The following is a 44,109-nucleotide window of genomic DNA, read 5'->3' as shown; positions in this document are numbered from 1 at the left end:
GCATCAATATTAATAAAACGTTGCTTCATAAACATTCATTCACATTAGATTAATTTTCCATTTTCACCGCAAACGCTTGCGGTGAAATAAATTTATACAAACAGCCCTATTGATAAGTTTTTCTAATTTTACTCATTAGCAGAAATCACGAGTAGCACATCATTTTCGTGATAAAAAGCAGGTTTTTGACATATCATTCAATAAGCGTAAGCAATAAATGATTTAGATCTAATTTTCCTAGTGTAAAATCTTGCAAAATTACTCCCGACTTATTTCCTGTTCCCAAAATGAGTAACTAAAAAATGAATACAACTACTTCTGCGGTTTCTACCGCACAATCGTCTAGTAAGTTTTCTTACAAAGACTTTACCTGGTGTCTGTCCCTTTTTGGTACGGCAGTAGGTGCAGGTGTACTGTTCCTTCCTATTAAAGCAGGTGCAGGTGGCTTCTGGCCATTAGTAATCCTAGCCCTAATTGCAGCACCAATGACTTGGTTCGCACACAAATCTTTAGCTCGTTTCGTTCTTTCTGCGAAAAACCCTGAAGCGGACATCACCGACACAGTAGAAGAGCACTTTGGTAAGACTGGCGCAAACCTTATTACGTTCGCTTACTTCTTCGCTATCTACCCAATCGTACTTATCTACGGTGTTGGTATCACAAACACAGTTGACTCTTTCCTAGTTAACCAAATGGGCATGGAATCTATTCCTCGCTGGCTACTTTCTGGTACGCTTATTGCTGCAATGACAGCAGGTGTAGTATTCGGTAAAGAGCTTATGCTGAAAGCAACTTCAGCAATGGTTTACCCTCTCGTGTTCATCCTACTAGCATTGTCTGTATACCTAATTCCTGGTTGGAACACTTCAATGATGGAAGTGTCGCCTGACTGGGGTGCAATGCCAGCTATCGTATGGCTAGCAATCCCTGTTATTGTGTTCTCTTTCAACCACAGCCCAATCATTTCTCAGTTCTCTAAAGAGCAACGTCGTGTATACGGTGATGACGCAGTTAAGAAAACTGACGCTATCACTGGTGGCGCAGCAATGATGCTGATGGGCTTTGTTATGTTCTTCGTTTTCTCTGTTGTACTTTCTCTGTCTCCAGAGCAACTAGCAACAGCGCAAGAGCAAAACATCTCTGTTCTTTCTTACCTAGCAAACGTGCATGAATCTCCACTGATCTCTTACATGGGTCCATTGGTTGCTTTCGCAGCGATCACCTCTAGCTACTTTGGCCACTTCTTAGGTGCGCACGAAGGTCTAGTTGGTCTAGTGAAATCTCGTTCAAAATCACCAGTAAGCAAGATCGAGAAGATGTCTCTAATCTTCATTGTAATCACAACTTGGATCGTTGCTATCGTTAACCCAAGCATCCTAGGTATGATTGAAACAATGGGTGCACCGATGATTGCGGCAATCCTATTCTTGATGCCAATCTTCGCAATGCAAAAAGTTCCTGCGATGGCTAAGTACAAAACTTCAGCACCTGTGCAAATTTTCACAGCAATCTGTGGTCTTGCTGCAATTAGTTCTGTAATCTACGGCGCTCTTTAATCATCTCTGCCCGTTGCAGTATGATTAATCCAAAAATATAACGATAAAATTAAGCCTCCCAACTCCCCTTGGGAGGCTTTCTTCTGAGGTAATCGATATGATTAGTGTTTTTGATATCTATAAAATCGGTGTTGGACCTTCAAGCTCACACACTGTAGGCCCAATGAAAGCGGGTAAAGAGTTTATTGATGATCTTCGTGCAATGGGAAAACTGCGCGACATCACTAAAATCACCGTTGACGTTTATGGATCACTATCACTGACAGGGAAAGGTCACCACACAGATATTGCTATCATCATGGGTCTTGCAGGCAACACTCCTGAGAAAGTTGATATCGATTCTATCCCGGGCTTTATCGCTCGTGTAGAAGAAACTGAACGCCTTCCTGTTGGCATGCACTGTCACACAGTATCGTTCCCACGTGAAGGTGGAATGAACTTCCACAAAACAAACCTAGAGCTACACGAAAACGGCATGCAGATCCACGCGTGGATCGAAGACGAAAAAGTGTACTCAAAGACTTACTACTCTATCGGCGGTGGTTTCATCGTTGATGAAGAAAATTTCGGTAAAGAAGCTGAGAACCCAGTAAAAGTACCTTACCCGTTTACAACGGCAGAGGAACTGGTTAACCAATGCCACGAAAGTGGATTGTCCATCAGCGCACTAACCATGAAGAATGAGCATGCGCTTCATTCAGATGAAGAAACTCGTACTTATTTCGCGAACATCTGGCGCACAATGCGCGAGTGTATGGATCGCGGTATGAATGAAGAAGGTATTTTGCCTGGTCCACTACGCGTGCCTCGTCGTGCAGCAGCACTTCGCCAGCAGCTACTTACTTCAGAAAAGACGACAAACGACCCAATGTCTGTTGTTGATTGGGTAAACATGTTTGCTTTCGCAGTAAACGAAGAGAACGCAGCAGGTGGCCGCGTTGTTACAGCACCAACTAACGGTGCGTGTGGCATCATCCCTGCGGTACTGGCTTACTACGATAAGTTCATCCAAACTGTGACTGAAAAAGATTACATCCGTTACTTTGCGGCTTCTGGCGCAATCGGTGGTCTTTACAAGCGCAACGCGTCTATCTCTGGTGCAGAGGTTGGCTGTCAGGGTGAAGTTGGCGTGGCATGTTCTATGGCAGCAGCAGGCCTTGCTGAGCTTATGGGTGGTAGCCCAGAGCAAGTGTGTATGGCAGCAGAAATCGCGATGGAGCACAACTTAGGTCTAACGTGTGACCCAGTTGCAGGTCAGGTTCAGGTTCCATGTATTGAGCGTAACGGTATTGCGGCAGTAAAAGCAATCAACTCTACTCGCATGGCACTACGTCGCTCTTCAGCTCCAACTGTTTCTCTAGATAAGGTTATCGAAACCATGCTAGAAACAGGTAAAGACATGAACGCGAAATACCGCGAAACATCTCAAGGTGGTCTAGCAATCAAAGTGATTTGCTAACACGCCTTTCTGAATACCAATCAAAACCCGAGTCTGTGCTCGGGTTTTTTTATACCTAAAAAACCCAGGAAAATGCGTTATCAGGACAAGTAAAAAAAACCTAAAACGTTGAATATATCCAAATATTATGGATATCTCAGTAAAAAATCACATCTCTTCCCTAGCTTTATTGATAACGTAGCCAAAAATTAAACTTGGAGCACATCAACACATGATTAGGTTTGAAATTGGAAACCAAATCTGCGTTTGCTTGTCCGAAAACGAAATATCTCTAGAGCTCAATCAGTCACTCCACCACTCCATTCCTGTCAACCCAAATGAGTACGCCATTCTGTCAACTATCGCCACATACGGCAGTTTAAATACGCCGATTAGTCAGCGGTTAATAGAAAGCAAAATCACTCAACAATACAAAATGACACTGCCTGAAAATGGCTTTAAAAACGCGGTGGCCGCTCTAAGAAAGAAATTTCGCAAGCTCACGGAAGAACACTTAACCACTAACAAAAACATTATCGAAAACATTCACCGGACCGGATACTTCATCCCTTTTACTATGCAAAACAACCATCAGAATGGCATCGAACATCAACAGAAGATCAATCAATACACAACCAATAGTCTTCGAAAAGCACTTCGTATTTGCCTGCGTAATAAAAAGATCTATTCAGAAGCGATGTGGGTTGTGTTGATCACTGCGATCATTTTCTTTGCTATCTGTTACTACACGATAAACAGCATCGTTAAACATAATTATCTGGATAACGCCTTCGAAATTGCAGAGAGCCTTTCCCGCAGGAGTTGCTTTGCTAATGAAAGCGAACTGAAGTCGCTATTTGATAATGTGAAGTTGGTGGAATCGAGCATGATGCTAGATCGTTTCAATATTCGATGCTTAGTCACTCCAGAAACCGTTGTCCCTGTCAGCAAAAAAGCCTTTGAAGAGTGGAGTAACAATAACAATTACACGACCCAATCATTTGACTTAAATAACGCAACTGTTTTGGTTCGTGTTAAAAACATTAACTTATCCGACAATGTTGAAAATCATATTTCACGTTTTTTTCTTTCCGGTATGAAGCTATCAACGAATACCGGAACGTCGTTAGAGATTGGTAACACCAATGAACGCTTTTTCAATTATCACGTAAAGAATAGTGGCTATAAAGAGGTGTATTACATCTCTGGACCGTTTCAAAGTATCATTCTACTGAGCTTACTTTTTCTCATTATACTGCGTCACCGCTCCCTACAAGCCTTTATGGCTTACTTGTGCGCAATTCGACAATTCAAAATAAAACTGGAGCCGATTTATAACACTTCGGCACAAAAGATTGTGCACTACGAAGCCCTCTCCCGGTTTAAGGTAAAAAATACGCAACGGTTTATTGAAACACTGATCCGCAATGGATTGCTGCTAACTCATACCTTACTGGTGATTGATTCCATCTACACCAAGCAAAAAGCGTTGCCCATCCCTATCAGCATTAACGTTTGTCCTTCTTTGCTGCGAGGGCGTAACTTTTCAATCCTATATAGAGAGCTATCTAATCGGGATTGCCGTTTGCTGACAATCGAAATCACAGAAAATGCATCGATGTACTATACCTCTGAGATTTATGGCAATGTCGCGAAACTAAAAGCTCTGGATTGTAAAATCAGTATTGATGACTTTGGCACCGGCAATAATAATGTGGCGCTTATCAGCAAGCTGAATCCGGACTATCTCAAAATCGACCGAGAATTTGTTATTGGCCTAAAAACTGATGATAAAAAGATAGAAACCTTGCGTCAGTTAATTGCTATGGGTAATACGTATCGCTGCACGGTCATTGTTGAAGGCGTAGAAACCGCAGACAGTGCTCACTTACTCACAACATTGGGCGCATACATTCACCAAGGTTATTATTACCCTCTTCATTGCTAGCTTTTCTTCACTCGGTTAGTTACTTAAAATAGATCTAATACTCTATAAAAACTCGTGGTGGCATAAAGGTATGCCGCCAATTTGTGATTGAGCGATGATTGCGATTAAACCCACCAAACTGAAAGATTTTTCAAGTTTGATGCAATTGGATGTGCAAGAAGAGCAAAAAGGATTTTTTACACCGTTTGAAATGGCTTATCAAAAACGTAGTAAGTCAGAGGCGTTGTTTACGATTTATTCTGATGACCTATTAGTAGGCTATCTTGTTATCGATAAAGGTTTCTCCCAACATGCGCCGTTTGCTAAACGATACGAACTGGAGCTTAAGTACTTGATGATTGATCAACGTTTCCAACGTCAAGGGGTTGGGAGTGAGGCATTGCGTAAACTGTTCCTTTATGCGTATACCATTAACCCTAAAAGCACTTCTCTTTGCGCCACTGTCCCACAAAGTCAGCAATACGCTATCAGTTTTCTTGATGCGTGCGGATTCATTAATACAGAGGAAACAACATTGGGTGATAATGAAAAAGAATGGATTCTACGACACCCATTAAGCTAGCTGGTGAAGCATAATCAAAATTGGGCCATTCAGATACAACAAAGGCAAGCTTCTCGCTTGCCTTTGTTTAATGCTCAACAGAAAGTGACTTATTCGCCTTTGTAAATACAACCCGCTGTGCACGTTTCTTTGATTTCTACTTTACTTAGCAGTGGTAAGCTTGGCTTAAGCTGCTGCCAAATCCATTTTGCTAACACTTCGCTAGTCGGGTTCTCTAACCCTTCAATGTCGTTTAGGTAGTAATGGTCTAAGCGATTGTAAATTGGTTTAAATGCAGCTTTGATCTCTGCAAAATCCACTACCCAACCTGTATGTGGATCAACTTCACCTTCTACATAAAGACGAACAAGGAAAGAGTGTCCGTGCAAACGACCACACTTGTGACCTTCTGGTACGTGTGGCAAATGGTGTGCTGCTTCGAACATAAACTCTTTGTATAATTCTGTTTTCATCTTGATTCTCAGGCTTTAAAAAGACAGGCAATACTAAGGAATTCGCTGCCAAGAGACAAGCGTTACCCCATACAAGCGTAGCAAAAACTTCCGCTTGTTCCTGGCCTCTTTGCTATCACTCACACCAAAGCGCCGTATTTCTGTCACGCGCCAAACATTTGATTACACAGCACTCACATCACAATTACATATCCCCAACATGTGTGGGGTCACAATCATTCATTTCGTTGTTCGCAGTGCGCATTTGTGCACATTAATATTGTGCAGTTCGTTCCAATTACACTTATAAATTTATGCGCTCAACTATCACTTTTAAGCTCTTACTGGCGTTAATTGCTGTCTTCAGCTGCGTTCTAGCTGCCTCTACGGCTTACCAATACCATCAACAAAAAACCTTAATCAATGATGTTCTTAGTGAACAACTCCATGATAAGGCTAGTAATTATTTCGATAGCCTAAATATGATGATGCTTACGGGCACCATGTCGCAAAAAGAAACCTTACGTCAAAAGGCCCTGGCCCAAGAAGGCATTGAAGCAGTTCGCGTGTTGCGAGCTGATACTGTGACCAAACTTTACGGACCTGGGCAACAAAACCAGCAGCCTGTCGATGATATTGATCAACGAGCGTTGAATGGTGAACTGGTGATTGAACCAATCTCAGCCGATTGGGGCAAAGGGTTAGTAGTCGCGCTACCAATGAAATCGAGCGAAAATTACCGTGGCACCAACTGCGTTTCTTGCCACGTTGCACCAGCAGGAGAAGTGTTGGGCGCGATTCGCTTGGAATACAACATGAATCATGTCAATTCAATGATCAGTAAACAGGCAATGTTTGCGATGGGAATAATGGCCGTAATCGCATTTGTGGGCTTCATCATAACGATGAGTTTGATTCAAAAAATCATTGTACGACCAATTCAAAGAACGTCGAAATTCATGTCGAATGTGAGCCATAGCAAAGATCTATCTCAACGACTTATGCATCACCAACAGGATGAAGTGGGCCAACTTTCTACAGCCATCAATTCATTCATGGATACGGTCTCCGAAAGCTTAGAACGTGTGCAAGACACCTCTCACTCACTTGCCGACTCCGCGAGTAAACTAACTGCTGTCGCGCAGTCCACAGATAAAGCGGCCAATAACCAACAGCTAGAGACCAACGAAGTACAAAGTAATATCACCGATATGTTGCAGCAACAAACTGCGGTTGAGGACTCGACTAATAATGCTACTGTTTTGGTCAATCACACCGTTGATGTCGCCACTCATAGTGCAAGCCAAGCACACAACGTCAGTGAAGACATCAAACAACTAGTAAGTAACATTGATACCGTACGGGAAAAAATCAGCTCTCTAAACCAGAGAACCGAAGAAGTGTCGTCCATTCTTGTGGTTATTAAGGGTATTGCAGAACAAACCAATCTGCTCGCGTTGAATGCTGCTATTGAAGCCGCCCGTGCCGGAGAGCAAGGACGCGGTTTTGCGGTCGTCGCGGAAGAAGTGCGTAACCTGGCTTCTAGGACGGCTGAAGCCACTGGTAATATTGAACATATCATTTCTCAATTCCAGCAAGGAAGTGAAGAGTCATTAACTTCTGTTGATACCGTCTGCCAGTTTGCTCATCAACGCTCTGTCGATGTCGAGGCACTATCAGCCACAATGCATAACGTTGTTGACGAGATGCGCCAAGTGCTCAGACATGCAGAAGATATCCAAAACCAGACGCAAACCACATCTGATGTAAGTCAGCATATTCAATCTAAAATAGATGTGATCACACTGCATGCTAACGACACATCGCAATCAGCATCGCACACGCGTGATATTAGTGTTGATTTAGAGCATCTATCCGAACGTTTAGAGCAATTACTAAACCAATTCACACTTTCAGAGCACAAAAGAGTGAATAAATAGAGAGATTCTCCCCATCAAAACGAATATAAAGGTTGATGCGAGCGAATTGACAGGTAATATGTCTCGTTGAATCTGTAAAATGCTACCCAACTCAGCGCTTAGCTTGTTTTTTGAACAAAAATGTTATTAGACAAGTACTTTAAGTAAGCGTTGAGTTGAATTTTTACCTCAATGGAGAATATTGAAAACATGACTTACGCGCCTGTATCAGACGTATTGAAAGGTCAGCTAGCAGTAGACAGCGAAGTGACTGTTCGTGGCTGGATCCGTTCACGTCGTGATTCCAAAGCTGGAATCTCTTTCCTTGCCATATATGACGGCTCTTGTTTCGACCCGATTCAGGCCGTGGTCCCAAATAATCTTAATAATTACGAAGACGAAGTATTAAAGCTAACGACTGGCTGCTCTGTTGAAGTAACTGGTAAGATTGTTGAATCTCCTGCAAAGGGTCAAGACTTCGAACTTGCTGCCACTGACGTTAAAGTGGTTGGTTGGGTTGAAGATGCTGAAACTTACCCAATGGCAAAAACTCGTCACTCAATCGAGTACCTACGTGAAGTTGCGCACCTTCGTCCGCGCACAAACGTAATCGGTGCAGTAGCACGTGTACGTAACTGCCTATCACAAGCAATCCACCGCTTCTACCACGAGCAAGGTTACTTCTGGGTATCTGCGCCGTTGATCACGGCTTCAGATGCTGAAGGCGCTGGTGAAATGTTCCGCGTATCTACGCTAGACATGGAAAACCTTCCTCGCACTGACGCTGGTAAAGTGGACTACAACGAAGACTTCTTCGGTAAAGAGACGTTCCTAACCGTATCTGGTCAGCTAAACGCAGAAGCTTACGCTTGTGCGCTAAGCAAAGTTTACACTTTCGGCCCTACTTTCCGAGCTGAAAACTCAAACACAAGCCGCCACCTAGCAGAATTCTGGATGGTTGAGCCTGAAGTTGCGTTCGCAGAACTGGATGATGTAGCGAAACTGGCTGAAGACATGCTCAAGTACGTGTTTAAAGCGGTGCTTGCAGAGTGTCGCGATGACCTTGAGTTCTTCGCTCAACGCATCGACAAAGAAGCAATCACTCGTCTAGAGCAGTTCGTTTCTTCTGACTTCGCGCAGGTTGACTACACTGACGCAATCCAGATCCTTCTTGATTCAGGTCGTGAGTTCGAATTCCCAGTTGAATGGGGTATCGATATGTCTTCTGAGCACGAGCGTTTCCTTGCTGAAGAACACTTCAAAGCACCTGTAATCGTTAAGAACTACCCGAAAGACATCAAAGCATTCTACATGCGTGCTAACGATGACGGTAAAACAGTTGCAGCGATGGACGTTCTAGCACCGGGCATCGGCGAAATCATCGGTGGTTCTCAGCGTGAAGAGCGCCTAGACATTCTAGATGCACGTATGCGTGAAGTGGGTATCGATCCTGAACATATGAGCTGGTACCGCGACCTACGTAAATACGGTACAGTGCCACACGCAGGCTTCGGTCTAGGCTTCGAGCGCCTAGTATCTTACGTAACTGGTATGGGCAACGTTCGTGACGTGATCCCATTCCCACGTACTCCTCGCTCTGCGAACTTCTAATCACTTTTTAGTGATATCGAATTAAAAAGACCTCCCATGTGGAGGTCTTTTATTTTGTACGAATGATTTTCTAGCAACCGGTGTATGCACTCTAGTTGTTATTTTCGTCGTCATCCTCATCTGCTCGCGCTGCGTATTTTACTCCAACCACACACAAGCCAAACATCACAAATGGGATAACGGCAGCAGTGTATTCCGTCCAAACCATATGAGAAAAAGATTTCGCCAATATCAAGTGTGCAAACACCAACAAAAATGCGCTAAAAATAGCAACACCCATCAACCTAAGTTCATGCTTTACCAACTGCTTTTTCATTACGGCTCCTAACCTAAATGGTTGTCTGCCCATGATTGAAACACAGCTTCGGTATCGTCCACTGATACAGTTTGAGCAAAAAACAGGTAAACAGTTGGCTAATGAAGTAATTCTCCGACCGTCTTCACGGCTTGTTCTAATTCATCATTTACAGGTAACGATGTATTAAGCCTCAGGTAGTTCTCATAATTTGGAGTGACAGAAAACAACTGACCAAATGCTACAGTGATGTTCGCTTCCAATAACTTCTGATAAATCGCTTTTCCGCACTTTGTTTTCGGCAGTTCTATCCAAAGAAAATAGCCGCCTTCCGGTTGCGTGTAACGAATCGATTGGGGAAAGTACTTATCAACCAGTTCAATAAACGCCAATTGCCGCTGCTCAAGATTCTTTCGCAGTTTTCTAAGATGGCTATCATAACTATCGTTTTGCAAGTAATGCGCGATACCCTGCTGGATTGGCGCGCTGCCTGACAACGTCGAGATAAGTTGCAGCTTTTGAAGTTGCTCATTGAAGCGTTTGTTTACCACCCAACCCAGCCTATAGCCAGGGCAAAGGCTTTTTGAAAATGATCCACAATGCAACACGCGCTCTTGTGTATCAAAAGCTTTAAGTGAGCTTGGCTTTTTTTCAGAAAAATAAAGCTCTGAATACACATCATCTTCGATCAAGTACACATCGTATTTGTCAGCCAGTTCGACGATACGTTGCTTCTGCCCGTCACTTAATAAAGTTCCTGTTGGATTGTGAAAGTTAGTCATTAACCAACATGCGCGAACATCATTGCCGGCAAAAGTCGCTTCAATTTGATCCACTGAATGTCCAGTTAACGGATCCACCGTTATTTCTATCGCCTTTAGACCTAAACGTTCAATCGCTTGAAGTGCGCCATAAAACGTCGGTGATTCAACTACAACAGTATCTCCAGGCTGGGTCACGGCCTGAAGGCTCAAATTCAACGCTTCTAATGCGCCAGAAGTAACGACAATATCATCATGGGTAAACACCATACCTTGTTGGATGTACCGTTGAGCAATCAAACGGCGTAGAGACTCACAGCCCGGCGGCAAGTTATCCAATAACGTCTCTACCCCCATCTTCCTGCCTGAGCTGGCTAGGTTGCGGTTTAGCGCCTCTAATGGGAACAATGCTGGGTCTGGAAACGCGGAGCCAAACTTCACCGCATTCGATGAAGCCTGATTTTTGAGGTAGTCGTAAAGTTCATCGTTGATGCTGGAGCGATAAACGGAAGTGGCTGGAGAACTCGGTTCGAAGCGGTCCAACTCCGCAGTCACAAAGTATCCAGACTGAGGTTTCGCTGCGACCCAACCTTGTGCTTCGAGCAGCTGATAAGCTTGTAATACCGTACCTGCGCTGACAGAATGGTTTCGGCTTGTTACACGCACTGATGGCAGCTTTTCCCCTGCTCTCCATGTATTTTGCTGAATCTGCGTTTTGAACAGCTCAGCCAGTTGACGGTATCGGTTCATGTTTCCCTCATTTCACTTACAGCCGCACCATAGCATACTTCGCGCCAGCATTCTGATATGGGAGTATTCAATTTAGCAACGTAATTTATCAAGCTTATCAATAGATATTTCAGCCACGAAGTGAGCGTTTATATCCCATACTTTGACTGTTACACACATATTGCCTCACATCTTTGCAATACCTAAAAGCCAAGGTTTTACGTTGGATTGAGTGCGTTAAACTCACTTCGAGCTACGGTCTTTAAATCAGGAGGAAGCGATGAAAGTTTTTACAATGGACGATCTCTCGTATCGCGGAAAACATAAAGGTGTACATAGTTGGGACCATCCTGGCAGTACCACCCCTTATTATTGGCATCCTGATTGGCTGCATATCGCTGAAGATGCTTTGGGTGAACACAAAAAGACTGACCTTGAAGTCCCTGATGGAGAAATAGCGACAGAAGAGCATGCAAAAGCGGCGATTCTCAAACACTTGAATGACGAGTAGTTTAGGCTCTATCACCGTTCAAGAATAGCATTAGGTAGGCGAATCCATCGTTGTATGCTTTAAACACAAATAAAGCTAAAACCTGCCAAATAGTAAATTCTTCTGAATGAGAAGTACGCATCTTCTATAGCGTTCAAAGGGCAAAATAAGTCGATTGTTATCACATTAATTTTCATTACATCTGTTACATTTAAATAGTAATGGTGATGCACACCTCAACTCATGGATTATGAGAGAAAACAATAATGGCGAAATACAACGAAGAAGATATTAAATACAAAGGTGAATCCAACGGCGTACATTCTTGGAGCTCTCCTTCCGGCCAACCTTATTACTGGCACCCAGATTGGTTACACGTTGCGGAAGATGCGACGGGTACGCATCCGAAGCAAAAACTTGAAGTTGAAAAGACAGAAGTACCAACCGAAAAGCACGCATTAAAAGCGATCTTAAAGCATATGAACGACTGGGCGACTGAAAAGCTTTCTTCTAACCCTGACATCGAAACCAATGCGGTTGAGTCGGAAATCAATCTGAAGAAATAACTCCAACCGATATCCATACTTCTAACAGTAAACGCTCCACCTTTGGTGGGGCGTTTTTGTCTCAACAAATCCTCACTAGACAATTATAAACGCGTTAACGCAAAGCACTGAATTGAAACGATTGGGATGTGTGCAAAACTTCTCCAACCATGGCATAAATGCCCTTCAAACTCTGTGCCTACCAAACGTTTTCATGGCAAAAACTTTAGTTATGTTAGAATTCTGTTTCAAATCGCAACTTTTTTAGGTTTTCTTTTCAGTAACGGTTGTAACCAATATTGCTGAAAGGTATAAATGTTAGCACACCCCTTCGATTAACATGGATGAAGATTATGTTTGAAAAAGTAGTTGCCGCTCCGGCTGACCCTATTCTTGGCCTTACTGAAGAGTTTAAAAAAGATGCTCGCGCAGACAAAATTAACCTTGGCGTAGGTATTTACAAAAACGAGCAAGGCGAAACTCCCGTTCTTGCGACAGTAAAGAAAGCTGAAGCAGCACTTGTTGAAACTGAAAAAACCAAATCTTACCTAACCATCGAAGGCACAGCAGAGTACGGCATTGCAGTGCAAAAACTGCTTTTCGGCTCTGATGCAGAAATTGTAAACGAAAAACGCGCTAAAACAGCTCAAGCTCCGGGTGGTACTGGTGCACTACGTGTTGCCGGCGAGTTCATTAAACGTCAACTAGGCGATGTAAAGATCTGGATCAGCAACCCTACATGGGCAAACCACAACGGCGTATTTACTGCTGCTGGTATCGAAACGGCACAATACAGCTACTACAATGCTGAAACAAAAGACAAAGACTTCGATGCGATGCTAAATGATCTGCAATCTGCATCTGAAGGCGACATCGTGCTTCTACACGGCTGCTGTCACAACCCTACAGGGATCGATCCTACGGCTGAAGAGTGGGAAACATTGGCGAAACTTATCGCAGAGAAGAAATTGCTTCCTCTGTTCGACTTCGCCTACCAAGGCTTTGCTAAAGGTGTGGAAGAAGATGCTGCAGGTCTTCGTACTTTTGCTAAGTACAACAAAGAAATCCTAGTCGCGAGCTCTTTCTCGAAAAACTTTGGCCTATACAATGAACGCGTAGGTGCCTTCACGTTAGTAGCTGAGTCAGAAGAAGTCGCAACAACCGCATTTTCTCAAGTTAAAGCCATTATTCGCTCTATCTACTCTAACCCACCTGCACACGGCAGCGCTGTCGTGACTCACATTCTTGGCAACGCCGAAATGCGTGCGGAATGGGAAGTTGAAGTAGCAGAAATGCGTGACCGTATTCAAGAAATGCGTGAACTGTTTGTAGCGACACTAAAAGCAGAGGGTGTGGACGCAGACTTTAGTTTCATCGAACGTCAAAATGGTATGTTCTCTTTCTCTGGTCTTTCTAAAGAGCAAGTTAACCGCCTTAAAGAAGAGTTCGGTATTTACATTGTCGGTTCTGGCCGAATCAGTGTTGCTGGTATGACGAAGTCAAATATGGGCCCTCTGTGTAAAGGCATTGCAGCGGTTTTATAATCGACTGTCGCATACTTTATTAAAAGGAAAGGTCAGCATAAGCTGACCTTTTTTGTTTTAACTTAACGCCAAAAACGAACCCGTCCGATCTAGTAGACAAACTTCAAACTCAGCCCAACTTCATTGACGTAATCTGAGCTTTCACCGCTGTAATCAGTATCTCTAAACTGATAAAAAAGACCAGTGCCGATGACTTTATGCCATTGGTAGTTAAAACCGATCTTAAAATTGTTCTCATCAACGATATCACTACGGTTCAACTCCACTTCAGCTGTCGCAATAAGCTTTTCACTGAGCAAGTAATTCACCCCAACAGTTACAGCTTGAATCAATTCGCTATCGGAAGACAACGTATTATCCGTTTTGTCGTCCGTCGCTTTCGCTTTGATTGCGCCTATTCCATATATCCCGTAGATATCGAATTGCTCTGTAACTCCATAACGGTAACCACCACCAAACAAAAGGCGGTCAATGCGAAGAGTAAAATCATCCGGATGGAAAAACTGCGCTGAGTAATCAACATTAAACAACCAGTTCTCAGTAAACAAATAGTTACCACCGAGTCCAACTGTGGTCGCATTAGAGTTATCTAACCATTCTTCGTTTGTCGTTCCGGCACCAACATCCAAATGAATGTGTTCGTACCCAAATTTTTCTGCTTGGTCCATGACCGCTGCGCTTGATATCGCCGGCAAAGCAGCTAAAGAAACAAGCAATAAATTTCTCACCATTCGACTTCCTTTCATGAGAATTATCTAAACACTGTATTCCATCGCCTGAGCTACTTGGCTCAAGAAGAATAGCTTAATCTAAAGACGTGATAACGATCTGAAACAGCCAAAGAGCTAATCAGTCATCACGAAGAAAACATATCGACGACGTCTTTTTCAATTGAGGTGACCATATAGTAGTAAAAATGAAGCTCCCTTATCGTGCGATATGTCAGAATCTTATGACTGAGCACGAAAATCGCGGTTCAGATAAGACTCTGTTTTAAAACTAAGTTAAGATTACTTTATTATTTGCGAACTAAAAGGCGCCTTCGATGGATGCAGAACTTCTCGAGATTTACAACTTTCTCGCCAAGTATCCCCCGTTCAATGAACTCCCTGAAGAAACACTAAACAAGGTGACAGAGAGTGTCGAAATCTCGTACTACCGAGAAGATACCCCCATCATCCATTTTGGAGACTATATCCAAGATTTATACGTGGTGCGAAGCGGTGTTGTTGAAGTTTATCGACGCAAAGGTGAGCTGTATAACCGCCTTGACGAAGGTGACCTATTTGGCCAGATGGGCATGCTCACCAATAACAAAGTCCGCTTTCCGGTAAAAGCCATTGAGGATACCCTGCTCTACTGTATTCCTGGTGACATTTTCCAAGAAATTTACGATAACTTTGATTCCTTTGCGGATTTTGTTGAAGTTGAAAATAGCGCTCGTTTACGCCAAGCCATTTCAGAAAACAAAGACGCCAATGACCTGACGACGTCGAAAGTGAAAACCTTGCTGACTGGCGATGCTCATACGATTGATCGTGGTCAGACAATCCAGCAAGCCGCGCAGCAAATGGCGAATGACAACGTATCGGCTTTACTTATCGTCGACCCAGATTTCGTTCGTGACGAAGACGATCCACAGTCCCCAGTACTTGGTATCATTACTGACCGTGACTTGTGTACCCGTGTGTTAGCTGAAGGTTTGTCCCCACAGGACGATGTGTCCAGTGTGATGACCACGGAGGTCATGTCTCTTGACCACAACGCTTACATCTATGAAGCAATGTTAACGATGCTGCGTTACAACGTACATCACCTACCAGTGGTAAAAAACCAATTACCAATCGGTATTATCGAAACAACCGACATTGTTCGTTATGAATCTCAGAATTCGTTGTTGTTGGTGAGTAGTATTTTCCAACAACAGACTATCGAAGATTTAGCCGTTGTTGCCGAAGAAGTGAAAAGCAGCTTCGTGCGTCTGGTCAATGAAGATGCCAACTCTCACATGGTGGGTAGCGCGATGTCGGTCATTGGCCGAAGCTTCAAACAGCGTCTGCTAGAAATGGCAGAAGAAGAGCTTGGCCCACCGCCAATTCCTTATTGTTTCCTTGCACTTGGCTCAATGGGGCGAGATGAGCAACTGTTGGTGACTGACCAAGATAACGCCATCATTCTAGATGAGACCTATCAAGAAGAGAAACATGGTAAATACTTCGAAGCCCTAGCAAAATACGTCAGCGATGGGTTAGATGCCTGTGGCTACAAATATTGCACAGGTGATATTATGGCAACCAACCCACTATGGCGCATGACTCGTTCAGAGTGGGAAGAGTGTTTTGCTGACTGGATTGATAACCCGAACCCGAAAGCACTACTCAACGCCTCCATCTTTTTCGACTTGGATGGTGTCTATGGCCGCTTAAAATGGGCAGAACAGTTAACTAGCTTTATTGTTCGTCGCGCTCGAAAGAACAACCGCTTCTTAGCGTGTTTGGCTCGTAACGCACTAAACAGAACACCACCTCTAGGCTTCTTTAAAGACTTCGTGATGGAAAAAGATGGCAGACACAACAACTCCATCAACCTCAAACGTCGCGGTACTGCTCCTCTGGTCGACTTAATTCGTGTTCACTCTCTGGCAGTTGGCTCACGTGCACAGAACTCGTTTGAGCGTCTCGACGACATCATTGACGCTGGCATTTTGCCAAAAGGTCGAGCACAAGACTTAAAAGACGCGTTAGAGTTTATTTCCATGGTGCGTATTCGTCACCAAGCGACGGATGTGGAACTAGGCATTGATCCTGATAACAATATCGAACCAGAAAACCTCTCTGAGTTTGAACGTCGCAACCTAAAGGATGCATTCCAGATCCTAAGCAATGGTCAAAATTTCCTTAAGTTCCGCTACCAAGCGAACAAGAGCTTTAAGTGAGGTTTAGCATGATTAAAAAGCTCTTTCAGAAGCCAACCATTCAGTGGCCAACGAAGTTTGAACAAAAGCTGGAGATGGCGAAGGATGAGAATTTAATTGCGTTTTATAGCAACAAGCCGCCTGCTCCAGAAACACCGTTATCTGAGGTGGAGTTCGTGGCGTTAGATTTCGAAACGACGGGTTTGAATCCTGAAAAACATGACATCATTACTATTGGTTTAGTGCCGTTTAACCTGAAGCGAATTTTCCTACGTAACTCGCGTCATTGGAAGGTACGTCCACAGCGTGCACTCGATGAAGACTCAGTCATTATACACGGTATTACTCACAGCGAATTGATCGATGCGCCTGACTTAGGCGATATCTTAAGCGAGCTGCTACCATGCTTAAGCGGGAAAATCATTGTTGTTCATTACCGTCGTATCGAGAGAGAGTTTCTGGATAAAGCGCTCAAAAGCCGTTTAGGGGAAGGTATTGAGTTTCCTGTTTTAGATACGCTGCACCTTGAAGAAACGATTCAACAGAAACGTTCAGGCTCTCTCTGGGAGCGTTTAAAAGGGAAAAAACCAGAATCGGTTCGGCTAGCGCAATCTCGACGCCGTTATGGGCTGCCAGACTATACGCCTCACCATGCATTAACCGATGCAATTGCTACCGCAGAGCTACTGCAAGCGCAAATCGCCCATCATTACAGTGAAGAGCAACCCATCAGTGAGTTCTGGCTGTAATATACTTCACGCTTAATAGCGATCAAAAAAGGAGCCAGATGGCTCCTTTTTTACTTAGGTTGAGACAAGATTACAGCTTAAAGCGTTGAATCTCTTGTTCAAGTTCGTGTGATAGCTCAGACAGGTGAGCAGCTTGTTCTGCTGCTTGATGAGCTTCGACTGACAGCTCGTTAGACACATCACGAATACCTTCAGTGTTACGAGTGATCTCAGTGGTTACCGATGCTTGCTCTTCTGCTGCTGAAGCAATCTGCGTTGCCATATCACTGATACGCTCAACAGCAGTGTGGATTTGCGTCAAGCTCGCTGCAGCCGCATTGGCATCATCAACACTGGTATCAGCTAGACGACGACTGTCACCCATAATACCGACCGCTTTGGCTGTTGTGCCTTGTAGCATCTCGATAGTTTCTTGAATCTCTTGCGTTGAAGCATGAGTACGTTGGCTCAATACGCGGACTTCATCTGCAACCACAGCAAAACCACGGCCTTGCTCACCTGCACGTGCCGCTTCGATCGCCGCGTTAAGTGCAAGTAGGTTCGTTTGCTCTGCAATGCCTTGAATCGTTGATAGAATCGTATTGATGCTATTTCCGTGTGCTTCTAGCTCTTGAATCACATCAGTAGCAACTTGAACTTCTTGCGCTAAGTTCTGAATAGAGCCTTGCGTTTGAGTTACTTGGCTTGAACCGTGTGAACAAGCTTGAACCGCTTCTTCTGAGTTACTTGCCGTGCTATCAGCATTACCTGCAATTTCTTGTGTCGCTGCTGCCATTTCGTTCACGGCCGTCGCCACCATGTTGATTTCATCTTGCTGGTAAGAGATACGCTGACTACGCTCCTCAGCTTGCTGTGCTGTCGTGCGTGCTTGCTCTGAAAGCGCAGAAGATACGTGGCTAAGCTTAGTAACCATTGTGTGCATGTTGCCAACAAAACGGTTGAAGTTTTCCGCCAGTTTACCTACTTCATCATCACTGCGTGGCTCTAGGCGTTGCGTTAAGTCACCTTCGCCAGATGCAATTTCTTCCAGTGCATTTGATACGCGGTTCAAGTCACGGAACAAGAAACCAACTAGCCAAGAAACTGCAAGAATAACCACAATCGTGATCGCCACAGCAGTGAACAATAGATCTCGTAGCAATACCGCATGACCTGCTTCTTCTGTTGCGCGATCCATTTCAATCGCAAACATCCAATGCGTGCCAGGAACTTTATTGAAGTAGTAAAGCTTCTCTTTTCCTTTGATTACCGTATCTTCGATACGACCTTCATCGGCGGCACGCTCAATTGCCTCTTCTGAAAAATCTTTTAGAACACTGGTGATAGGCTTAAGCGTCAAGCTTTTATCTGGATGCGCTAAAAAGGTGCCTTCATTCATGTCGATTAGCATCGCATGCGCGTTTTCACCTGCATCTAAGTTAATCACATCGCTGATAAGCTGATCGATCAGTACATCCGCACCAACAACACCAACAAACTGACCATTTTTCATTACTGGCTCAGCAATGGTCACAAGTAGTGCATTCGTGATTGCGTCTTGATATGCGGCTGTGATGATTTGCTTACCCGCTGCATCAGCATCCTTGTACCAAGGACGTGTGCGAGGGTCATAATCAGCACGGTTACGCTCCGGATGAGAGCGGTACATATCACCGTTTGGTGTACCAAGGAAGATGTCATCGAAGCCACCAGCCTTGCGAGCTTGTTGTAGGAAAGGAACAACGTCTTGCTCGGTCGAGTAGTCGTTGAACGCAGTGGCAATATCTTTACGGATATTGACCCAATCAGAAATTCCCTCTGACGCAGTAGTACTAAGACTTTGCGCACGTGAATAGACACCTGAACGAGTCTGATCAAATAATTGACCAGCCGACAACCAAGTAAGTGCTGTTGCCATCACAACAACAGCAGAAAGGCTTGCGCCTATAAGCTTTTGTTTTAATGATAATTTCATATTTATAGTTTTTTGAGTTGGGAGAACAGTTAAGGTGCATGAATATTACACACTTTTTTACGACTATTCACTAATTTTTAAAAAACAAAATAGCACATTAACTCTTTGTAAAATATGAACTTTCATGTGTCATTTTTTTGTCTCGAGCGTCATAAAAACCGCACAAAAAAAGCCAGCAAATTGCTGGCCTTTTGATTGATTGTTAGTCAAACGGTTTTATAAAATGCCGAATTACTGACGCTCTGTTCTCATACCCATCAATAAGCTCACACACATTGCAAGCAGAATGAAGGTAAATGGCAGTGCTGTAGAAATGGCACCAGCCTGAAGAGCTTGAACCGCCTCGGAGCCACCAATCCATAGCAGAGCAACCGCAATTGCACCTTCCATGAATGCCCAGAAGACACGTTGAAGTACAGGTGCATCAACTTTACCACCTGCCGTGATACTGTCGATAACAAGTGAACCAGAGTCAGAAGACGTAATGAAGAACACAAGTACCAACACAACAGCGATGATAGAAAGCATGCTACCAAATGGAAGAACATCAAACATTTGGAACATAGCGAGAGATACGTCAGTCAAGCCATTTGTGCCCAGCTCACCTACTTTATCAACAACTTGCTCGATCGCCAGGCCACCAAATACAGACATCCAAACAACGGTAACCGCAGTTGGAACCAGTAGAACTGCTGTGATGAACTCGCGAACGGTACGGCCACGAGAAACACGCGCGATGAACATGCCTACGAATGGCGACCATGAAATCCACCAAGCCCAGTAGAACACTGTCCAGCCTTGGAACCAAGCTTCGTCCGTACGACCAAACGGGTTACTTAGTGGGATGATATTCTCTACATATGCCATAAGTGTGGTTGGAATCGAACCTAGGCTCGCCGCCCAACCGATAAGACCAACAAGGAGAAGTAGCAAGAACGCCACAACCATGTTGATGTTACTAATGACTTTAACACCACCATCGATGCCGCGTACGACTGAAACAACAGCAAGTAAAGTCACCACGGTAATAACGACGATTTGCAGACCTAGGCCTGGCTCAACACCAAATACGTGATGAATACCACTTGCTGCTTGCTGCGCACCTAGACCTAGGGATGTAGCAAGACCAAATAAAGTCGCAAGCACAGCCAGAATGTCCACAATGTGGCCAGCCCAACCCCATGCACGATCACCCAGAAGTGGGTAGAAGATCGAACGCATAGATAGCGGTAAACCTTTGTTGTAGGCAAAGAATGCTAAAGAAAGTGCTACAACACCGTAAATTGCCCATGGGTGAAGGCCCCAGTGGAACATCGTTGCACCCAGTGCCAATCTCGCGGCTTCTGGTGTATTTGCCTCAACACCAAGTGGCGTTTCATACCAACCGGTGAAGTAAGCGACAGGTTCTGCAACACTCCAGAACATTAAACCGATACCCATACCAGCTGCAAATAGCATTGCAAGCCATGACATAAACGAGTAATCGGCAACAGCGTCTTTACCACCTAGTCGAATCTTACCCATTGGTGAGACGATAAGCGCCAAACAGAAAATAACGAAAATGTTACCTGCAATAATGAACAACCAATCGAATGAACCAATAATTTTCCACTTCAGCCCATCAAGTGCCGTCTTTGCGGTATGTGCATCTAGAACTAATGCAGCGACAAGAAACAGCGCAATCAAACCTGCACTAATACCAAAAACTGGGTTATGAACATCAAAACCCCATTTTTGAACGTTGTCCTGACCTACCGTATAGTCGGTACTATCGATACTGTACTTATCTATACCCTTTGTCATCGTTCCTCTCTATTTTTGTAGTGTTTTTACGTACCAAACAAAAAAATCTTTCGAACACGATACGTTTTGCATTCCGTGAAGGCGCAAGATCCTATCATTTGACACGTTTTTGTCTATCTTTTTGCTATTAAAAAATCCAATAACTTACTTTTCACTGTGTGGTTACGGCCTCTGATAGAACAAATCACTACTACAATAGTTAGACCACAAACATTTATTGCTATAATAATTTTAGCTCTTCTTATTTTGTCGAAAAGGCGCGACAAAATGGTATTGAGGACACGGCGTAAAATTGTAGAGGTAATTTTTGATTTCCCCCCTTTAAATAAGGGCGCATTTAAGTTAGTGTCGCCTCGATAAATGTTCCCTACAGACTGGATGAATAAATTGGAAAAGTACGAAGAAGTATTGGTCTCGATTCGTCAGATCATCCGCGCTATTGATTTACATTCTAAAAAGCTGAGCAAAGAGTCTGGATTGACTGCTCCACAGTTGATTTTGATGCGCGCTATCAATGACTTAGATAACGTGACGATTAAACAGTTGTCTAGCCACACTAACATGAGCCAAGCGACCGCAACGACCATTCTAGATAGACTAGAACGAGGCCAGTTTGTTGAGCGTCAGCGCAGTGTTCAAGACAAGCGTAAAGTGCATGCTGTACTTACGAGCAAGGGCCAAGAAGCCTTAAAACAAGCACCAACGCCGCTGCAAGAGCACTTCATTAATCGATTCCAAAAATTGGAAGAATGGGAGCAATCCCTTCTACTATCTTCCGTTCAACGCATCTCGACGATGATGAATGCAGAGGACATCGATGTTGCTCCAATGCTAGAGCTTGGTAGCATTACCAAAGCCGATTAGTTTCGCTCCCACGTGCTCGCTTTTTGCGGGCACTACTCTCCTACTCAGTCAACCCAGTTTCAAACGCATATTTTGCTAACTCTGCCGTCGAATGTAAGTCCAACTTGTGCTTAATGTTATGGCGATGCGTCTCTACCGTTCGATAACTAATATTGAGTAAAGTGGCGATTTTCTTGCTGCTGTTTCCTTGAGCAACTAATTTAAGTACCGCTTCTTCCCTGCGGCTGAGAGGATTCGTTTTTTGCGTGGCAGGCACCACTTCTTGGGTAAAGAGTGTTTGTGTGACGGATTCACAGAAGTACGTCGAGCCTTGGTTCACCGTTTTTATTGCTTGCACCATTTTCTCGGCCGAGATTTCCTTGAGCATATATCCTACGGCACCAGCTTGCATGACCTTCATGATGTACTCGCGATTATCGTGCATGGTCAACATAAGTATTTTGCTCTCTGGGCGCGCTTCTTTAATTACACCAGTCGCTTCAATACCGTTCATTATTGGCATGCTGATATCCATCAATATGACGTCCGGTTGCAAGAGCTTTGCGACCTCTATCGCTTCCAAGCCATTACTTGCTGTACCCACCACTTCGATGTCAGGCTCTAACTCCAAACGAGCCATGAAGCCATCCAACACCACTTGATGATCATCGACAATCACTACACTAATCGGTTTATCCATAAACTATTTCATCCAAATTAAGCAGCACGGTAATCTCTGTTCCCAAGCCAAGCTCACTCATTAGCTCAAATTCACCACCGATGAACTCTACACGCTCTTGCATATTCCTTAACCCAATCCCTTGTTGGTGCACTGCTTGGTTAACCACAAACCCAACGCCATCATCACGTATGAGTAATTGCAGCATATTGCCCATTTTTTGCAAAGTAACCGTTACTTTTTTCGCTCGCGCATGTTTTTCAATGTTATTCAAAGACTCCTGAGCGACGCGATATAGCGTCGTTGCGACTTCCGAAGTCAGTTTGTGCTGCTGAGTATCGAAATTGCTCTCGATATCAATCCCGGAATGGGAATGAAAATCCTGTAGCAAGGTCGTCAGTGCTGCTTCTAAACCGATATCATCGAGGGCGCTTGGACGGAGCTGATGAGAAATATGCCGCACCTCATTTATCGCGGTGACGAGCGATCGTTGTGATTTATCTAAGTGGGATTTGAGTTTTTCGTCTTCCAGTCTATGACTCATTAAGTCTAAATGACATTTACTGGAGACTAACAACTGATTGATTCCATCATGCAGTTCTCGCGCTAAATGCTTTTTCTCATCTTCTTGGAACATCACGGTTTTATGTGCCAATTCTTTCAGGTTCTTATCAGCGAGGCGATGCTCGTGCAGATTGATCGCCAGAGTGAGAACAATGATTACAGCAACGGTCACCGCTAAGATCACGACGACTGAGAAAAATGTCGTTTCGATATTTTTGTTCACCGCCGCGCGCATATTGGCGACTTCTCGGCTTACATCCTCAATATACAGCCCAGTCCCTATCATCCATTCCCACTTATCGAGCCATGCAGCGTAACTAAGCTTAGGGACAACTTCACCCGTAGATGGCTTTTGCCACAGGTACTGATGAAATCCACCACCGGATTGCGCTTGATACAATAGAGCTTCGATTAAGCGATCGCCATTTTCGTCTTCAAGATAGAGTAAGTTTTCCCCGACAAGCTCCGGAAGAACTGGGTGTACAAGGTTGGTACCATATTTATCATAAGCAAAAAAATAGCCGTCCGACCCATAACTCAAACGATTTAAAATCGCTTTCACACGCGTTTTGGCAGCACTCTCTTCTAAAGTCGGATCGTTGTAGATGTAAGAAATGGAGTCAAAAGCGACGTCGACCGTATCTTTCAGCGCCGCTTCTTTTGATTGGATCAGGTTTTGATGAAAGATCTCCACCTCCCTTTTGCCAAGGGTCTTAGTTTGATAGATAGAGATCCAGCTGATACTCGCTGACACCAATACCACGGGTATCAGTGTCAGCAGAATTAACTTTGCTTTGAGAGGCATCCCTTCCCTCCATGAAACGCTGCCTTTACAGCTTACTATCTTAGCAGTACAAACGAATCGATTGTGTCTGCATAGACATAATTAACAGCTTAACAACTTGTCTCAAAAGGTAAAAACTCTCAGTTCACAAAATCTCTTTATTATCGAGTGATTAACTCATACCGTAAAAACCTGGGAAAAACAGCAAAGACGCCAACACAACAATCTGAATCGCGATGAACGGCATCACACCTTTGTAGATATCTCGCGTAGTAACCCCTGCTGGAGCGACACCTTTTAGATAGAACAAACTAAAGCCAAATGGCGGTGTGAGGAACGACGTCTGCAAGTTCATCGCAATAAGAATCGCAAACCACGTCATATTAATGCCCATCAATTCAGCGACTGGCGCAATAATTGGCACGATGATAAAACAGATTTCAACGAAGTCGATAAAGAAACCTAAAATCAGAATCACCACCATGGTAATAATAAGGAATCCCCACTTTTCACCCGGCAGTTCTAACATCCACTCTTCAACTAAATAATCACCACCGGTGTAGGTAAATGCCATTGAGAAGGCGGTCGCACCAAGTAAGATCGCAAAGACCATTGCGGTTACCTTAACTGTCTCTTTTGATGCATCATAAATCATCGACCAACTAAACTGTTTATACAATAGCGATAAAATAATCGCACCTGCACCGCCCAGTGCCGCTGACTCTGTTGGTGTTGCAATCCCTGCAAAGATGGAGCCCAATACCACGATGATCAATGCTAAAGGTGGCAATACAGCTTTCAGTGCGGTGAGCACTTCTTGTTTACGACTGATCGACTCATCACGCTCTATCGCCTGTGCGGCTTGAGGGTTCAACTTCGCGTAGATGAGAATGTAGATCACATAGGCGCCAACAAGTGTAATACCGGGCCAGATCGCAGCTTGAAATAGGTCCCCTACCGGTACGCCAAGTACATCACCCAACAAGATCAACACGATAGAAGGTGGGATAATTTGGCCCAACGTGCCAGACGCACAAATAGTCCCACACGCTAAACCTTTGTCGTAATTGTACTTGAGCATCACAGGAAGAGATATTAAGCCCATCGCAACAACTGATGCGCCTACCACACCCGTTGAAGCTGCAAGCAATGCGCCAACTAACACGGTAGAAATAGCGATACCACCGCGAACGCCACCGAACAAACGCCCCATTGATTCTAGTAGCTGTTCAGCAAGCTTGGTTTTCTGTAGCACTAGCCCCATAAAAACGAACAGCGGTACGGCCATTAGCACCGTATTTTCCATAATGGACTGAATTCGATATGGCATAAAAGCAAACATCTCGATGCCTTCAGCCCAAACACCAAAAATCAGCGCGATACCACCAAAAGTAAAGGCAACGGGAAATCCCAATAGAAGCGCAAAGAGCGCAACAAAAAACATCACTATACCGATCATAATGACTTCCTTTTACGACTTACCGTTATTACCGGCATAGATGAGATGAGGGTTGACAATTTTGTTGATTGAATGAAGTAACAATCCAATACCACTCACCGCCATAAAGAAAAATGACAGCGGAATCATCGCTTTGATAATCCAACGATATGGTAAGCCACCTGGGTCACCAGACGTCTCGCCTAACGCGTAACTTTCCTTGGCGAAATCAATACCAAACCAAGCTACCAGTAGGCAAAAAGGGAATAAGAAAAATAGTGTGCCTATGATGTCGATGATGGATTGTGCTTTGTAAGATAAGCGTTCATAAAAAATGTCGACGCGAACATGGCCACCGGACTTAATTGCGTAAGGCACACCAAGCAAGAACACGGCAGAGAATAGATGCCATTCCATTTCTTGGAATGCGATAGACACATCATTAAACACGTAACGCATGACAACGTCGTACACAACGTTTGCTAACAACAAAATAAACAGGATGCTGGATAACCATCCGAGGAAATCGCTAAAGCGGTTAAATAATCGCTCAATATAAATAAGACTTCTCATTCCGAACTCCGTGGAACGTTTAGATGCGCTCCGCTATGGTGCGGAGCATTCATTATGAAGTTTTCTTGGGCTTCGATAGCAGGCTAAACCTCTCGGCATCGCCTGCTTCATAACGTTATTGTTGAGCTTGACTGTTTAAGTACGCTCGGTGCGAAATATCTGACCATGGTCGAACTTGATTCATATAGTTCGCTTGCGACTCTTGAATCTCTTTCGCCAAAGCATCTTTTTCTGCATGTTCTTTCAACAAACGATCGTTTGCTTCTCGCAACGCAGCTACTACTTCAGGTGGGAAATCTTTTACTTCAACATTTGGGTATTCAGACTTAATAGATGCCCAGTTTTTGCCGCTTTCGTGTTTCGATTGCGTGTACATATCGTAAGCGGCCGTTTTCATGGCTACTTGCAAAATCGCTTTTAGATCATCAGGTAAACGATTCCAGGTACGCTTGTTAACGAGGAACTGAAGCTCAGTCGCTGGCTCATGCCAACCTGTGTAGTAGTAAGGCGCGATTTTGTGGAAGCCCATACGTAGATCCAGCGATGGACCAACCCATTCCAAGGCATCAATCGTGCGACGCTCTAGAGAAGTATATAGCTCACCAGGGGCGATATTCGTTGGCTTGGCACCTAACTCAGCCAAAATCTCACCAGCAAACCCTGGGATACGCATTTTCAAACCCTGTAAGTCCTCGACGGACTTGATCTCTTTTTGGAACCACCCGCCCATCTGAGTATCGGTATTACCGCCAGGGAAAGACATCAAGTTATGTGGAGAGTACACTTTTTCCATCAGCTCCATACCACCGCCGTAGTAAAACCATGCATACTGCTCAGTTGGCAACATACCGAAGGGCATAGAAGTGAAGTAAAGTGTGTTTGGAACCTTACCCTTCCAGTAATAAGACGCTGAGTGACCCATGTCATACTGACCCGACTTAACCATATCAAACACCCCAAAAGGCGCTTTATGCTTGTTTGCGGAATCAATGCGGATTTGCAAACGTCCGTTGGACATCTCTTCCGCCATTTTGGCCATGTTTTTTGTGGTATCACCAAAAATTGGGAAATTAGGCCCCCAAGTTTCAGCAAGCTTTAAACGATAGACTTTTTCAGCAGCGTTTACAGAAGTCGCTGCGAGTGCCATCGCGGCAGCGACAGCGGTTGTTTTGAGCACTCGTTTTAAAGATTTTTGGATTAGACTCATCGTTCACGTCCTTTATCACCAAGGTTATTGTTGTCATCCATTTCATTAGGATTGGCTGTATTCGGTATAAAAGATGTAACAATGTTGTCTAATGCGAAATGGGCATGAACACGGAAGCGAGTAATTCATCAATAAGGCATTAGCCTAAGGTATTACGTACAAGTACGTAGGACAACCGTCATGACAAAAGACTGTTAATAGCAAAATCAATAAATTATATTTTTATCTATGAATAAAAATAAAAGACAATACGTACGTATTTTTCTGCCAAAAAATTTACATAGTATTTAAGAAAATGTGACAAACCACTTATTGGCAGTGTTAAAGTCAGTACTTAATGCATTATTTCCAATACCAAGATAAAAAAATACCTCGGCATCGGCCGAGGTATTCAATCTAGAACGGTAGCGGTAATTAAACTGCTTTGTAGATAACTTTGTTACCTGCTAACTGCTCTTTTTGAACTAGGTTTTCTTCAAGAAGCTTCTTTAGTGCGCCAGTAGCCCATGATGCCGCTTTAGTATCTTCTTGACCTGCAGCTAGACCGATGCCTTTAGGGTTAATACCTTCAGCATTCGCCATAACGATGTCTAATACTTGTTGTTGCTTAGGAGTAAGGGCAACATCAACTGTTTTCACTGCAGCTACTTTTTTATCAGCTACTACTTTCTCCGCAACAGCTTTTTCAGCAACAGAAGGTGCTACTGCTTTTTCCGCAACAGGCTTCACTGCTTTAGGTGCTGCAGCTAAGTTTGCTACTGTCGCTTTAATGCGTTTTTGCAGTTTCATCTGCACTTTACGCTTATGAGCAAGTCTCATTGAATATTTCTCCAGTTCACTGCATCTCAGCAGGGATGAAAATTTGAAGCGCGTTTTATACCAAAATTCACAAGCAATTTGTAGGTTTTAGCGGCGAAACGCGATGAAAAATGCGCTCAAAGCATAGAACGTCTACTATTTAATCAGATATTTTATGAACGGATTTATTGAATACTGGGTATAAAAACAGAGGTTTGTTTTATTTTAAATGCAAATCAATGCACATAAAGCTACCCACTTATTTTTGGACAAGTATTCGATGAGGTTATAAGCATGGAAACGCTGCACCTAACAAATTCACATTTCAAACCCGACTCCCCTATCAACAGAATACTTTTGTTGCTCGTTGCACTCATCACTTTGTTTTTGGTTGCCATTTCTCCGGGATGGAAGCAAGCCATGTTGTCGGTCATTTTGATGTCTGCAATCGTTGGTTTCGCCATCTTGATGATTAAGAAAAGCCAAGTCACTTTTACGCTGACAGCTTCTCACTTTCAGCAACACCTTCTTAAAGGAGGTTGGGTCGTCCGATGGCGAAATATTGAGTCAATCGGTATTTGTAGCTACCAACAGGAAGGGTGGCACCAACCGCTACCTTGGATCGGTATTCGTCTAAAACACTACTCACCCTACTTAAATTCAATCTGCCCTCGTATAGCGACAGAAATTCTCCTCAGCCAGCGAGCACTGCTTTACTTAGGCGCGAAACAAAATCAGTGTGAAGATAAGTTTGAGGATATGGTGCTTGACCCTAAACCGTATATAAACAGAGATGGGATTGAGTACAAAGGTTTGTTAGCGATGCTCGCCAACCGGATGAAGTATCAGAGAGGCTTTTATGGCTACGATCTATTTATATCAGCAAGTGATCTAGATCGTGAGGCTGAGGATTTTGTGGGACTGACTCGGCGATACTTAGCTGCCGCCGAGCCAGAATAATGCTTAGTACACGCACTTTTAGTAAAGCGGCATCTCGTCAGCAACGAACGGGTTAGTTTTACGCTCATGACCGAAAGTCGATTGAGGGCCGTGACCAGGGACAAACGTGACATCATTGCCTAAAGGCCACAATTTCTCTTTGATAGAGCTAATCAACGTATTGAAATCGCCTTGTGGGAAGTCAGTTCGACCAATGCTACCGTTAAACAAAACGTCACCCACAAACGCTAAACGCGCTTCTTCACTGTAAAGCACAACGTGACCAGGTGTATGACCAGGTGTGTGGAATACGTTCAGCACTTGATTACCAAAAGTGACAGTGTCACCCTCATTTAGCCATTGGTGCGGTTCAAACGCTTCTGTCAGTGGGAAACCAAACATTTGGCTCTGACCTTCCAAACCTTGCAACCAGAAGTTATCTGCCTTGTGAGGACCAACAATCTCTGTACCGCCAAGCAGTGCAGACAGCGGCTCCGTGCCACCTACGTGGTCCAAGTGACCGTGAGTTAGCACTAGGTTTACCACGTCAACACCCAGCTCTTTGATAAGCATAGCGAGCTGCTTTTCATCGCCGCCTGGGTCAACCACAATGCCTTTCATGGTTTCGTCACACCAGACAATAGAACAGTTTTGAGAGAAAGATGTTACTGGAACAACTTGGTATTTCAGAGCCATAGATAACCTATACCGAATAAATTTGCGTGAAAACTGCCGCAACTATGACACTAAGGCCTAGCGACTTCAAGCTTTGAACTGTGGGTAATCGACGACGTTCTGAGACTAGAAACCTTGTCTCAACTGGCACTACCAGGAACGAACAGCACCCGTATCGATATGAACAAAGTTACTGCCTGGATAATAACCCACGCCACCGGCTTTTAGGCTTAATGCAGCATCACGAACCGTTGAAAGCTTCACGCCGTCTAAACGGAAATCAATGGCCTTTCCTTCCATGTGCATGCTCTTTTTCGCTACACGAGAAGACCCGTTGCGCAGCGAGGCGTTAGTGGCAGGAGAACGGTAACCTGAAATGACGATCACCTCTGCTTCTGTACCAATTAACTTTTGAATTTGACTTATTTGATCGAACAAGCGTCTATCCATGGGATGAACCTCATTTCGTCGATGGTCTCGACAAAACTCATTCAGCCTTTGAAGTTCATCATTAATGTATCGTTTTCCATCGAAATAGCATGTTTCGAGGATCTCTCCAGTATTAAGATTGTTCATCGCCAGCGCACGTGGCTCGTCAGGGAGTGAAGCCCAAGAAAATGATGGCAGGGCAGACGCCAACACCACACCACCAGCGGTCATTTTAAGGAAATCTCGGCGGGAAAAGTTACGACTTACCATTTCAAAATACAGTGCTCAACAACTAGACAAGTCGTGGACATTAACCAAACACATTTGTCACGTCAAATGCATAAAACGCTCCATCTTGATTTTCAGATGCAGCAATTATTGCTTAATTATTGAACGAAAAGAGAATTCTTCGTTTTGTAAATTTTCCTTAAAGATTTCAACTGCGGTGATCGTACTTATAGATATCATCACGGTAGTAAAGCGTTCCCTCTTCCAACCATGCTGTTTGATAAATGATGTGTACTTGAATGCGCTCTCCCAAAGGAACTGACGTGTTAGACCGACGAGAACTTTCTCGCTTTTTCGCTAAACGTTCTTCCAACCCCTGAGTTTTGAACAGAAGTTCTGCTAACTGGTCTGCATGTTCTACACGAACACATCCTGAGCTGAATGCGCGTCTGTCCTGTTCAAACAAGTTCTTACTTGGCGTGTCATGCAAATAAATAGCTTGTGGGTTAGGCATATTGAACTTGTACAATCCCAGTGCATTTTGTAAGCCCGACGCCTGTCGCATACGATAAGGAAATGTTCTCGGATTCACCGTTGCCCAATTGATGGTTGTAGGGTCAATAATTTCGTTCGAAGTCCAAGACCGAATGATTTGAATGTTATGGTTAATCAAATACATCGGATTACGTTTTACTTTAGGAATAATGTCTTTAACCATGATAGTCCAAGGCACGTTCCAAGTTGGGTTGAGAATGACTGAATCCAGTGCTACCGACATGATGGGCGTTTTTCTTGATGCTCTCCCTACCACAACTTTAGACTCAAACAAGGGTTGACCGTCATGCCAATACGTGACTTCGTATCCAGGCACGTTAACAAAGACAACATTATCCCTTTCTTTCGACCAAATTCTTGAACGCTCAGAATTCAACGCCAGCAGATGCAATCGCTCTTGAGGAGAAAAGTTGATCCATCGAATGGTATTCGGGCCGATAACGCCATCTTCTTTCAAACCATGAATACGCTGGAACTCTTTTATCGCAAGCTCTAATTGTTCGTCATATTCTTCAGTGACTAAATCCAAGTAAGAAACATCTACGCCTACGATCTCCATTCGCTCAATCAATAGGGGTCTGTTTTCCAATATATCGCCAACACGTGCTAGCCCAGTTTGTTGATAGGCAGGATATTGGTACTGAGAATGTTCCGATAGCGAAGAATAGGCGGAGTAGAAAGCATCATCTGTTTGTAATGGAGACCGGAGACTTGCCAAAAACTGACCAAGTTTGCCAACCGTAATCTCATTACTCAGAACCGATAAAGTATCGATGCTAGGAGCGGGTAACGTAACATGGGCTTTGTCTGTAAATAGCCAATTAATCCCTTCTTCGGGGAGTTGCTCAAGATAACTAAGGTACATCAAGAGTGAATCTGTCATCACTAAATCGAAGTCGAGATTATCTCCCTGCCACCTTACTTGGTTTATCCGGTGAAGTTGATTTTCGAATTCATCGGTGACATCCGCAAGTGCAACCAGGTTTACTTGAAAAAGAAACTGCTCAATATCACTTTCATTTTCCCAGTTCAAACGGTAATTGGTGCTTTGATACAGTTGATCAATCACCTCTGGATAATGGATCATTTTTTCTACAGACAGCTTTTGTACCGCTCCCTCTTGCTCGACTTGCGCTGAAGCTTCGAGAGAAACGACGGTGGAAAAGCTGCAAAACGGCACCAGAAGTGCCGTCATGATTAAAACCCTAGCAAACACTGAAATGATCCTTGCGCTACTTGCCATAATAAAAAGTATGGCAAATATCTCACAGCTTGCAGGTTTAAAATTAAGAATCTGATGCCGAAAACGACAACAAAACTCTCTATAAGTAATTACTCAATGATCTTTCTAGATAATTCTCGACCAATGGTTGTCCCATTGCACTCCGCTTGCGAAGGTACTTTTTGACTCCTCTGGTCTTTGCTCTACCACTTTTCCCGCCCCAGAGCTGACTCGGAATTCATCACCGTAGATCACAACACCAGAAGCGTCTGGTAACGCACTTAGCTCTACCAATTTGCCAGTAGACTTAGACCATATACCATAACAACTGCCTGGAGGCGAAGTGGCTAAGATCCATTCATCGGTTGCTGCAATACTCGCAACGTAGTGATTGAACCGCGCCCACTCTTCAGGCTCAGCTTGTAGATCTTGCATCTCACCACCACGCGTGTGCATGGCGATCAAGGCTGGATACTCGTCCGGCTCACCACGATATTGCTGACCACAAAGCACGGTTTCCGCACCATCATGGGCTAAATGGCGAATGCTCAACTTATGATCCGGTAAAGACACTTGATCCAGTAGCTCACCCTTCTGTGAAAGGTAACTCAGGCTGGGTTTCATGCTATCAAGATTGAGAGGTTCACGACCGTTAGTGTGTACGCCACCGACGCCAATCGCCAATACACCATCAGGCATCATGATCACTTCATGAGGGCCAAGGCCAAAACCCGTTAACTCATCAATCTTTTGATATTGCTTCTGCACATCATAAACACCAATGATCCCGCGGCTTGTCCCCCTCTCCCCTTCTGTGGCAAATAGCAACGTGCCATCATGGGAGTAAACACCATGTCCATAAAAATGACGATTTGGCGTTGCTAGTTGCAGTTTGATCATCTGCTCTGAGCGATAATCAAACACCATGAAGAAAGTACCAGGTCGACGACCAAAAACTACGGCGTGGCCTTGTTGGTTTGTTGCCACACCGTGACCACGCTCAGGAATCGGCAATGAAGATAGCGGCATACCATGCTCATCCGCCACCACCGCTGCATATTTATCTCGGCCAATGATAGAGCAGCCGATCAACGCAGGCTCACGTGAGCTTGTTGAAGAACAACCAAATGGCATCATAGGTATAGCCGCCCCGAATAGAGCGGCTTTCAGCAAAGTTCGGCGGGTTTGATCAGTCACCATCGGTTGCATTAAATCCTATAACTACGCCAAGCTCGATCGCCACTTCTTCGTGAATCAGGTACTTCAATTGCTCTAGCTTATTGTATTGAGAGAGCACCATGCGATAGCCTTCTTTTGTTTGTAGCGCAGCAAACAAGCTCTTATCTTCTGGCCAAGTTTCTAACGCCATTTCAAACTGATGAACAACACGGTCTGCGAGATCTGCATGGCCTTGCTCTCTTAATAACGCATCTAAACCATTTCCGTTAGCAAAGTACAACGCTTCCATCCCTTGAAGGTTGGCTTTTAGGTTTGAAAGCGAAGTTTCTGAACGCCATGACTCTGAGAAATACGGGCGAGGCTTACCAATCTTCGCTAGCGGTCGGCTCAACTTCTTCATGCTGTATTCAAGCTGATTCGAGAGCAGTGAAATGTACTCAGACTCCCATTCCGTCATCTCTAGCGATTTCCAAGGGTTCTCTGCCCAAGAATCCGCGATGATCTGCGCTTTGTTATCGAGGTTTTCTGCAATCGCTACGCCTGTCACACAAGTATTGCTGTTGCTAGATAAGGTCGACGCTTTATCGTAAAGCAGCCATTCCAGAGCCCCTAAACCTTGCACGGTGACACTTTGGGTGGAGATATCTTCTGCACTCCAAGCTTGGTCAGATTTCGTCAATATAGACATTTTACGACCAGTAGTGTTCTTTTTATCTGGCCAAAACTGAACATTCCAGCTTTGCTCCAATGCCGTAGCAGGGCCACGTTCTTGACCTTGTAATGCCATCCACGCAAGCATAGTTTGATGCCACTGCTGTTTTACTTGTGCATCATCTTTCGACTCTGATGCGCAGTAATCCGCGAAGCGCTGTTCAAGTTCTGTGGTTTGCGCTAAAAACGTCTGAGCTGATTGAAACTCGACCTCGTACACGCTTTGAGAAATATGACTTGTACTCTCAGGCTTGGCAGAGCTCGAACCGATGGTCGATTGGCAACCAACCAAACTTAACGTTGCGGCAATCGCACTCACTAATAGTGTTTTTTTCATGGTTGCTTCCTTATAGAGAATTCAGAAACGCAATCAATGCGTCACGTTCTTTTTTGTTCAGTGCTAAGACGTTTTGTTTCGCCGTTTCAGCTTCGCCGCCGTGCCACAACACAGCTTCCATCAGGTTACGAGCGCGGCCATCATGTAGAAAGTAAGTGTGTCCGTTTACTTCTTCGGTATAACCAATGCCCCATAGCGGTGCTGTTCGCCACTCGCGGCCGTTTGCTTGATATTCCGGACGGTTATCGGCTAAGCCTTCACCCATGTCATGCAAAAGCATGTCGGTGTATGGGTGGATAAGCTGCTCAGAAAGCGCTGGTAACTCTGGTCGTTTCGCCGTTTTAACACTGGTCTTGTGGCAGCTTTCACAGCCAGACGCAGCAAAGATTTGCTGACCAAGTTTCACGTTAGGGCCATTGACATTACGGCGAATAGGTACAGCTAAGTGCTGGCTGTAAAACTCTACGAAGTCAAGAATATTTTCACTCACTTCTGGTTTGCCGCCATTTGGCATGTCGTCACAAATGCTTTGTTTCGAGGTACAGTTTTCATTTGGGAATAAATGGCTCGTAAGACCCACATCACCATTAAATGCTGCTGCATTTTGCTGCATTAGCGTCGGTTGTCCTGCTTTCCAGCCAAAACGACCAATCGAGAAGTCGTCCTTCTCAATATCCCACACCTTATTGACTTTGCCTGAGATACCGTCTTTGTCGGCATCTTGTTCATCAGCCCAAGCAAGTAGCGTTTCGTCGGGAATACTCTCTAACAAACCAAGGCCGATCATTGGCGGTGCCACGCGTGCTGAGAACTCGGTATCAGGGTGCATATCGCCGTAACCCAGATCGGTAATGTTCAAATGAGGTTTTCTTAGCGTCACCGTCGTACCGTCTTTAAATTTCACTGGGACATCGGTGTAAGTGATTTCGATTTTGCCTTCTGGCGTTTGATCTTGCAGGGCGAAATCTTGAAGCTGGCCACCATAAGTCGGCTCAGGTATGCCGCCATCTTTGATGTAAGCTTTCTTTTGTTCTGGCGTCATCGCAGGAATGCTTAAGCGCACTAACATAGACACGGCATGTAAATCATCTTTCTCTGGCGGATGACCACGACCGTCTTTGATGTGACAATTCTGACAACCATTGGTGTTAAAAAGCGGGCCTAAGCCATCACGAGCGTCTGTTGACGCTGGCGCTTGTACCCAAGGGTTGCGGAAAAAGCTGTTACCGACGCTAAAATCGAGGCGTTTGCTCATTGGCAAGTTAGCAGCAGGAAGAGAATAGGCATTCGCGCCGTCTTTTTTAACACTGGTTTTGCCACCAGACTTAACATCATAAGCCATGGCAGAAGAAGAAAGGATCGCGGCTAGCGCAGAAATTAGGTATGGCTTCATATCATTGCTCTACATAGACAACAAGGGTGATAACAACGAGCTCAAACGTCAAAAGGGCTCACAAAGAGCCCTTATTTATTATGGTTTTCTTATTAAAACTCGTGGTCAGCAGTATCAGGGCTTAGGCTGTCGATGCCGACAATGCTTGCCGCGCGCTCAATCGCACCGGTTTGTGCTACCAACGACATGATGGTGTCGTTTACTAGCGCGTTGCCCTGTGCGTTACCCGCTGCAATAAGTTGGTCAAAGTGCTGGTTGTTCTTCTCTGCAGAAGTCACTAGCTCACCAACTTGGCTAAGTGTTGTATCAAACTGCTTTTGAATGTCGGTCGCGGCTTTCTTATCTTTTTGAGCAACAAGATCAGCAATACTTGGACCAGATAGCTCTTTGCCGTTTACACCTTTGTATGTACCTGTGTAAACGTTGTAGATGCCTTGCTCATTGTAGTAGTGAGAATTATGCGTGTTGTCTGAGAAACAATCGTGCTCGTCTTCAGTTGAGTTCGCTTCTAGTGCCACTTTCATGCGCTCACCCGCTAGCTCACCTAGAGAAAGAGAACCCATGCCGAATAGCATCTTACGTAGACCATTGTCCGCTGAGTCGTTCAGTAGCTCTTCACGGTAGTTACCTTTTACTTCAGCAGACCACTGCTTTTCCATCCACTCAAGGTCTTGAACCAGTAGATCAGCGGCTGCTTTTAGGTACTCTCCACGACGTTCACAATGGCCATTCGTACACTCAGAACCCACAACGAAATCAGTGTAAGCGCGTTGACCTGCGCCTGCGTTAGTGCCGTTTAGGTCTTGGCCCCAAAGCAAGAATTCAATCGCGTGGTAACCTGATGCAACGTTTGCCTCAGAACCACCTACTTCGTTTAAATCTGCTAGTAATTCTGGCGTAATTTTTGAAACGTCCAGTTTAGAAGCACCGATCTGTAGGCTAGTGTTCGCGATGATGTTGGCAGCAGCGCCCTCGTTACCCAATTCGTATTGGTAATCAGCCGCTACGTAGTCAATCAAACCTTCATCAAGTGGCCATGCGTTCAGCTGACCTTCCCAATCATCAACAATCGCGTTACCAAAACGGAAAACTTCAGACTGTTGGTAAGGAACGCGAGAATCGAGCCAAGCTTGTTTTACTTCTTCAAGCTTTTTCGCTGATGGTGATTTTAGGAATTCGTCGATTTTTACATCCAGCGCTTTCGCTGTTGTTACTGAATCAGCAAACACAGCATGGGCAACGTCCGCGTAATGTTCGACAACTTGTTGTTTAGTTACTGTAGCAGCAACGGTAGAACCACTGGCAATGAGGAGTGATGCAGCAATAGATTGGACTAAAACTTTTTTTGCATTCATCTGAAGCATCCTTGTTGAGCTTTTCAATTATCGTATTGGTAGTGCTAATTATTCTTATTTGCACTTTAGTCTCGAGATAATACAAATTTACAATTTATTTGCAACTCCAGATACAAAAAAACCTCATAAAAATGAGGTTTTTCACAGGCTTTATTGTCAGTTTTATATTTAGGATTAAACCTTTAGGTCATGTTTTCCGTGAGAGACTTTTGCCTTCAGATAATTTTCGTTGCCATCTTTGATATGTGCAGAGGTGTTGACAACCTCGCCAATTTCAATTCCGTACTCAGATAACTCACGGATTTTCTTAGGGTTGTTCGTCACAAGGCGGATCTTATTCACGCCTAAAGCTTCTAGCATTTGTGCTGCTTCTGTGAAATCACGCAGGTCATCATCAAAGCCCAAATGGTTGTTAGCTTCGTACGTGTTCATGCCCTGGCTTTGTAAGCGGTATGCATCGATCTTATTGTACAAACCAATACCACGACCTTCCTGACGGAGATACAAGATGATACCACCGGACTCGCCCATGCGATTGATCGTCTCTTCTAGTTGCTCACCACAGTCACAGCGTGAAGAGTGGAACACATCGCCTGTCAAACACTCAGAGTGCATACGAACTAAAGGCATGTCCTGAGTTTGGTCCGCTTGTTTAAAGATAATAGCAACATGCTCTTTGTCTGTCTTCAGACCATGGAAAGACAGAATTTCGGCATCAATGTTACTTTTTGCCCCGACTTTAAAATCTACTCTGGCACGTACTTCCGCCATATCTATACTCACTCGATTTATTGCTTGATGCGCTTGATGCGTTTTCGTTATTGCATTCATGGGATTTACTCGTTGCTCTTCAACTATGGGGACTGATACCGCATTTTGCAATATAGAGATCACAATTGAGGGCAGTTATCCACTCAAGACAGCAAAAGAGAACCACTCTCCAACTGAACAATTGTTATATTATAACAATTAAAAAAAACTACAATAAAAAACCCCAGACAAATTTTGTCTGGGGTTTCAAGAAGGTCGTTTGGTCTATCTTTTAATGGGTCTGACTGCGCTTCCAAACGGCGAGTTCAATCCAAACTGCTTCGAGTTCTTGGATTTCCTCGTCGGTCAACACGGCGAGCGTTGAAGTAGCTTGAGGCAGGTTCGGTGATTGCAATGCACGAATCTGCGAATAGAAGTCTTTTTTAAGTTGTAATATAACTGAATCCACTGCGTGCACCTATTTCGTTCTTTTATTACTTATCCAGCTCAAAATTTTTATTTTCTTTATACTGGAAACTTCATAAATTCGGAAAAATGATAACATTCTGCTTGTTAAGTGCACAATTTATTTTTAATAGTGGAATAACGGTCACATTAATTACGCTTCACCATTCGGATCGAATATAAGACAAAAAAGATCAAAAATAGCACAGGAAAGATCCACAACAGCGCCGTGGAATAATTTAATGGTGGTTGATACAGAACAATATTCCCATAACGAGCAACTAGATAGTCCTTTATTTCTTGATCTGAGCTGCCTTCATTGGCCATCGTATACACTTTCAACCTCAGGTCTTTGGCCGCCTGTGCATTAGACTCGACAAGGTTTTGGTTTTGACACTGCGGGCAGCGTAATGTCTTGGCTAGCGAGGTTGCACGCTGTTGCACTTCAACAGAATGAAACTCAAACAGATCAACATTCTGTTCTAAATCCGCACTTATCGTGAAAGGAGAAAATAGTATAAATAGGATTAAAGTGAGGAGAAGATTATTAAATCGAAACATTCAAGTATCCTGAAAATATATCGTTCCATTTATCTGCCGTTAGCTCTCCACGATATTTGATCAATATACGACCATTTGGATCAATCAAGTAAGTTTCCGGCGTTCCGATAACACCTAGCTCCACAGCGAGCTTTCCATTAGGGTCACTAATTACTTCAATATATGGATTTCGTTTAGAGCTCAAATATTCACGAGCGGCTTGTTTTTGATCTCTATAATTCAGCCCAATAATAGGCACACCAAGTTCTGCTAACTGCAGTAACTTTTCATGCTCTCGCTTGCATACCCCACACCAAGATGCCCAAACATTCAATAATTTATATCCGTCGCTTTTGAACAGCTGCTCAGAAACCATGTCATCAGAGATCAGAGAAGTAGAGCGAAAATTAGGTGTCTCTAAATTTCGTTGTGGGGACAATTCAACATGCGGTCGCTCAGACAAGGCCATCGCAGTTACTACAGTAAACACGGCAACAGCCAAAACGAGACCTGCGAGTTTAAGCGTATTTCTCGATCGCATTGATAGCCTCTCTCTTTTTCTTTAGGCCGGTTAACAGCGCACCAAACACAGCTAATAACCCACCAGACCATATCCACCAAATACCTGCTCGGTACTGAACTTTAATCGCATAAGCATGAGTGTCGACTTTGTCACCCAATGTCACGTAATAATCGCCATGCCATAGTGAACGAATCGCAGGCTCGGTCATATTCATCACTCGCACAGGGTAATGGCGCTTTTGCGGGTTGAAATTGAACATGCGGCCATCTTCCAAGTGCAAGGTGATCTGTCCTTGTTCAGCGGTGTAGTTTGGCCCCACCAGCCATTCGATACCATGATAATCGATAGTGATCCCCGCCCTTTGTTGAGAACTGCCGGGTTCGACACGTAAATTGTGTTCATATGAGTAGTGACTGTTGAATACAGCTCCACTCACCGCCAGCGCAAAACCGATATGTGCCATCACGATTGGCATGAGTTTGCGCTTATTGGAACAACGAAACAGCATAACGAGATGCGCCACAATCACCCAAGTAGCCAACGTTATGGTTAGCAATACTTCGAAATGCAGTGCGTGCACTAAGAAGATAAACCCGATCCCAGAGACAAGAGATAACGCAATACTGATCGCAATATCAGCGCTTACACTCGGCACTGTGCCTTTTGTCCATTTCAGCAGCGGCATGAAAGCTAGGGCAATCAGAGCCAGTATGCTTAATGGGAAGATCAGACTATTAAAATAAGGTGCGCCAACTGAAATGTTTCCTAAACCGAGCAGTTGATAAACCATCGGATAAAAAGTGCCAAGAAAAACGATAGCAGTCGCAATAACCAGCAGCCCTTTTGCGATGTAAGCAGTGTAAGCTCGGCTCGCTAGAGATTGAAGTTTGAAGCGAGGGAGTTGTTCTCCTCGCAAAATCAATACGCCAAAAGTGATGATGACAAGCAAGCTCAATACACCAAGCAGCACCAAACCTTTAGTTGGGTCCACCGCAAAAGCGTGCACTGAAGTCAGCACGCCAGAGCGCACCACGAATGTCCCTAAAATGCTTAGGTTGAACGCAGCAAACGCCAGTGCATAGGTGCTCCAAATTGCGCCTCTGTTACGTGTTGCGACAACACCGCTGTGCAACAAAGCAGTACCAGTAAGCCAAGGGAGTAGAGAAGCGTTCTCCACAGGGTCCCAAAACCACCAGCCGCCCCACCCTAGCTCATTGTACGCCCACCATGATCCCACCAAGATACCCAACGTGAGCGTTCCCCATGCAAAAAACGCTGCGCTTCGAGCAACCACATACCAATCGCTCATCGGTTGTTTACCCAATAGCGCTGCTAATGCAAAAGCTAATATTGCTGCGTAACCGACATAACCGAGATAAAGCAATGGTGGATGAATGATAAGCCCAACATCTTGCAACATTGGGTTTAGATCTCGTCCTTCCGACGCCAATACTTGGGCATACTCGAACGGGTTAGAGGTCATTAACGTGAACCAAGCAAATGTCGCAATAAGAACGTTCATGATTCCTAAACAGTCACAAGTATATTGGGCGTTGAGCGGTGACTTAAATGCAATAAACGACGCCCATAAACTCAAGGTGACGACCCAAAACAACATGGAGCCTTGGTGCCCACCCCAAGCGGCAGCAATTTTGAACGCCACGGGAAGTTGACTGTTGGAATGCGTAACAACATATTCCAACGTGAAGTTGTCTTGCACGAAGCAGACGATCAGAAGTGCTAAACAAATGATGGAAGCTAAGCTAATGATGTGGGACATCGCGACTTGATGCGGCAATGTCGCCTTCTTACCCATAGCACGACGTAGCCAATGCAGCAACGATGCACAAGTCGATGTTACAGCCACCAATATCAGTAAGAAGAACCCTAGCTCAGCTTCCATTTATCCCCCTTACACTACGGTCATTTGACCGGCATAGAGAATGAAAGTACGCAGCATAAGTACGCCAACCAAGCTCAACGTCGTGACCACAAAAACGTAACTGCCTTTGTGGCGCACTTCAGAAGGCGTCAACCAATTGAGAGTCAAAGGCGTAATCATGCCGATGAACACTACCCCAACCCAGAACCATTGAGCCCAGAATCCACTCGAAATTGCATTCCAAGCCGCGACTTCGTTCTGACCACCGCTGAAGATCAATCCAGTAAAGAAGGTCACTAAGACAAACAACTCAAACAACACTACTGGGCGTTCAAATCCGTGCACCCAAGATACACTTGGGCTGCTGGTCGACTCTTTAAACACCAAGATGCCGAACATCAAGCATGCCGCTGCGCCCGAGGACAAACTAGAGAACAGGAACAAGATTGGCAGTACTGGATTGTTTAGCATTGGATAAGTCTTCAACGCAGACAATAGAAAGCCAGTGTACGCTGCAAGTACGATGGCTAAGAAGCCCAAGAACAATTCAATGGCGTTGTTGGCTTTCCCCGCCTTAATCAAAATGCCATCGGCAAAATCCAGCAGTTTGCTTGGTAACTTCCCTTCACAGAAGCTGATGATTTGATGGCGGAAGATAACGCCAATCCAAACAAACAACACGATCATGTACACTTGGAACAAGATCACGCCCATCGACATCACAGACGTTGGGTTGTAGTAGATCATGATCTTCCAAAACTCTAAAGGCTTGGTTAAATGGAAAATCAAAATTACCAACCCAGCAATGATGCCAAATGGTGCGAGCCAAGCCATCGCTTTCATGATGCCGTTTTTTGCGGGATCACCTTCAATCACTTTGCGTTTTAAATAGATTGAAATCATCACCGCACCCGCTGACATCCCAGCAAGGAATAAGTAAATCGCGATGATCCAATCCCAGACTAACGAGTCAAAGTGGAATGCACTTTCGAAGCCGTTCATGATGACACCTCCCCTTTGCTATGCGGAATTTTGTACAGTTTAGGTTGCGTACCTAAATGCGATTTATCGCGATAGACAACATGGCTTTCGATAGCTTTGCTCACCTCGCTAGTTGGGTCATTCAAATCACCAAAGATGAGTGCTTTTGTTGGGCAAGATTCCACGCAAGCTGGCTGCTTACCTTGCGCTAGGTTGGTATCACGGCAGAAGTTACATTTATCCGCAGAGTGATCGACTGGATTAAAGAAGCGCACTTGGTAAGGGCAAGCGGCAAGGCAATAACCACATCCGACACATTTCTCTTTGTGCACATCCACGATGCCGGTCGCTTCATCTTTGTATGCAGCGTCTGTTGGACAAACGTACACACATGGTGGGTTATCACAGTGCTGACAGGATTCGCGAGTAAACTGGTATTCCACATCTGGAAATTCGCCAATCGGTTCACTGCGATGAATTTTAAGTCGCGTTACGCCTTCAGGGACTTTATTTACTTCGCGACAAGCATCGGTACAAGCGGTACAGCCAATGCAGGCATTTTCATCATGAACCATACCCATGCGTTTCGCTTGTTCACGGTTGCTGGCATAAAGAGAGGAGCTAACAACGGAAGTGCCTGCAACGCCTGTAGTTAAAATCAACGCGCCGCTGCCGGCTAAAAAGTTTCTTCTCGAACATTTCATGCTATCTCTCCTCTTCTTTGGCAAGTTCAGGTTCGACGGCAAATTCAGAGTGACAATCCACACACTGCTTGATCAGTTGTTTTCTGTCGTACGACAACGCTTTGGTTTTCGCTGCGTGTACATCGTGGCAATTTGAACAAGTGAGGTTTTTGGCGTGCACATCGTGCGTCCAGTGGATTTCTCTCAGCTGTGTCGGTGCGTGGCAATCCACACATTGGCTGTTGGCTTTAAGAATCATGCTTGGATCAAGGAACACTTTGTCGTGTACCTCTTTCGATTGCGCGGCAGAAAACTTAATCACATCAGGCGCGCCCTCACGATGGTCGGGACCAATGTTGCTATGGCAATTGGTGCAATTAAGTTGCTTCCCTTGGCTGAGTAGAGCTTGCGGGTCATGCGAAAGGTTCAGAGTCTCTTTTGCATCCTTATGACATTGCAGACACTTGTAGTCACGGTCACGGATCAACTCGACTTGATGACGCTCAGCTTGAGCACCTTCAATCGGCTCTGAAGAAGTCGCATGGGCGGCGATGGAGAAACCATAGATGGCAAAGACGAAGAGAAGTTTCAGCATTGTCTCTATGGTCAATTTTATATTGCCCATATTGTTCTTTCCTTAGCTCGATAATAATTGATAACTATTCTCAATTATTTATTTGAGCGACAATTAATTTCCTCTGAAGATACTTTTTTGATCTTCAAATGACATCAATTCTTATTTCGGAAAGCCACAACGCTAAACCTATATTTATAATACCTCTATTATTCATAAGGGGTAGAAACGCCTGCTCAAAAAGCGAACTAAATCACCCTATTTTTAAAAAGGTTAAAACCCAAAGCATTGCAGAACAATGACTTAACAACTACCACTTTAGAGGTATATAAATTCAAACATGACTGAGATCACTGGTGTAAATTGATCTAAAACAAGACAAGATTCACTCACTATTTCATCTATCCAATTAAGCAATATTATTAATCGTAGATCTCCAGTTCTTATTTGGAATAGCTCCTCACAACGCTGCTAATAAAAACGAATATGGAGATAACACTGTGAGCATAAAACACTGGATGAGCGCACCTATTGCGGTTGCGACCTTATTCGC

The 44,109-nt window shown here is 44.3% G+C and carries 40 protein-coding genes; 13 read left to right on the top strand and 27 right to left on the bottom strand.

Annotated elements, in window-relative coordinates:
* Nucleotides 1-302 precede the first annotated feature (302 nt).
* The 4 genes from R7041_RS12515 (at nt 303) to R7041_RS12500 (ending at nt 5,504) form a co-directional block, all read left to right on the top strand.
* On the top strand, nt 303-1,556 hold the full coding sequence (locus R7041_RS12515; protein ID WP_047103208.1) for an aromatic amino acid transport family protein: 1,254 nt from the start codon (nt 303-305) through the stop codon (nt 1,554-1,556).
* A 97-nt stretch (nt 1,557-1,653) separates the two neighbouring features.
* A complete protein-coding gene (locus R7041_RS12510) occupies nt 1,654-3,015 on the top strand; it encodes an L-serine ammonia-lyase (RefSeq protein ID WP_042522776.1) in 1,362 nt (453 codons plus the stop codon).
* A 211-nt stretch (nt 3,016-3,226) separates the two neighbouring features.
* Nucleotides 3,227-4,942, top strand: coding sequence for an EAL domain-containing protein (locus R7041_RS12505; RefSeq protein ID WP_169628565.1), 1,716 nt, complete (start codon nt 3,227-3,229; stop codon nt 4,940-4,942).
* Between the two features lie 94 nt (nt 4,943-5,036).
* Nucleotides 5,037-5,504, top strand: a complete 468-nt coding sequence (locus R7041_RS12500) for a GNAT family N-acetyltransferase (protein WP_169628564.1) — start codon at nt 5,037-5,039, stop codon at nt 5,502-5,504.
* Between the two features lie 89 nt (nt 5,505-5,593).
* Here R7041_RS12500 and queD read toward each other — a convergent pair whose 3' ends face one another.
* Complete coding sequence (gene queD, locus R7041_RS12495) at nt 5,594-5,956, bottom strand: 6-carboxytetrahydropterin synthase QueD (RefSeq protein ID WP_005376896.1); 363 nt, start codon at nt 5,954-5,956, stop codon at nt 5,594-5,596.
* 293 nt (nt 5,957-6,249) lie between these two features.
* Between queD and R7041_RS12490 the strand changes: the two genes are divergently transcribed.
* Both R7041_RS12490 and asnS read left to right on the top strand, forming a co-directional pair.
* Nucleotides 6,250-7,875: a methyl-accepting chemotaxis protein gene (locus R7041_RS12490; protein WP_025767294.1), complete on the top strand. Its 1,626-nt coding sequence runs from the start codon at nt 6,250-6,252 to the stop codon at nt 7,873-7,875.
* 189 nt (nt 7,876-8,064) lie between these two features.
* On the top strand, nt 8,065-9,465 hold the full coding sequence (gene asnS / locus R7041_RS12485; RefSeq protein ID WP_017636101.1) for an asparagine--tRNA ligase: 1,401 nt from the start codon (nt 8,065-8,067) through the stop codon (nt 9,463-9,465).
* A 91-nt stretch (nt 9,466-9,556) separates the two neighbouring features.
* On the opposite strand, the gene R7041_RS12480 is transcribed toward asnS, so the two are convergent.
* Complete coding sequence (locus tag R7041_RS12480) at nt 9,557-9,781, bottom strand: hypothetical protein (protein ID WP_017636102.1); 225 nt, start codon at nt 9,779-9,781, stop codon at nt 9,557-9,559.
* 98 nt (nt 9,782-9,879) lie between these two features.
* Nucleotides 9,880-11,271: a PLP-dependent aminotransferase family protein gene (locus R7041_RS12475; protein WP_238969967.1), complete on the bottom strand. Its 1,392-nt coding sequence runs from the start codon at nt 11,269-11,271 to the stop codon at nt 9,880-9,882.
* A gap of 259 nt (nt 11,272-11,530) precedes the next feature.
* On the opposite strand from R7041_RS12475, the gene R7041_RS12470 reads away from it, so the two are divergent.
* From R7041_RS12470 to R7041_RS12460, 3 genes are all read left to right on the top strand, one after another.
* Nucleotides 11,531-11,761 (top strand): hypothetical protein, encoded by a 231-nt coding sequence (locus tag R7041_RS12470; protein ID WP_064368579.1) that lies wholly within the window; start codon nt 11,531-11,533, stop codon nt 11,759-11,761.
* Nucleotides 11,762-12,006: 245 nt separating this feature from the next.
* Nucleotides 12,007-12,306, top strand: coding sequence for a hypothetical protein (locus R7041_RS12465; RefSeq protein WP_005376885.1), 300 nt, complete (start codon nt 12,007-12,009; stop codon nt 12,304-12,306).
* A 332-nt stretch (nt 12,307-12,638) separates the two neighbouring features.
* Nucleotides 12,639-13,829 carry an amino acid aminotransferase gene (locus R7041_RS12460; protein WP_132936782.1) on the top strand — a complete coding sequence of 397 codons (1,191 nt, stop codon included), beginning with the start codon at nt 12,639-12,641 and terminating at the stop codon, nt 13,827-13,829.
* An 89-nt stretch (nt 13,830-13,918) separates the two neighbouring features.
* Here the strand turns inward: R7041_RS12460 and R7041_RS12455 are convergent, their stop codons facing one another.
* Nucleotides 13,919-14,560, bottom strand: coding sequence for an outer membrane beta-barrel protein (locus R7041_RS12455; protein ID WP_025767291.1), 642 nt, complete (start codon nt 14,558-14,560; stop codon nt 13,919-13,921).
* A 314-nt stretch (nt 14,561-14,874) separates the two neighbouring features.
* Here R7041_RS12455 and R7041_RS12450 point away from each other — a divergent pair, with 314 nt between their 5' ends.
* Together R7041_RS12450 and R7041_RS12445 are read left to right on the top strand one after the other, a co-directional pair.
* Nucleotides 14,875-16,764 (top strand): DUF294 nucleotidyltransferase-like domain-containing protein, encoded by a 1,890-nt coding sequence (locus tag R7041_RS12450; protein ID WP_017636107.1) that lies wholly within the window; start codon nt 14,875-14,877, stop codon nt 16,762-16,764.
* Nucleotides 16,765-16,772: 8 nt separating this feature from the next.
* Nucleotides 16,773-17,492, top strand: a complete 720-nt coding sequence (locus tag R7041_RS12445; protein WP_005376881.1) for a 3'-5' exonuclease — start codon at nt 16,773-16,775, stop codon at nt 17,490-17,492.
* Between the two features lie 70 nt (nt 17,493-17,562).
* Here the strand turns inward: R7041_RS12445 and R7041_RS12440 are convergent, their stop codons facing one another.
* Complete coding sequence (locus R7041_RS12440; RefSeq protein ID WP_005376880.1) at nt 17,563-19,446, bottom strand: methyl-accepting chemotaxis protein; 1,884 nt, start codon at nt 19,444-19,446, stop codon at nt 17,563-17,565.
* A 231-nt stretch (nt 19,447-19,677) separates the two neighbouring features.
* Entirely contained in the window at nt 19,678-21,249 is a 1,572-nt protein-coding gene (locus R7041_RS12435) for a BCCT family transporter (protein WP_005376879.1), read from the bottom strand.
* Nucleotides 21,250-21,636: 387 nt separating this feature from the next.
* On the opposite strand from R7041_RS12435, the gene R7041_RS12430 reads away from it, so the two are divergent.
* Nucleotides 21,637-22,113, top strand: coding sequence for a MarR family winged helix-turn-helix transcriptional regulator (locus tag R7041_RS12430; protein ID WP_005376877.1), 477 nt, complete (start codon nt 21,637-21,639; stop codon nt 22,111-22,113).
* Nucleotides 22,114-22,153: 40 nt separating this feature from the next.
* On the opposite strand, the gene R7041_RS12425 is transcribed toward R7041_RS12430, so the two are convergent.
* The 6 genes from R7041_RS12425 to R7041_RS12400 all read right to left on the bottom strand — a co-directional run bounded on the left by R7041_RS12425 (nt 22,154) and on the right by R7041_RS12400 (nt 28,156).
* Nucleotides 22,154-22,792, bottom strand: a complete 639-nt coding sequence (locus R7041_RS12425; protein ID WP_206949232.1) for a response regulator — start codon at nt 22,790-22,792, stop codon at nt 22,154-22,156.
* Nucleotides 22,785-24,140 (bottom strand): cache domain-containing protein, encoded by a 1,356-nt coding sequence (locus tag R7041_RS12420; RefSeq protein WP_205461184.1) that lies wholly within the window; start codon nt 24,138-24,140, stop codon nt 22,785-22,787. The genes R7041_RS12425 and R7041_RS12420 overlap by 8 nt, the downstream gene beginning before the upstream one ends.
* A gap of 151 nt (nt 24,141-24,291) precedes the next feature.
* A complete protein-coding gene (locus tag R7041_RS12415) occupies nt 24,292-25,578 on the bottom strand; it encodes a TRAP transporter large permease (protein WP_005376871.1) in 1,287 nt (428 codons plus the stop codon).
* A gap of 12 nt (nt 25,579-25,590) precedes the next feature.
* On the bottom strand, nt 25,591-26,130 hold the full coding sequence (locus R7041_RS12410; RefSeq protein ID WP_005376869.1) for a TRAP transporter small permease subunit: 540 nt from the start codon (nt 26,128-26,130) through the stop codon (nt 25,591-25,593).
* Between the two features lie 115 nt (nt 26,131-26,245).
* A complete protein-coding gene (locus R7041_RS12405) occupies nt 26,246-27,337 on the bottom strand; it encodes a TRAP transporter substrate-binding protein (protein WP_017636112.1) in 1,092 nt (363 codons plus the stop codon).
* 414 nt (nt 27,338-27,751) lie between these two features.
* Nucleotides 27,752-28,156: a hypothetical protein gene (locus tag R7041_RS12400; protein WP_005376863.1), complete on the bottom strand. Its 405-nt coding sequence runs from the start codon at nt 28,154-28,156 to the stop codon at nt 27,752-27,754.
* A 273-nt stretch (nt 28,157-28,429) separates the two neighbouring features.
* Between R7041_RS12400 and R7041_RS12395 the strand changes: the two genes are divergently transcribed.
* Nucleotides 28,430-29,095, top strand: coding sequence for a DUF2982 domain-containing protein (locus tag R7041_RS12395; RefSeq protein ID WP_064368582.1), 666 nt, complete (start codon nt 28,430-28,432; stop codon nt 29,093-29,095).
* 18 nt (nt 29,096-29,113) lie between these two features.
* Here the strand turns inward: R7041_RS12395 and R7041_RS12390 are convergent, their stop codons facing one another.
* The 15 genes from R7041_RS12390 to nrfB all read right to left on the bottom strand — a co-directional run bounded on the left by R7041_RS12390 (nt 29,114) and on the right by nrfB (nt 43,607).
* Complete coding sequence (locus R7041_RS12390) at nt 29,114-29,770, bottom strand: MBL fold metallo-hydrolase (RefSeq protein ID WP_005376855.1); 657 nt, start codon at nt 29,768-29,770, stop codon at nt 29,114-29,116.
* A gap of 129 nt (nt 29,771-29,899) precedes the next feature.
* Nucleotides 29,900-30,448, bottom strand: coding sequence for a DUF882 domain-containing protein (locus tag R7041_RS12385; protein ID WP_031778936.1), 549 nt, complete (start codon nt 30,446-30,448; stop codon nt 29,900-29,902).
* A gap of 166 nt (nt 30,449-30,614) precedes the next feature.
* Nucleotides 30,615-32,156, bottom strand: coding sequence for a L,D-transpeptidase family protein (locus R7041_RS12380; RefSeq protein WP_005376852.1), 1,542 nt, complete (start codon nt 32,154-32,156; stop codon nt 30,615-30,617).
* 153 nt (nt 32,157-32,309) lie between these two features.
* Entirely contained in the window at nt 32,310-33,392 is a 1,083-nt protein-coding gene (locus R7041_RS12375; protein WP_064368584.1) for a DUF1513 domain-containing protein, read from the bottom strand.
* On the bottom strand, nt 33,373-34,410 hold the full coding sequence (locus R7041_RS12370; protein WP_064368585.1) for an imelysin family protein: 1,038 nt from the start codon (nt 34,408-34,410) through the stop codon (nt 33,373-33,375). Before R7041_RS12370 ends, R7041_RS12375 begins: the two co-directional genes overlap by 20 nt.
* 10 nt (nt 34,411-34,420) lie before the next feature.
* Nucleotides 34,421-35,803, bottom strand: coding sequence for a di-heme oxidoredictase family protein (locus R7041_RS12365; RefSeq protein WP_064368586.1), 1,383 nt, complete (start codon nt 35,801-35,803; stop codon nt 34,421-34,423).
* A gap of 92 nt (nt 35,804-35,895) precedes the next feature.
* Nucleotides 35,896-37,158, bottom strand: a complete 1,263-nt coding sequence (locus R7041_RS12360) for an imelysin family protein (RefSeq protein ID WP_064368587.1) — start codon at nt 37,156-37,158, stop codon at nt 35,896-35,898.
* Nucleotides 37,159-37,332: 174 nt separating this feature from the next.
* Nucleotides 37,333-37,929 (bottom strand): GTP cyclohydrolase II, encoded by a 597-nt coding sequence (locus tag R7041_RS12355; RefSeq protein WP_025767283.1) that lies wholly within the window; start codon nt 37,927-37,929, stop codon nt 37,333-37,335.
* Nucleotides 37,930-38,200: 271 nt separating this feature from the next.
* Nucleotides 38,201-38,377 carry a hypothetical protein gene (locus R7041_RS12350; protein WP_064369100.1) on the bottom strand — a complete coding sequence of 59 codons (177 nt, stop codon included), beginning with the start codon at nt 38,375-38,377 and terminating at the stop codon, nt 38,201-38,203.
* 146 nt (nt 38,378-38,523) lie between these two features.
* Entirely contained in the window at nt 38,524-38,934 is a 411-nt protein-coding gene (gene nrfF / locus R7041_RS12345; RefSeq protein WP_017636119.1) for a heme lyase NrfEFG subunit NrfF, read from the bottom strand.
* Nucleotides 38,921-39,454, bottom strand: a complete 534-nt coding sequence (locus R7041_RS12340; protein WP_064368588.1) for a DsbE family thiol:disulfide interchange protein — start codon at nt 39,452-39,454, stop codon at nt 38,921-38,923. Before R7041_RS12340 ends, nrfF begins: the two co-directional genes overlap by 14 nt.
* A complete protein-coding gene (locus R7041_RS12335) occupies nt 39,432-41,339 on the bottom strand; it encodes a heme lyase CcmF/NrfE family subunit (protein ID WP_064368589.1) in 1,908 nt (635 codons plus the stop codon). Before R7041_RS12335 ends, R7041_RS12340 begins: the two co-directional genes overlap by 23 nt.
* 9 nt (nt 41,340-41,348) lie before the next feature.
* Nucleotides 41,349-42,320, bottom strand: a complete 972-nt coding sequence (gene nrfD / locus R7041_RS12330) for a cytochrome c nitrite reductase subunit NrfD (RefSeq protein ID WP_064368590.1) — start codon at nt 42,318-42,320, stop codon at nt 41,349-41,351.
* Nucleotides 42,317-43,003 (bottom strand): cytochrome c nitrite reductase Fe-S protein, encoded by a 687-nt coding sequence (nrfC, locus tag R7041_RS12325; protein ID WP_064368591.1) that lies wholly within the window; start codon nt 43,001-43,003, stop codon nt 42,317-42,319. Before nrfC ends, nrfD begins: the two co-directional genes overlap by 4 nt.
* A 1-nt stretch (nt 43,004) precedes the next feature.
* Complete coding sequence (gene nrfB, locus R7041_RS12320) at nt 43,005-43,607, bottom strand: cytochrome c nitrite reductase pentaheme subunit (RefSeq protein WP_017820468.1); 603 nt, start codon at nt 43,605-43,607, stop codon at nt 43,005-43,007.
* Nucleotides 43,608-44,109 lie beyond the last annotated feature (502 nt).

The sequence above is a fragment of the Vibrio sp. 1751 genome (genome assembly GCF_033339895.1).
GTDB lineage: Bacteria > Pseudomonadota > Gammaproteobacteria > Enterobacterales > Vibrionaceae > Vibrio > Vibrio alginolyticus.
Note: the sequence above shows the minus strand (reverse complement) of the source record. Positions and strands in the feature narration are given on the sequence as shown.

What these genes read in the sequence shown, in the direction of transcription:
- R7041_RS12415 (WP_005376871.1), bottom strand. Translation starts at nt 25,578, where the DNA reads ATGATCGGTATAGTGATGTTTTTTGTTGCGCTCTTTGCGCTTCTATTG.
- R7041_RS12470 (WP_064368579.1), top strand. Translation starts at nt 11,531, where the DNA reads ATGAAAGTTTTTACAATGGACGATCTCTCGTATCGCGGAAAACATAAA.
- queD (WP_005376896.1), bottom strand. Translation starts at nt 5,956, where the DNA reads ATGAAAACAGAATTATACAAAGAGTTTATGTTCGAAGCAGCACACCAT.
- R7041_RS12515 (WP_047103208.1), top strand. Translation starts at nt 303, where the DNA reads ATGAATACAACTACTTCTGCGGTTTCTACCGCACAATCGTCTAGTAAG.
- R7041_RS12460 (WP_132936782.1), top strand. Translation starts at nt 12,639, where the DNA reads ATGTTTGAAAAAGTAGTTGCCGCTCCGGCTGACCCTATTCTTGGCCTT.
- R7041_RS12505 (WP_169628565.1), top strand. Translation starts at nt 3,227, where the DNA reads ATGATTAGGTTTGAAATTGGAAACCAAATCTGCGTTTGCTTGTCCGAA.
- R7041_RS12410 (WP_005376869.1), bottom strand. Translation starts at nt 26,130, where the DNA reads ATGAGAAGTCTTATTTATATTGAGCGATTATTTAACCGCTTTAGCGAT.
- R7041_RS12355 (WP_025767283.1), bottom strand. Translation starts at nt 37,929, where the DNA reads ATGGCGGAAGTACGTGCCAGAGTAGATTTTAAAGTCGGGGCAAAAAGT.
- nrfC (WP_064368591.1), bottom strand. Translation starts at nt 43,003, where the DNA reads ATGAAATGTTCGAGAAGAAACTTTTTAGCCGGCAGCGGCGCGTTGATT.
- nrfB (WP_017820468.1), bottom strand. Translation starts at nt 43,607, where the DNA reads ATGGGCAATATAAAATTGACCATAGAGACAATGCTGAAACTTCTCTTC.
- R7041_RS12385 (WP_031778936.1), bottom strand. Translation starts at nt 30,448, where the DNA reads ATGGTAAGTCGTAACTTTTCCCGCCGAGATTTCCTTAAAATGACCGCT.
- R7041_RS12375 (WP_064368584.1), bottom strand. Translation starts at nt 33,392, where the DNA reads ATGCAACCGATGGTGACTGATCAAACCCGCCGAACTTTGCTGAAAGCC.
- R7041_RS12380 (WP_005376852.1), bottom strand. Translation starts at nt 32,156, where the DNA reads ATGACGGCACTTCTGGTGCCGTTTTGCAGCTTTTCCACCGTCGTTTCT.
- R7041_RS12445 (WP_005376881.1), top strand. Translation starts at nt 16,773, where the DNA reads ATGATTAAAAAGCTCTTTCAGAAGCCAACCATTCAGTGGCCAACGAAG.
- nrfD (WP_064368590.1), bottom strand. Translation starts at nt 42,320, where the DNA reads ATGAACGGCTTCGAAAGTGCATTCCACTTTGACTCGTTAGTCTGGGAT.
- R7041_RS12500 (WP_169628564.1), top strand. Translation starts at nt 5,037, where the DNA reads ATGATTGCGATTAAACCCACCAAACTGAAAGATTTTTCAAGTTTGATG.
- R7041_RS12440 (WP_005376880.1), bottom strand. Translation starts at nt 19,446, where the DNA reads ATGAAATTATCATTAAAACAAAAGCTTATAGGCGCAAGCCTTTCTGCT.
- R7041_RS12420 (WP_205461184.1), bottom strand. Translation starts at nt 24,140, where the DNA reads ATGCCTCTCAAAGCAAAGTTAATTCTGCTGACACTGATACCCGTGGTA.
- R7041_RS12395 (WP_064368582.1), top strand. Translation starts at nt 28,430, where the DNA reads ATGGAAACGCTGCACCTAACAAATTCACATTTCAAACCCGACTCCCCT.
- R7041_RS12425 (WP_206949232.1), bottom strand. Translation starts at nt 22,792, where the DNA reads ATGGATAAACCGATTAGTGTAGTGATTGTCGATGATCATCAAGTGGTG.
- R7041_RS12480 (WP_017636102.1), bottom strand. Translation starts at nt 9,781, where the DNA reads ATGAAAAAGCAGTTGGTAAAGCATGAACTTAGGTTGATGGGTGTTGCT.
- R7041_RS12335 (WP_064368589.1), bottom strand. Translation starts at nt 41,339, where the DNA reads ATGGAAGCTGAGCTAGGGTTCTTCTTACTGATATTGGTGGCTGTAACA.
- R7041_RS12475 (WP_238969967.1), bottom strand. Translation starts at nt 11,271, where the DNA reads ATGAACCGATACCGTCAACTGGCTGAGCTGTTCAAAACGCAGATTCAG.
- asnS (WP_017636101.1), top strand. Translation starts at nt 8,065, where the DNA reads ATGACTTACGCGCCTGTATCAGACGTATTGAAAGGTCAGCTAGCAGTA.
- R7041_RS12405 (WP_017636112.1), bottom strand. Translation starts at nt 27,337, where the DNA reads ATGAGTCTAATCCAAAAATCTTTAAAACGAGTGCTCAAAACAACCGCT.
- nrfF (WP_017636119.1), bottom strand. Translation starts at nt 38,934, where the DNA reads ATGTTTCGATTTAATAATCTTCTCCTCACTTTAATCCTATTTATACTA.
- R7041_RS12465 (WP_005376885.1), top strand. Translation starts at nt 12,007, where the DNA reads ATGGCGAAATACAACGAAGAAGATATTAAATACAAAGGTGAATCCAAC.
- R7041_RS12510 (WP_042522776.1), top strand. Translation starts at nt 1,654, where the DNA reads ATGATTAGTGTTTTTGATATCTATAAAATCGGTGTTGGACCTTCAAGC.
- R7041_RS12370 (WP_064368585.1), bottom strand. Translation starts at nt 34,410, where the DNA reads ATGAAAAAAACACTATTAGTGAGTGCGATTGCCGCAACGTTAAGTTTG.
- R7041_RS12435 (WP_005376879.1), bottom strand. Translation starts at nt 21,249, where the DNA reads ATGACAAAGGGTATAGATAAGTACAGTATCGATAGTACCGACTATACG.
- R7041_RS12365 (WP_064368586.1), bottom strand. Translation starts at nt 35,803, where the DNA reads ATGAAGCCATACCTAATTTCTGCGCTAGCCGCGATCCTTTCTTCTTCT.
- R7041_RS12490 (WP_025767294.1), top strand. Translation starts at nt 6,250, where the DNA reads ATGCGCTCAACTATCACTTTTAAGCTCTTACTGGCGTTAATTGCTGTC.
- R7041_RS12450 (WP_017636107.1), top strand. Translation starts at nt 14,875, where the DNA reads ATGGATGCAGAACTTCTCGAGATTTACAACTTTCTCGCCAAGTATCCC.
- R7041_RS12455 (WP_025767291.1), bottom strand. Translation starts at nt 14,560, where the DNA reads ATGGTGAGAAATTTATTGCTTGTTTCTTTAGCTGCTTTGCCGGCGATA.
- R7041_RS12390 (WP_005376855.1), bottom strand. Translation starts at nt 29,770, where the DNA reads ATGGCTCTGAAATACCAAGTTGTTCCAGTAACATCTTTCTCTCAAAAC.
- R7041_RS12360 (WP_064368587.1), bottom strand. Translation starts at nt 37,158, where the DNA reads ATGAATGCAAAAAAAGTTTTAGTCCAATCTATTGCTGCATCACTCCTC.
- R7041_RS12400 (WP_005376863.1), bottom strand. Translation starts at nt 28,156, where the DNA reads ATGAGACTTGCTCATAAGCGTAAAGTGCAGATGAAACTGCAAAAACGC.
- R7041_RS12340 (WP_064368588.1), bottom strand. Translation starts at nt 39,454, where the DNA reads ATGCGATCGAGAAATACGCTTAAACTCGCAGGTCTCGTTTTGGCTGTT.